This is a genomic window from Pseudomonas fluorescens NCIMB 11764 (genome assembly GCF_000293885.2).
Lineage (GTDB): Bacteria > Pseudomonadota > Gammaproteobacteria > Pseudomonadales > Pseudomonadaceae > Aquipseudomonas > Aquipseudomonas fluorescens_B.
Map to the genome: position 1 here is coordinate 6,876,589 of NZ_CP010945.1, position 57,252 is coordinate 6,933,840.

At 59.3% G+C, this 57,252-nt stretch carries 53 protein-coding genes, 1 other RNA gene, 1 pseudogene and 1 riboswitch (2 of these 56 cut by a window edge); of the genes and pseudogenes, 20 read left to right on the forward strand and 35 right to left on the reverse strand.

What is annotated here, in order from left to right; genetic code table 11:
• From ftsW to rsmI, 11 genes are all read right to left on the reverse strand, one after another.
• Positions 1–1,116 carry the 5' portion of a putative lipid II flippase FtsW gene (gene ftsW / locus B723_RS31180; protein WP_017340686.1) on the reverse strand. 102 nt of this gene lie to the left of the window's left edge, so 1,116 of the gene's 1,218 nt are visible here — the first part of the coding sequence; it begins with the start codon at positions 1,114–1,116; the stop codon falls past the left edge of the window.
• Positions 1,113–2,459: a UDP-N-acetylmuramoyl-L-alanine--D-glutamate ligase gene (gene murD, locus B723_RS31185; protein ID WP_017340687.1), complete on the reverse strand. Its 1,347-nt coding sequence runs from the start codon at positions 2,457–2,459 to the stop codon at positions 1,113–1,115. Before murD ends, ftsW begins: the two co-directional genes overlap by 4 nt.
• Before the next feature lie 5 nt (positions 2,460–2,464).
• Entirely contained in the window at positions 2,465–3,547 is a 1,083-nt protein-coding gene (gene mraY, locus B723_RS31190) for a phospho-N-acetylmuramoyl-pentapeptide-transferase (protein WP_008037292.1), read from the reverse strand.
• Complete coding sequence (locus B723_RS31195; RefSeq protein ID WP_017340688.1) at positions 3,547–4,914, reverse strand: UDP-N-acetylmuramoyl-tripeptide--D-alanyl-D-alanine ligase; 1,368 nt, start codon at positions 4,912–4,914, stop codon at positions 3,547–3,549. The genes mraY and B723_RS31195 overlap by 1 nt, the downstream gene beginning before the upstream one ends.
• Positions 4,907–6,370, reverse strand: a complete 1,464-nt coding sequence (locus B723_RS31200; RefSeq protein ID WP_017340689.1) for a UDP-N-acetylmuramoyl-L-alanyl-D-glutamate--2,6-diaminopimelate ligase — start codon at positions 6,368–6,370, stop codon at positions 4,907–4,909. Before B723_RS31200 ends, B723_RS31195 begins: the two co-directional genes overlap by 8 nt.
• Positions 6,370–8,109: a peptidoglycan D,D-transpeptidase FtsI family protein gene (locus B723_RS31205; RefSeq protein ID WP_193393040.1), complete on the reverse strand. Its 1,740-nt coding sequence runs from the start codon at positions 8,107–8,109 to the stop codon at positions 6,370–6,372. The genes B723_RS31200 and B723_RS31205 overlap by 1 nt, the downstream gene beginning before the upstream one ends.
• Positions 8,109–8,402 (reverse strand): cell division protein FtsL, encoded by a 294-nt coding sequence (gene ftsL / locus B723_RS31210; protein WP_017340691.1) that lies wholly within the window; start codon positions 8,400–8,402, stop codon positions 8,109–8,111. Before ftsL ends, B723_RS31205 begins: the two co-directional genes overlap by 1 nt.
• Positions 8,399–9,346 carry a 16S rRNA (cytosine(1402)-N(4))-methyltransferase RsmH gene (rsmH, locus tag B723_RS31215; protein WP_017340692.1) on the reverse strand — a complete coding sequence of 316 codons (948 nt, stop codon included), beginning with the start codon at positions 9,344–9,346 and terminating at the stop codon, positions 8,399–8,401. The genes ftsL and rsmH overlap by 4 nt, the downstream gene beginning before the upstream one ends.
• Entirely contained in the window at positions 9,343–9,798 is a 456-nt protein-coding gene (gene mraZ, locus B723_RS31220) for a division/cell wall cluster transcriptional repressor MraZ (protein WP_008025967.1), read from the reverse strand. The genes rsmH and mraZ overlap by 4 nt, the downstream gene beginning before the upstream one ends.
• A 354-nt stretch (positions 9,799–10,152) precedes the next feature.
• Positions 10,153–10,506: RNase P RNA component class A (gene rnpB, locus B723_RS31770), an RNA gene on the reverse strand.
• A 75-nt stretch (positions 10,507–10,581) separates the two neighbouring features.
• Positions 10,582–11,487: a 16S rRNA (cytidine(1402)-2'-O)-methyltransferase gene (rsmI, locus tag B723_RS31225; RefSeq protein WP_017340693.1), complete on the reverse strand. Its 906-nt coding sequence runs from the start codon at positions 11,485–11,487 to the stop codon at positions 10,582–10,584.
• 176 nt (positions 11,488–11,663) lie between these two features.
• On the opposite strand from rsmI, the gene B723_RS31230 reads away from it, so the two are divergent.
• The 4 genes from B723_RS31230 (at position 11,664) to B723_RS31245 (ending at position 15,110) form a co-directional block, all read left to right on the forward strand.
• Positions 11,664–13,475: a penicillin-binding protein activator gene (locus tag B723_RS31230; protein ID WP_017340694.1), complete on the forward strand. Its 1,812-nt coding sequence runs from the start codon at positions 11,664–11,666 to the stop codon at positions 13,473–13,475.
• On the forward strand, positions 13,475–13,837 hold the full coding sequence (locus B723_RS31235) for a YraN family protein (RefSeq protein WP_017340695.1): 363 nt from the start codon (positions 13,475–13,477) through the stop codon (positions 13,835–13,837). Before B723_RS31230 ends, B723_RS31235 begins: the two co-directional genes overlap by 1 nt.
• Positions 13,838–13,941: 104 nt before the next feature.
• The gene (locus B723_RS31240; RefSeq protein ID WP_008025961.1) at positions 13,942–14,535 is read left to right on the forward strand and encodes a phosphoheptose isomerase; all 594 of its coding nucleotides are present in this window, start codon (positions 13,942–13,944) and stop codon (positions 14,533–14,535) included.
• A complete protein-coding gene (locus tag B723_RS31245; protein ID WP_008025960.1) occupies positions 14,532–15,110 on the forward strand; it encodes a BON domain-containing protein in 579 nt (192 codons plus the stop codon). Before B723_RS31240 ends, B723_RS31245 begins: the two co-directional genes overlap by 4 nt.
• A 148-nt stretch (positions 15,111–15,258) precedes the next feature.
• Here the strand turns inward: B723_RS31245 and B723_RS31250 are convergent, their stop codons facing one another.
• From B723_RS31250 to rplM, 7 genes are all read right to left on the reverse strand, one after another.
• Positions 15,259–15,672, reverse strand: a complete 414-nt coding sequence (locus B723_RS31250; RefSeq protein ID WP_008037283.1) for a ClpXP protease specificity-enhancing factor — start codon at positions 15,670–15,672, stop codon at positions 15,259–15,261.
• A 16-nt stretch (positions 15,673–15,688) separates the two neighbouring features.
• Positions 15,689–16,306, reverse strand: a complete 618-nt coding sequence (locus B723_RS31255; protein WP_007905304.1) for a glutathione S-transferase N-terminal domain-containing protein — start codon at positions 16,304–16,306, stop codon at positions 15,689–15,691.
• Between the two features lie 151 nt (positions 16,307–16,457).
• Positions 16,458–17,240 (reverse strand): cytochrome c1, encoded by a 783-nt coding sequence (locus B723_RS31260; RefSeq protein ID WP_017340696.1) that lies wholly within the window; start codon positions 17,238–17,240, stop codon positions 16,458–16,460.
• Positions 17,240–18,451 carry a cytochrome b gene (locus B723_RS31265; RefSeq protein WP_017340697.1) on the reverse strand — a complete coding sequence of 404 codons (1,212 nt, stop codon included), beginning with the start codon at positions 18,449–18,451 and terminating at the stop codon, positions 17,240–17,242. The genes B723_RS31260 and B723_RS31265 overlap by 1 nt, the downstream gene beginning before the upstream one ends.
• Entirely contained in the window at positions 18,451–19,044 is a 594-nt protein-coding gene (gene petA, locus B723_RS31270; protein WP_007905300.1) for a ubiquinol-cytochrome c reductase iron-sulfur subunit, read from the reverse strand. Before petA ends, B723_RS31265 begins: the two co-directional genes overlap by 1 nt.
• Before the next feature lie 267 nt (positions 19,045–19,311).
• Positions 19,312–19,704, reverse strand: coding sequence for a 30S ribosomal protein S9 (gene rpsI, locus B723_RS31275; RefSeq protein ID WP_003205364.1), 393 nt, complete (start codon positions 19,702–19,704; stop codon positions 19,312–19,314).
• Positions 19,705–19,718: 14 nt separating this feature from the next.
• The gene (gene rplM, locus B723_RS31280; protein ID WP_007905295.1) at positions 19,719–20,147 is read right to left on the reverse strand and encodes a 50S ribosomal protein L13; all 429 of its coding nucleotides are present in this window, start codon (positions 20,145–20,147) and stop codon (positions 19,719–19,721) included.
• Between the two features lie 245 nt (positions 20,148–20,392).
• Between rplM and B723_RS31285 the strand changes: the two genes are divergently transcribed.
• On the forward strand, positions 20,393–21,433 hold the full coding sequence (locus tag B723_RS31285; protein ID WP_017340698.1) for an NADP(H)-dependent aldo-keto reductase: 1,041 nt from the start codon (positions 20,393–20,395) through the stop codon (positions 21,431–21,433).
• A gap of 104 nt (positions 21,434–21,537) precedes the next feature.
• Here the strand turns inward: B723_RS31285 and B723_RS31290 are convergent, their stop codons facing one another.
• Positions 21,538–22,674 (reverse strand): acyl-CoA dehydrogenase family protein, encoded by a 1,137-nt coding sequence (locus B723_RS31290; RefSeq protein WP_017340699.1) that lies wholly within the window; start codon positions 22,672–22,674, stop codon positions 21,538–21,540.
• A gap of 244 nt (positions 22,675–22,918) precedes the next feature.
• Between B723_RS31290 and B723_RS31295 the strand changes: the two genes are divergently transcribed.
• The 5 genes from B723_RS31295 to B723_RS31315 all read left to right on the forward strand — a co-directional run bounded on the left by B723_RS31295 (position 22,919) and on the right by B723_RS31315 (position 29,252).
• Complete coding sequence (locus tag B723_RS31295) at positions 22,919–23,815, forward strand: GlxA family transcriptional regulator (RefSeq protein ID WP_193393041.1); 897 nt, start codon at positions 22,919–22,921, stop codon at positions 23,813–23,815.
• A 189-nt stretch (positions 23,816–24,004) separates the two neighbouring features.
• Positions 24,005–25,951, forward strand: coding sequence for a flavin monoamine oxidase family protein (locus tag B723_RS31300; RefSeq protein WP_031319113.1), 1,947 nt, complete (start codon positions 24,005–24,007; stop codon positions 25,949–25,951).
• 145 nt (positions 25,952–26,096) lie between these two features.
• On the forward strand, positions 26,097–26,984 hold the full coding sequence (locus B723_RS31305; protein WP_031319114.1) for a nitrilase family protein: 888 nt from the start codon (positions 26,097–26,099) through the stop codon (positions 26,982–26,984).
• 16 nt (positions 26,985–27,000) lie between these two features.
• Positions 27,001–28,203 carry a membrane protein gene (locus B723_RS31310; protein ID WP_017340703.1) on the forward strand — a complete coding sequence of 401 codons (1,203 nt, stop codon included), beginning with the start codon at positions 27,001–27,003 and terminating at the stop codon, positions 28,201–28,203.
• Positions 28,204–28,271: 68 nt separating this feature from the next.
• Positions 28,272–29,252: an asparaginase gene (locus B723_RS31315; RefSeq protein ID WP_017340704.1), complete on the forward strand. Its 981-nt coding sequence runs from the start codon at positions 28,272–28,274 to the stop codon at positions 29,250–29,252.
• A gap of 116 nt (positions 29,253–29,368) precedes the next feature.
• On the opposite strand, the gene zapE is transcribed toward B723_RS31315, so the two are convergent.
• From zapE to B723_RS31330, 3 genes are all read right to left on the reverse strand, one after another.
• Positions 29,369–30,463 carry a cell division protein ZapE gene (gene zapE, locus B723_RS31320; RefSeq protein ID WP_017340705.1) on the reverse strand — a complete coding sequence of 365 codons (1,095 nt, stop codon included), beginning with the start codon at positions 30,461–30,463 and terminating at the stop codon, positions 29,369–29,371.
• A 90-nt stretch (positions 30,464–30,553) separates the two neighbouring features.
• Positions 30,554–31,909, reverse strand: a complete 1,356-nt coding sequence (locus tag B723_RS31325) for a tryptophan--tRNA ligase (RefSeq protein ID WP_017340706.1) — start codon at positions 31,907–31,909, stop codon at positions 30,554–30,556.
• Between the two features lie 24 nt (positions 31,910–31,933).
• A complete protein-coding gene (locus tag B723_RS31330; protein WP_017340707.1) occupies positions 31,934–32,563 on the reverse strand; it encodes an alpha/beta hydrolase in 630 nt (209 codons plus the stop codon).
• 144 nt (positions 32,564–32,707) lie between these two features.
• On the opposite strand from B723_RS31330, the gene B723_RS31335 reads away from it, so the two are divergent.
• The gene (locus B723_RS31335) at positions 32,708–33,142 is read left to right on the forward strand and encodes a YhcB family protein (protein WP_017340708.1); all 435 of its coding nucleotides are present in this window, start codon (positions 32,708–32,710) and stop codon (positions 33,140–33,142) included.
• A 243-nt stretch (positions 33,143–33,385) separates the two neighbouring features.
• Here B723_RS31335 and B723_RS31340 read toward each other — a convergent pair whose 3' ends face one another.
• The 7 genes from B723_RS31340 to B723_RS31370 form a co-directional block, all read right to left on the reverse strand.
• Positions 33,386–34,114, reverse strand: coding sequence for an OmpA family protein (locus tag B723_RS31340; protein WP_017340709.1), 729 nt, complete (start codon positions 34,112–34,114; stop codon positions 33,386–33,388).
• A 101-nt stretch (positions 34,115–34,215) separates the two neighbouring features.
• Positions 34,216–34,857 (reverse strand): MBL fold metallo-hydrolase, encoded by a 642-nt coding sequence (locus B723_RS31345; protein WP_017340710.1) that lies wholly within the window; start codon positions 34,855–34,857, stop codon positions 34,216–34,218.
• A gap of 86 nt (positions 34,858–34,943) precedes the next feature.
• On the reverse strand, positions 34,944–37,682 hold the full coding sequence (locus B723_RS31350) for a LuxR C-terminal-related transcriptional regulator (protein WP_017340711.1): 2,739 nt from the start codon (positions 37,680–37,682) through the stop codon (positions 34,944–34,946).
• A gap of 175 nt (positions 37,683–37,857) precedes the next feature.
• Positions 37,858–39,222 carry a DUF1329 domain-containing protein gene (locus tag B723_RS31355; RefSeq protein WP_017340712.1) on the reverse strand — a complete coding sequence of 455 codons (1,365 nt, stop codon included), beginning with the start codon at positions 39,220–39,222 and terminating at the stop codon, positions 37,858–37,860.
• Positions 39,223–39,250: 28 nt separating this feature from the next.
• Positions 39,251–41,197, reverse strand: coding sequence for a DUF1302 domain-containing protein (locus tag B723_RS31360; RefSeq protein WP_017340713.1), 1,947 nt, complete (start codon positions 41,195–41,197; stop codon positions 39,251–39,253).
• Positions 41,198–41,534: 337 nt separating this feature from the next.
• A complete protein-coding gene (locus B723_RS31365) occupies positions 41,535–43,217 on the reverse strand; it encodes a fatty acid--CoA ligase (RefSeq protein WP_017340714.1) in 1,683 nt (560 codons plus the stop codon).
• A gap of 187 nt (positions 43,218–43,404) precedes the next feature.
• The gene (locus tag B723_RS31370) at positions 43,405–44,034 is read right to left on the reverse strand and encodes a LysE family translocator (RefSeq protein WP_017340715.1); all 630 of its coding nucleotides are present in this window, start codon (positions 44,032–44,034) and stop codon (positions 43,405–43,407) included.
• A gap of 301 nt (positions 44,035–44,335) precedes the next feature.
• On the opposite strand from B723_RS31370, the gene B723_RS31375 reads away from it, so the two are divergent.
• The 3 genes from B723_RS31375 to B723_RS31385 all read left to right on the forward strand — a co-directional run bounded on the left by B723_RS31375 (position 44,336) and on the right by B723_RS31385 (position 47,173).
• Positions 44,336–45,301, forward strand: coding sequence for a 2-hydroxyacid dehydrogenase (locus tag B723_RS31375; protein ID WP_017340716.1), 966 nt, complete (start codon positions 44,336–44,338; stop codon positions 45,299–45,301).
• Positions 45,302–45,335: 34 nt separating this feature from the next.
• A complete protein-coding gene (locus B723_RS31380; protein ID WP_017340717.1) occupies positions 45,336–46,334 on the forward strand; it encodes a class I SAM-dependent methyltransferase in 999 nt (332 codons plus the stop codon).
• 40 nt (positions 46,335–46,374) lie between these two features.
• Positions 46,375–46,500: riboswitch (yybP-ykoY riboswitch) on the forward strand.
• Between the two features lie 88 nt (positions 46,501–46,588).
• Positions 46,589–47,173: a TMEM165/GDT1 family protein gene (locus tag B723_RS31385; protein WP_017340718.1), complete on the forward strand. Its 585-nt coding sequence runs from the start codon at positions 46,589–46,591 to the stop codon at positions 47,171–47,173.
• A 156-nt stretch (positions 47,174–47,329) separates the two neighbouring features.
• Here B723_RS31385 and B723_RS31390 read toward each other — a convergent pair whose 3' ends face one another.
• Positions 47,330–48,148 carry a M48 family metallopeptidase gene (locus tag B723_RS31390; protein ID WP_017340719.1) on the reverse strand — a complete coding sequence of 273 codons (819 nt, stop codon included), beginning with the start codon at positions 48,146–48,148 and terminating at the stop codon, positions 47,330–47,332.
• A 1,362-nt stretch (positions 48,149–49,510) separates the two neighbouring features.
• Between B723_RS31390 and B723_RS34265 the strand changes: the two are divergent.
• Positions 49,511–49,708 (forward strand): annotated as a pseudogene (locus B723_RS34265) (HAMP domain-containing protein); the annotation flags it as partial.
• A gap of 111 nt (positions 49,709–49,819) precedes the next feature.
• Positions 49,820–50,563 carry a methyl-accepting chemotaxis protein gene (locus B723_RS34270; protein ID WP_425311830.1) on the forward strand — a complete coding sequence of 248 codons (744 nt, stop codon included), beginning with the start codon at positions 49,820–49,822 and terminating at the stop codon, positions 50,561–50,563.
• A gap of 113 nt (positions 50,564–50,676) precedes the next feature.
• Here B723_RS34270 and B723_RS31400 read toward each other — a convergent pair whose 3' ends face one another.
• Genes B723_RS31400 through B723_RS31410 form a run of 3 tightly spaced genes read right to left on the reverse strand, consistent with a single transcriptional unit; the run spans position 50,677 to position 51,790 of the window.
• Positions 50,677–51,300, reverse strand: coding sequence for an SOS response-associated peptidase (locus B723_RS31400; RefSeq protein ID WP_017340721.1), 624 nt, complete (start codon positions 51,298–51,300; stop codon positions 50,677–50,679).
• Between the two features lie 35 nt (positions 51,301–51,335).
• A complete protein-coding gene (locus B723_RS31405) occupies positions 51,336–51,596 on the reverse strand; it encodes a putative signal transducing protein (RefSeq protein ID WP_031319115.1) in 261 nt (86 codons plus the stop codon).
• 11 nt (positions 51,597–51,607) lie between these two features.
• Entirely contained in the window at positions 51,608–51,790 is a 183-nt protein-coding gene (locus B723_RS31410; protein ID WP_008153387.1) for a CPXCG motif-containing cysteine-rich protein, read from the reverse strand.
• A gap of 139 nt (positions 51,791–51,929) precedes the next feature.
• Between B723_RS31410 and B723_RS31415 the strand changes: the two genes are divergently transcribed.
• Positions 51,930–53,096 (forward strand): 1-acyl-sn-glycerol-3-phosphate acyltransferase, encoded by a 1,167-nt coding sequence (locus B723_RS31415; protein ID WP_017340723.1) that lies wholly within the window; start codon positions 51,930–51,932, stop codon positions 53,094–53,096.
• Between the two features lie 92 nt (positions 53,097–53,188).
• Here B723_RS31415 and B723_RS31420 read toward each other — a convergent pair whose 3' ends face one another.
• Positions 53,189–53,467: a hypothetical protein gene (locus B723_RS31420; protein WP_017340724.1), complete on the reverse strand. Its 279-nt coding sequence runs from the start codon at positions 53,465–53,467 to the stop codon at positions 53,189–53,191.
• A 195-nt stretch (positions 53,468–53,662) separates the two neighbouring features.
• Here B723_RS31420 and B723_RS31425 point away from each other — a divergent pair, with 195 nt between their 5' ends.
• A complete protein-coding gene (locus B723_RS31425) occupies positions 53,663–53,869 on the forward strand; it encodes a hypothetical protein (protein WP_017340725.1) in 207 nt (68 codons plus the stop codon).
• 120 nt (positions 53,870–53,989) lie between these two features.
• Here B723_RS31425 and B723_RS31430 read toward each other — a convergent pair whose 3' ends face one another.
• Positions 53,990–54,574: a YajG family lipoprotein gene (locus tag B723_RS31430; RefSeq protein ID WP_017340726.1), complete on the reverse strand. Its 585-nt coding sequence runs from the start codon at positions 54,572–54,574 to the stop codon at positions 53,990–53,992.
• A 206-nt stretch (positions 54,575–54,780) separates the two neighbouring features.
• Between B723_RS31430 and B723_RS31435 the strand changes: the two genes are divergently transcribed.
• Positions 54,781–55,014 (forward strand): hypothetical protein, encoded by a 234-nt coding sequence (locus tag B723_RS31435; RefSeq protein WP_017340727.1) that lies wholly within the window; start codon positions 54,781–54,783, stop codon positions 55,012–55,014.
• A gap of 737 nt (positions 55,015–55,751) precedes the next feature.
• Positions 55,752–57,252, forward strand: the 5' portion of a protein-coding gene (gene mqo / locus B723_RS31440; protein WP_017340728.1) for a malate dehydrogenase (quinone). 8 nt of this gene lie beyond the right edge of the window; only the first 1,501 of its 1,509 coding nucleotides appear in the window; the start codon lies at positions 55,752–55,754; the stop codon falls past the right edge of the window.

Consider the following 57,252-nt stretch of genomic DNA (forward strand, 5'->3'; position numbering starts at 1 on the left):
GCCGAGACAGGCACAGCAGATCACCAACGAACTGCCGCCATAACTGAGGAACGGCAAGGTCAGGCCCTTGGTCGGCAGCAGGCCGACGTTCACCCCGATGTTGATCAGGAACTGACCAATCCACAGGAACGACAGGCCATACGCGATGTAAGCGGCAAAGAATTGCTTGGCCTTCTCGGCCCAATATCCGATGTACATGCCGCGAATACAAACGAAGACAAATAGCGCGACCGTGCACAAGGAACCTACGGCACCCAGTTCTTCGGCCAGGACCGAAAACACGAAGTCGGTGTGGGCTTCCGGCAGGTAGAACTGTTTCTGCACGCTGTTGCCCAGGCCCACGCCCAGCCATTCGCCACGACCAAACGCGATCAATGCCTGCGATAACTGATAACCGGCACCGAACTGGTCAGCCCACGGATCGGCAAAGTTGGTCAGGCGCGCCATTCGATACGGCTGTACCTGAATCAGCAGCACCACCGCCGCGACCGCCAGAACCACCATCAAGGAAAAACGGAACAGCCCGACCCCGCCGAGGAACAGCATCGCCGCCGCCGCGCCCATCATCACGACGGTGGCACCGAAGTCCGGCTCCATCAGCAACAGCCCCGCCATCGGCAGCAGCACGATGAACGGCTTGAAGAATCCCATCCAGCTTTCACGCACTTCTTTCTGGCGACGCACCAGATAACCGGCGAGGTAGATCACCACGAACACCTTGGCGATCTCGGAAGGCTGAACGTTGAAGAAACTGAAACCGATCCAGCGCATCGACCCGTTCACTTCACGGCCGATCCCCGGAATGATCACCATCACCAGCAAACCGAACGCACCAATCAGCATCAGCCAGCCCAGGCGCTGCCAGGTGGCGATCGGAATCATCATGGTGACGATGCAGGCACCCAGGCCCAGTACCACGTAGATCAGGTGGCGAATCATGTAGTACAAGGCACTGCCCGACTGCACGGCCGCCACTTCGGTCGAGGCCGATGCAATCATCACCAGACCGAGGCCGAGCAAGGCCAGGCAACCGGCGAGCATCGGGAAGTCGAGATCGATGCCGCGCCCGGTAATGAGCGGTGAAGGGTACGGCTTGATGATGTTGAGCAGGCTCATGCCAGATCCTCCACGGCGCGGACGAACTGGTGACCACGGTCTTCGTAATTCTTGAACATGTCGAAACTGGCGCAGGCCGGCGACAACAGCACCACGTCGCCCGGTTGTGCTACGGCCCGGCATTGCTCCACCGCATCGACCAGCGAACCGACGCGGATCAGCGGCACGGCGTCGCCAATGGCCTCGCCGATCTTGTCGGAGTCGCGGCCCATCAGGATCACGGCGCGGCAGTTGGCCGCCACCGGATCACGCAGATCATTGAACTCGGCGCCCTTGCCGTCGCCACCGGCGATCAGCACGACCTTGCCATCGATGTCCGCGCCCAGGCCTTCGATGGCAGCCAGTGCGGCGCCAACGTTGGTGGCCTTGGAATCGTTGTAATAGCCCACGCCATCAAGGTCACGAACCCACTGGCAGCGATGCTCAAGCCCGGCGAACGTGCGCAGGCTCGACAGCATGGCGTCGAACGGCAGCCCGACCGCGTGGCCAAGGGCCAAGGCCGCCAGGGCATTGGACTGGTTGTGGGCACCGCGAATTTTCAACTCGCGCACCGGCATCAGGTTCTGGAATTCGAAGGCCAGGTACTTCTCGCCGTGCTCCTCCCGGATACCAAAGGCCTTGAAATCAGGCTTGCCCAAACCGAAGGTCCAGCAAGGCTGGCCTTCGCCAATCAATGGACGGGTCAGCGCGTCCTGACGATTGACCACAAACTGTTTGGCGCCGCGGAAGATCCGGTGCTTGGCCAGGTGATAGGCCGGCAGACCGCTGTAGCGGTCCATGTGGTCTTCGCTGATGTTGAGCACAGTCGCCACTTCGGCGTTGAGTTGGTCAGTGGTTTCGAGCTGGAAGCTCGACAACTCCATCACGTACAGCTCGACGTCATCGCGAAGCAGGTCCAGCGCCGGGGTGCCAAGATTGCCTCCGACGGCGACACGCTTGCCCGCCGCAGCAGCCATCTCGCCCACCAGGGTGGTGACGGTGCTTTTCGCGTTGGAACCGCTGATGGCGACAATCGGCGCCTTCGCATTACGCGCGAACAGCTCGATGTCACCGGACAGTTTCACGCCACGGGCAGCAGCGGCCTGCAGGGCCGGGGTCGCCAGCGCCAGGCCGGGGCTCACGTAGAGTTCGTCGGCACGGCACAGGAATTCGACGTCCAGCTCGCCACAACGCACTTCCACGTGCGGATAGTCACGCTTGAGCGTGGCCAGTTCCGGTGGATTTTCCCGCGTATCGGCGACAGCAAACGACGTGCCCCGGTTCGCCAGGAAGCGAACCAGGGACATGCCGCTCTTGCCGAGGCCGACAACGATGCGGAAGTGGTCAGAAGCGATCAGAGACACTCGTTCTACCTCAGCTTCAGGGTGGCAAGGCCGACCAGTACGAGAATCACGGTGATGATCCAGAAACGGACGATCACGCGTGGCTCGGGCCAGCCCTTGAGTTCAAAGTGGTGGTGAATCGGCGCCATGCGGAACACGCGGCGACCGGTCAACTTGAAGGATGCGACCTGGATGACCACCGACAGGGTTTCCATCACGAACACACCGCCCATGATGAACAGGACGATTTCCTGGCGGACGATCACCGCGATGGTGCCCAGGGCTGCGCCCAGCGCCAGTGCGCCGACGTCGCCCATGAAGACTTGTGCCGGATAGGTGTTGAACCAGAGGAAGCCAAGGCCCGCACCGATCAGCGCACCGCAGAACACGATCAACTCACCGGCGCCCGGTACGTACGGGATCAGCAGGTATTCAGCGAATTTCACGTTACCCGACAGGTAGCAGAAAATGCCCAGGCCACCGCCGACCATCACGGTCGGCATGATCGCCAGGCCATCGAGGCCGTCGGTCAGGTTGACCGCGTTGCTCGAGCCGACGATCACGAAATAGGTCAGGACGATGAAGCCGGCGCCCAGCGGAATGCTGTAGTCCTTGAGCATCGGCAGGATCAGGGTGGTTTCGACCGGCGTCGCAGCGGTCATATAAAGGAAGATCGCCGCGCCCAGGCCGAACACCGACTGCCAGAAGTATTTCCAGCGGCTTGGCAAGCCTTTGGAATTCTTCTCGATCACTTTGCGATAGTCATCGACCCAGCCGATGGCACCGAACAGCAACGTGACCAGCAACACGGTCCACACATAGCGGTTGCTCAGGTCAGCCCAGAGCAAGGTGCTCACCCCGATCGACGACAGGATCAGTGCGCCACCCATGGTCGGCGTGCCGGATTTGGACAGGTGCGATTGTGGACCGTCGTTACGAACGGACTGACCGATCTGGCGGTTCTGCAACGTGCGGATCATCCACGGGCCGTAGCACAGCGACAGGACCAGCGCGGTCAGCACACCGAGAATCCCGCGCAGGGTCAGGTACTGGAAGACCGCGAAGCCTTTGTAGAACTGTTGCAGGTACTCCGCTAACAGCAGCAGCATCAATGTTTCTCCAGGCTGGACCCGCACAAAGCGGCGACGATGTTTTCCATCGCAGCGCTGCGCGAGCCCTTGATCAAAATGGTGGTGTTTGTGTCTTGCTCGGCGCCGAGGGCCTTGATCAGTTCAGCTTGGGTACTGAAGTGAAAAGCCTGCTCGCCGAAAGCCTTCACGGCGTGGGTCATCATGGGCCCGACCGCGTAAAGTGCGGAAACCTTGCCACGGGCGTACTCGCCCACGTCGCGGTGCCCCTGCTCCGCCCAGTCGCCCAACTCGCCGATATCCCCGAGCACCAGAACGGTGCGTCCGGAAAAGCCGGCGAGTATATCAACGGCAGCGCACATGGATGTGGGGTTCGCGTTGTAGGTGTCATCGATCACGCGCATGCCATTGGTGGCCAGTTGCGCAACGGTGCGGCCCTTGACCGGCTGCACGGCGCCAAGGCCGGTGGCGATACCGAACAGCGACACGCCCAGGGCATGCGCAGCAGCGGCGGCGGCCATGGCATTGGCAACGTTATGGGTGCCGAGCAGGTTCAGTTGAACGCGCTCCACACCGTCAGGACTGTGCAGGTTGAACGCCGGGCAACCGCGAGCGTCGCGGTCCAGGTCGCTGGCGTAGAAGTCGGCGCTGACGTTGCTCAGGGCGAAGGTCAGGACTTTGCGACCGGCGGCGCGGGTCTTCCAGATCTCGAAGGCCTTGTCGTCAAGATTGAGCACCGCGACGCCATCGGCCGCCAGTCCTTCAATAATCTCGCCCTTGGCTTCAACGATTTTTTCCGGCCCGCCGAACTCGCCGACGTGGGCGGTTCCGGCATTGTTGAGCACGGCCACATGGGGTTTGGTCATGCCGACGGTGTAGGCGATTTCGCCAAGACGCGAAGCCCCCAGTTCGATCACGGCCGCAGTATGTTCCGGCGCGAGTTCGAGCAAGGTCAGCGGCACGCCGAGGTCGTTGTTCAGGTTGCCGCGGGTCGCCAGCACCGGACCGCGCGTGCGCAGTATGCTCGCGAGCATTTCCTTGACCGTGGTCTTGCCGCTGGAGCCCGTGATGGCGGCAACCGGATGGGTAAACGCCGCACGATTCATCCCGCCCAATTGACCCAGCGCCTGACGGGTGTCCTTGACCAGCAATTGCGGCAGCGCGCTGTCGGCGACTTCGCGCTCGACCAGGGCACCGACGGCGCCTTTGCTGGCAACGTCGTTCAGATAATCATGACCGTCGAAGCGCGGACCGGTCAGGGCAATGAACAGCTGACCCGGCTTGATCGCACGGCTGTCGATGCTGACACCCTCGAAAGTGGCATCGGCGAGGATCAATCGGCCATTCAGTGCGCGGGTCAGTTCGCTCAGTTTCAGGGGTTCAAGCATGGGCCACCTCCCACGCGGTCAACGCGTGATCCGCTTCGACCAGATCAGAGAAGTCGTGGCGCTGACCGTTGATTTCCTGATAGTCCTCGTGACCTTTACCGGCCAGGACAATCACGTCATCCACCGAGGCGCTGGCGATCAACTGGGCAATCGCCTGACCACGACCGGCGACGAAAGTAACTTTGTCCACATCGGTGAATCCGGCGCGGATGTCATCGAAAATCACGGCCGGATCTTCGGTGCGCGGATTGTCATCGGTCACCAGCACGCCATCGGCCAGACGCTCGACCACTTCGGCCATCAGCGGACGCTTGCCGCGATCGCGATCACCGCCGCAACCGAACAGGCACAACAAGCGGCCTTTGGCGTGCGGGCGCAGGGCCATCAATACTTTTTCCAGCGCATCCGGGGTGTGGGCGTAATCGACCACCACCAACGGCTGAGTACCTCCGCCCAGGCGCTGCATGCGTCCGGCAGGGCCTTCGAGTTTTGGCAGGACCTTGAGAATTTCGTCCAGCGCATAGTCCAGACCGAGCAAGGCGCCGACCGCAGCCAAGACGTTGCTCAGGTTGAAGCGACCGAGCAAGGTGCTGCGCAGATGGTGCTCGCCTTGCGGTGTAACCAAGGTCGCGCGCACGCCTTCGTCGTCGAACTGTGCTTCGCGGCAATACAGGTAAGCGCTGCTGTCGAGCAGGCTGTAGGTGATCAAGCGCGATTCGCGTTTTTCGGCAGCCAGTTGCCGACCGAAATCGTCGTCGAGGTTAACCACCCGGCATTTCAGATCGTTCCAGGCAAACAACCTGGCCTTGGCTTCGCCGTAGGCTTCCATGGTGCCGTGGTAATCCAGATGATCGCGGGACAGGTTGGTCATCACCGCCACATCAAACGCCAACGCGGTGACACGCCCCTGATCCAGACCGTGGGACGACACTTCCATGGCCACGGCTTTGGCACCGGCCTTTTTCAGGTCAGCCAGGGTTGCCTGCACCGCGATCGGATTCGGTGTGGTGTGCAGGCCGCTTTCCAGCGCGCCGTAGAAACCCGAGCCCAATGTGCCGACGATGCCGCAGTGTTGACCGAGCAGGTCCAGCGCTTGCGCCACCAACTGGGTCACGCTGGTTTTGCCGTTGGTGCCGGTCACGCCGACCAGGTTCAGGTGGCGGCTCGGGTCACCGTAAAAACGCCCGGCGATGTCCGACAGCTGCGCCGCGAGGCCTTTCACCGGGATCATCGGCACATCGGTGATCGGCAATACGGTTGCGCCTTCGACTTCATAAGCCACGGCCGCCGCACCACGCTGCAAGGCGTCGGTGATGTGCGCGCGACCGTCGAACTTGCCGCCGGGGACGGCAAGAAACAGGTCGCCTGCCCGTACGTTGCGGCTGTCCAGTGCCAATTCACGGATCAACAGATCGCGGCCGGCGTGGGCGAAAATCTTGTTCAGACTCAGAGACATCAGCCGCGCCCTCCATTGGCTTTCAGCGGAACGACCGGTGTTGCGTTGGCCTGTTGAACCGGTGGCAGGTTGTCCGGCGTGATGTTCATCAGGCGCAACGTCCCGGACATCACTTTGCTGAACACCGGCGCCGATACCAGGCCCCCGAAGTAACCGGCCTTGGTCGGTTCATCGATCACCACCACGATGGCGTAACGCGGATCGCTCATCGGGCCGAAGCCGGCGAACAACGAGCGGTAGGAATTCTCGGCGTAGCCTTTGGTGCCGACCGACGTTTTACGTGCGGTACCGGACTTGCCACCCACGTGATACGCCGGCACCTGCGCACGGAATACACCGCGCGGGGCCTCGATCACTTGTTGCAGCATGGTCTGCATGGTTTTCGCGACCGCTTCCGGCAACACTTGCGTGGTTTGCGGCGCCTTGTCGGTCTTGATCAGGGTCAGTGGCGCGAGGCGACCGTTGTTGGCCAGGGCCGAGAAGGCATGGACCAACTGGATCGCAGTCACGGAAATACCGTAGCCGTAGGACAGCGTCGCGGTTTCAGCCTTGCGCCATTCGCGGTAGTTCGGCAGGTTGCCCACGCGCTCGCCCGGGAAGCCGAGGCCCGTGTCCTGGCCGAGGCCGACTTTCTGCGCCAGACGGAAAATGGTTTCGCCGCCGATATCGAATGCGACCTTACTCATGCCGACGTTACTGGAGTTGATCAGAATGCCGGTCAGGTCGAGCACCGGACCTTCACTCTTGGAGACGTCCTTGATGGTGTACTTGCCAATCTGCAAGGTGCCCGGATACACCTCGACGGTGTCGGTCGGTTTCCAGCGGCCGGTTTCGATCGCAGCGCTCATGGAAATCGCTTTCATGGTCGAACCCGGTTCGAACACGTCGATCATCGCGCGGTTACGCATCATCGCCGGCTGCAGGTTGCGACGGTTGTTCGGGTTATAGGTCGGCTGGTTGACCATGGCGAGGATCTCGCCAGTCTTCACGTCCATGATCACCAGGCTGCCGGCCTTGGCGCCGTTCTCGATGATCGCGTTGCGCAGTTCGCGGTTGGCCAGGTATTGCAGACGCAGGTCAATGGACAACGCCAAGGGCTTGCCGGCCTTGGCGTTTTTGGTCACCTGAACATCTTTGATAAGTCGCCCGCGCCGGTCCTTGATGACCTGTCGCTTGCCGGGGACCCCGGCGAGCCATTCGTCATAAGCCAGTTCGACACCTTCACGACCGTGGTCATCGATGTCGGTAAAGCCCACCATGTGCGCGGTCACTTCGCCAGCCGGGTAGAAACGGCGGAATTCTTCAATGCCGTAGACGCCCGGTACTTTCAGGTCGAGCACGGACTGGCCTTGCTCAGGCGTCAGCCCGCGCACCAGATAAATGAATTCTTTGTTGGCCTGGGCTTCGAGACGTTCGGCCAGGGCTTTCGGATCCTGACCCAACGCGGCGGCCAGTGCGGGCCACTTCTCTTTGGCCAGCTGCATTTCCTTGGCGTTGGCCCACAGGGTGGTGACCGGGGTACTGACGGCCAATGGCTCGCCGTTACGGTCGGTAATCAGACCACGGTGAGCCGGAATCGGGATGTGACGAACGCTGCGCGCGTCGCCCTGACCTTTCAGGAAGGCACGGTCGACCACTTGCAGGTCAATGATGCGCCAGCAAATCGCCGCGACCATGACGCCGAGCAAACCCACCACCAGGCGAAAACGCCATGGGAACATTGCGCCTTCGAGTTTCATCATGGCGCCACCATCTGCACGTCAGCCGCGCCGGGGATGTGCATCTTCAGTTGCTCGGTGGCCAGGACTTCGATGCGGCTGTGGGCGGTCCAGGTGCTCTGCTCGAGAATCAGCCGCCCCCATTCCGCCTGCGCCTTGTCGCGCACGCTCAACTCGCTGTACAGCGAGTTCAACAGCTGACGGTTCCAGTGGGCGCTGTATGACACGCCGATGGCCGACACAAGCACGCCCACGAACAGCAGCAGCATGAAAAAGCTTCCGCCGGGCAGTGGCTTGGCGAAAAGCTTGCTCACCGCAGCTTCTCCGCGACGCGCATGACGGCGCTACGGGAACGTGGGTTGGCTTTGAGTTCGGCCTCGGAGGCGGACTGCGCTTTGCCATGGACTTTGATTTTCGGTTCGAAAGCGACGTGACGCACCGGCAGATTGCGCGGCAGGTTGTCGGCTTCGCCTTTCACCAGCTTGCGCATGAACAGTTTGACGATGCGGTCTTCCAGCGAATGGAAGCTGATGACGACCAGACGACCGCCGATTTCCAGGCATTCCAGCGCGGCTTCGAGGCCGGCTTCCAGATCGCCCAGTTCATTGTTGACGTGGATACGCAGGCCCTGAAACGCACGGGTCGCCGGGTTCTTGCCCTTTTCCCACGCCGGGTTGGCGACTTTCAGGACTTCAGCCAGGTCGCCGGTGCGCTCGAACGGCTTGATGTCGCGACGCTCGGCCACGGCACGCGCCATGCGGCCGGAGAAACGTTCTTCGCCGTATTCCTTGAATACCCGGGCGATTTCTTCCACCGGCGCGGTGTTGACGAACTCGGCGGCGCTGATCCCGCGGGACGGGTCCATACGCATGTCCAGCGGACCATCGTTGAGGAAACTGAAGCCGCGCTCAGGGTCGTCGAGCTGTGGCGAGGACACGCCCAGGTCAAGCAAAACGCCGCTGACCTTGCCGGCCAGACCGCGCTCGACCACTTCCGAACCGAGCTCGGCAAAGCTGCGCTGCACAACGACAAAGCGGCCGTCTTCGGCCGCTAGCGCTTGCCCGGTGGCAATCGCTTGAGGATCTTTATCAAATCCGAGCACTCGACCATCGGGACCCAGCTTGCTGAGGATCAACCGACTGTGTCCGCCGCGCCCGAACGTGCCGTCCAGATAGCAGCCATCAGGACGTACGGCGAGAGCCTCGACGGCTTCGTCAAGCAGTACGGTGATGTGGTTAAAGCCGCTATCAATAGTCACAGGATCAAATCACGCAGTTCATCAGGCATGGCGCCCGGTTGTTGAATAGCAGCCAGGTCAGCGGCAGAAACCGCATCCCAGGCATCCTCGTCCCACAATTGGAACTTGTTCAGTTGGCCTACCAGCATCGCGCGCTTGTCCAATCGGGCATATTCACGAAGACGCGGCGGAACCAGAAAACGACCACTGCCATCGAGCTCGAGGTCGACGGCATTACCAATCAGTAAACGTTGCAGGCGGCGGTTCTCTTCGCGAAGCGAAGGCAGTGCGCGCAGTTTGGTTTCAATAATTTCCCACTCATCGAGGGGGTAAACACACAAACACGGATCAACGGCATCAATTGTGACGATTAGCTGCCCGGAACTACGCGAAACGAGCTCGTCACGGTACCGGCTCGGCATGGCGAGACGGCCCTTTGCGTCGAGACTGATAGCGTTAGCTCCGCGAAACACGTCAGCGTTTCTCCAAATATTAGCGTTTTGCGTTCAAAAAACCCACTTCATGCCACTTTCCGCCACTTGCGCACACTATAGGAATGCGGCCACCGCACCGTCAAGGCGCGGATTAAAGGAAAACCCTTACAGAACTGAGATTTAGGAGCGTATTAGGAGGGGTAACGAGAATCTGGCGGATGAATTTGTCCAATAACTTGAATCAGCACTGGAGGCTGCACTCAGAAGTTAAAGTAGTTTGTTAAGAGTAAGATTTTTTCGGTATTACAAAAGAGGATATGCGATGGATTATGCAAGGAGGGAAACTGCCATTACGAGCGCCCTGCTCAATGATTCAAGCAGGGAGGAAAAAAGGTGGAGAGTCGATCTGTAAGCCGGGTTCTGTCTTGAACAGTCATTCGTCTACGATGGCCATCACTGGACATCTTTAGCAACCTACCCGGTCCCAGCGCGGGCCACGCCTTGGGACCCTATTTGGTCTTGCTCCAAGTGGGGTTTACCTAGCCACGAACTGTTGCCAGACGTGCGGTGCGCTCTTACCGCACCTTTTCACCCTTACCGGCGCCGAAGCGCTTAGGCGGTTATTTTCTGTGGCACTTTCCGTAGGCTCACGCCTCCCAGGCATTACCTGGCACTTCGCCCTATGGAGCCCGGACTTTCCTCCCCCCCCTAATTTTCATAGAAGGCAGCGACTGTCCGATCGACTCTCCGCCGCGAAGGTTAACGGCAGAGCGGCCGAAGAACAAGCGTTAAACGCCTTCAGCCACGCCTGCACGTCGGGTTTTACTCGCCCTTCTGTTTATCCAGCGCCACCTGATACAGAACATTCTTGCGCTCGCCGGTAATTTGCGCCGCCAAGGCTGCGGCACGCTTGAGCGGCATCTCTTCGAGCAACAGATTGAGAATGCGCATGGCTTCACTGCTGACGGCGTCCTCGGTTTCGGGGGCCGACCAGCCCGCGACCAGCACCACGCACTCACCGCGCTGCTGATTGCTGTCCGACTCGACGAACTCGCGCAGCTCGGCCAAGGGCAGGCCTTTGAGGGTTTCGAAGGTTTTGGTCAGCTCCCGCGCCAGCAACGCCGGACGCTCCGGGCCAAAAACCAGCTCCATGTCTTGCAGGCATTCAAGAATGCGGTGTGGGGCCTCGTAGAAAATCAGCGTACGCGGCTCTTCTTTAAGCAGTTCAAGACGGGCACGACGACCGACAGCCTTCGCCGGCAGGAAGCCTTCGAAGATAAAACGATCCGAAGGCAGACCCGCCGCAGACAGCGCCGCGATCAATGCACAGGCGCCCGGAACCGGCACCACGTTGATTCCCGCCGCGCGAGCCTGACGCACCAGGTGATAACCCGGATCGGAAATCAGCGGCGTCCCGGCATCGGAAATCAGCGCCACATCGTCGCCAGCGAGCAGGCGGGTAATAAAGCGGCTACCTTCATCCCGCTCATTGTGTTCATGGCAGGCTGCCAGCGGCGTAGGAATGCCGAAGTGCTGCATCAATCGCTGGGAGTGACGCGTGTCTTCGGCGGCGATCAAGGCCACTTCGCGCAGGATCTTCAGCGCGCGCGCACTGATGTCGTCCAGGTTGCCGATGGGCGTCGCCACCACATAAAGCGAGCCAGCAGCGGAATTCAAAGCACCTGGAGCAGTCAAAGCGCACACCTCATGATCGGTAAAAGCCGCCATTGTAGCGCGTAGCGATGCTTTCGATACGCGCAAGCAAGCCCGGTTTTTTCAGCCATTTGTGCAGTGCTGCAACATTTGTACGAGCTAAATTGATCGATTCACGCCAGCAACATCGCGCCCCGGCCAGTGCTTGGGTACAATTCCACGCTAATTTGATCGAGTATCAGGAACACTACATGATCGCTTGCCTGCGGCTGTTCACTGCCCTCTGCCTCGCTGCCTTGCTGGCGGCTTGCGCCAGCTCGCCCTCTTCCAGCCTTGGCGAACTTCCACGGACCCCGGATGCCAGCATCGAGCAACTGCTCGATCAGGCCGCCAAAAGCAAAACACCGGAGCAAGCTGCCCTGCTTCGCTTGAGTGCGGCAGACCTGGCTTATCGCCAGGGCAATGCCGGCCAGTCCGCGCAAATCCTGCAACAAGTGCCGGTCGAACAACTCAAGCCTGGCCAACAGGTATTTGCCAGCACCCTGGCGGCTGAACTGGCCATGACGCGCAATCAGCCGAAAGCTGCGCTGACGGCCTTGAGCCACCCGAGCCTGCAGCGCCTGGGCGAATTGCCTGTCGAACAACAGGTTCGCACTGGCACCGTGCATGCCCGCGCCCTTGAAGCCGATGGCCAGACCCTCGCCGCCGCACGGGAGCGTATTTTCATCGCACCGATGCTGAGCGGTGAAGCGGCAAGCAAAAACCACGAAGCGATCTGGACCCTGATCGCCTCGCTGCCAACCGATCAACTGCAACCGACCACCAACGACGACCTCGGTGGCTGGATGGGCCTGGCGCTGGCGGTGAAAACCGCTGGCACCCTGGAGCAGCAGCAAGCCGCGATCGACACCTGGCGCGCCCAGAACCCTAAACACCCGGCCGCCGCCCAGTTGCCCCTGCCACTGACCAGGCTCAAGGAACTGGCCAGCCAGCCCCTGAGCAAGATCGCCCTGCTGCTGCCGCAAGACGGCCCGCTGGCAACCGTCGGCAAAGCGCTTCGCGAAGGTTTCATGGCGGCCCATTACCAGGCTCAACAAGCCGGTCAGAAACCGCCAGCCATCGAGTTCTATGACAGCTCGCGCCTGACCTCCCTCGACGAGTTCTATCGCAAGGCTCAGGCCGATGGCGTGCAACTGGTCGTCGGGCCACTGGAAAAGCCGCTGGTCAAACAGCTCAGCGCTCGTCCGCAGCTGCCGATCACGACCCTGGCGCTGAATTACAGCGAAGGCGAACAAGGCCCGGCGCAGCTGTTCCAGTTCGGTCTTGCCGCTGAAGACGAAGCGCGCGAAGTGTCCCGTCGCGCTCGCGCCGACGGCCTGCATCGCGCCGCCATCATGGTGCCGAAAGGCGAATGGGGCGATCGCGTACTGAGAGCGTTCAGCCAGGATTGGCAAGCCAACGGCGGCAGCATCGTTGCCACCGAACGTGTAGACCAGCCGGTGCAACTGGCCCAGCAGATTGCCGACATGTTCCAGCTGCGCCAGAGCGAAGGCCGCGCCAAGAGCCTGCAAAGCACTGTTGGTTCGCAGGTAGCCGCCCAGCCGTCGCGCCGTCAGGACATCGAGTTCATCTTCCTGGCCGCCACACCTCAGCAGGCCCAGCAGATCAAGCCGACCCTGAACTTCCAGTACGCTGGCGATGTGCCGGTGTACGCCACGTCCCACGTGTTCAGCGCCAGCGGCGACGCCAACCAGTACAACGACATGAATGGCGTTCGTTTCTGCGAAACCCCATGGCTGCTGGATGCCAATGATCCACTGCGCAAACAAGTGACTGCACAATGGCCACAAGCCGGCGGCAGCCTGGGCCGCCTGTATGCGATGGGCGTCGATGCCTATCGCCTGGCTCCACGCCTGGGGCAACTCAAGGCACTGCCGGACAGCCGCATCGAAGGCCAATCGGGCAGCCTGGGCATGACTCAGAACCAACGCGTGGTGCGCCAGTTGCCATGGGCCCAGTTCGTCAACGGCCAGGTTCAACGCCTGCCGGACACCCCGCGCTGATGCCTGACAGGTCACGCCAGCAAAGCGGTAAAGATGCCGAGCGCCACGCGCTCGAGCATCTTCAACAACAGGGTCTGCGCCTGCTGGCGCAGAACTGGTTGTGTAAACGCGGCGAGCTTGATCTGGTCATGCTTGATGGCGATACAGTAGTATTCGTTGAAGTTCGCTACAGAAAAAACACTCAATGGGGTGGCGCGCTCGATAGCATCGATGAGCGCAAACGGCAGAAACTGATTGTTGCCGCGCAGTATTTTCTTCAGCGCGAGTCGCGTTGGGCCAATTCCCCTTGCCGTTTCGACGTGGTCGCCATCGACAGCAACCACGATCAGTTGAACTGGCTGCAGAATGCCTTCGACAGCTGATCGCGTGCGTCCCGAAACGGACACTTTCACCCAACAATTTTGCTCTTTGCTTTGCGGGCTGCACATTCATGTGCCGAGTAGCCGCGCTAATTAAGGTCACACAGATGGACATGCAATCCCGAATTCGCCAGCTTTTTCAGGCCAGTATCGACACCAAGCAAATGGCGATGGACGTACTTGCACCGCACATCGAGCAAGCCAGCCAGGTGATGGTCAACGCCCTGCTCAACGAAGGCAAAATGCTGTCCTGCGGCAACGGCGGCTCCGCCGGCGACGCCCAGCATTTCTCGTCCGAGCTGCTCAACCGCTTCGAACGCGAGCGCCCGAGCCTGCCGGCTATTGCGCTGACCACCGACAGTTCGACGATCACCTCGATCGCCAACGACTACAGCTACAACGAAATCTTCTCCAAGCAAATCCGCGCGCTCGGCCAGCCGGGCGACGTATTGCTGGCGATTTCCACCAGCGGCAACTCGGCAAACATAATTCAAGCGATCCAGGCCGCACATGATCGCGAAATGATTGTCGTAGCATTGACCGGTCGCGATGGCGGCGGCATGGCGTCGCTGCTGTTGCCCGAGGACGTCGAGATTCGCGTACCGGCCAACGTCACCGCACGTATTCAGGAAGTCCACCTGCTGGCGATCCATTGCCTTTGCGACTTGATCGACAGCCAACTGTTCGGGAGTGAAGAATGACCCCTAATCGCCTAGGCCTTCTGGCCTTGACTCTGTGCCTTGGCATCAGCGGCTGCACCTCGGTGGTTAACGCCAGCCGTGAAGCACCGATCGATGATGACCGCGGCACGCGCACCTTGGGCAGCAAGATCGACGACTCTCTGATCGACACCAAGGTCGGCGTGAACATCGCCAAGGCCGATCCAGCCCTGGACAACGATTCGCACATCGTCGTCACCAGCTTCAACGGTGTCGTGCTGCTCGCCGGCCAAACCCCACGCGCAGATCTCAAGGCCAAGGCCGAACAGGCCGCCGCCGCTGTCCAGCGCGTGAAGACGGTACATAACGAACTGCAGGTGCTGCCGCCCTCTGGCTTCCTTGCCCGCCAGAACGACACCTGGCTGACCTCCAAGATCAAGACCCAGATGCTCACAGATCCGAACATTCCGGGCTCGCGCATCAAGGTTGTCACCGAGAACGGTATCGTTTACTTGCTGGGCCTGCTGACCAAACAGGAAGCGGCTCAGGCGACCAATCTGGTGCAGGGTGTTTCCGGGGTGCAGAAGATTGTGAAGTTGTTTGAGTACATCGACTGACACTGTACGAGCTATCGAGTGAAACGAGGCTGCGATCTTCTGATCGCGGTTAAAGCAAAATCAAAAGATCGCAGCCTTCGGCAGCTCCTACGGTTTGAAAGTGGTGAAGTAATAAAAAAAGGCGATCCTCTCGGATCGCCTTTTTTTATTACTTCACCACTTTCAAACTGGGTCGACCGCTGGGACGCGGCGGCTCACTGTCGGGTGGCGGAAGATCATCATCCGGCTCAATCTCTTCCTCGTCTTCCATAGGCGATTCCAGATCAAACACCATGCCCTGACCGTTCTCCCGGGCGTAAATGCCCAGGATCGATGCGATAGGCACGTACAGAGTGTGCGGCACGCCACCGAAGCGCCCTTCGAAGCTGACCGCTTCGTTGTCCATGTGCAAATGGCGCACGGCGGCCGGCGAAACGTTCAGGACAATCTGTCCGTCACTGGCGAAACCTTGTGGCACCTGCACCGACGGATATTCGGAGTTGACCAGCATGTGCGGGGTGCAGTCGTTGTCCACAATCCACTCGTAGAGCGCGCGGACCAGATAAGGTCGACTGGAGTTCATAGCGGCTCCTTAAGCCTTAGCGCATATCGCGTTCGACACCAGACAGACTCGCCTGGAAAGCCTCACGCGCAAACGAGCGCTCCATATAATCAAGCAGCGGCTTGGCAGGCCGCGGCAGTTCAATACCTAGAATCGGCAAGCGCCAGAGTATTGGCAATAGGCAGCAATCCACCAGACTTTGTTCCTCGCTGAGGAAAAACGGCTTGTCGGCGAAAAGCGGCGACACGCCAGTCAGGCTTTCGCGCAGCTCTTTACGAGCCACCACGCGAGCTGCTTCCTTGGTCCGCGAATCCAGGATCAGATCCACCAGACCACACCAGTCACGCTGAATACGATGAATCAGCAAACGGCTGTTGGCACGCGCCACTGGATAAACCGGCAGTAAAGGCGGATGCGGGTAACGCTCATCCAGATATTCCATCACCACGGTCGACTCCCACAACGCCAGGTCACGATCGACCAGGGTGGGCAGGCTTCCGTAAGGGTTCACCTCAATCAGTTTAGGCGGCTGACGGCCAGCTTCCACATAAATGATCTCGGCGCTGACACCCTTCTCTGCAAGTACGATACGCACTCGGTGGGAATAGTGGTCGGCGGGGTCGGAGTAACAGGCCAACCGATTGGTCACGCCCATGGCGGTCCTCCTCGCTTGTTGAAATTATCGGAAGCGGAAAAAACGCGCGCGCCCAGAGGGCGCCTCCCGTAACGCCTGGATGACCAGACTCGTTACATTTTCAGAGACGCCCTGGGGCGCGCGCGATTAACAGCAATTGCTTGAAACTTTATCAGTGCACATCTTTCCAGTATTCGCGCTTGAGCAAGTAGGCGAATACAAAGAAGAACGCCAGGTACAGCAACACATAGGTACCGATGCGCTGATGCTCCAGCTTAACCGGGTTAGCCGAGTAAGCGAGGAAGGTTACCAGATTCTTGACCTTCTCATCGAACTGCTCTTCGGTCAGAGCACCGCTCTTCGGCACAATGGTCAGCTGATCGCACGCTTCATGAGTCAGCGCGGTACCGGTCAGCGGATCATATTGCTTCTTGCCGTCCTCGACGATCTGGACCTGTTTGCAACCGACGACCTGACGACCTTGCAGGCCCACCAGGACGTTCGGCATGCCCACGTTCGGGAAGACCTTGTTGTTCACGCCCCAAGGACGCGTCGGGTCTTCGTAGAACGACTTCAGGTAACCGTAGAGCCAGTCCGTACCGCGAACACGAGCCACCAGGGTCAGGTCGGGCGGTGCAGCACCGAACCAGGTCTTGGCGTCAGCCGGCTGCATGCCGATGCTCATGTGGTCGCCAATCTTGGCGCCGGTGAACACCAGCTTCGACAACATCAGATCGTGAGGAATACCCAGATCGTCGGCAACACGCTCGTAGCGTTGGAACTTGGCGCTGTGGCAGCCCATGCAATAGTTGGCGAACGTACGTGCGCCGTCCTGCATGGCAGCTTTATCGGAAACGTCGATGTCGACTTTTTCCAGCGCCGGGCCCGCTTGTCCTGCTGCGAAAGCAAACACTGGCAGTGCAGTGAGCATCAATACCGCAAATAGCTTTTTCATCAGCCAGTCACCCTTTCCGGAACCGGTTTGGTCTTCTCGAGCCTGGTGTAGAACGGCATCAGAATGAAGTAGGCGAAGTACAGGAAGGTACATACCTGCGACAGCAGCGTACGACCCGGCGTCGGAGCCAGAACACCCAGAATGCCGAGGATCACGAACGAAATGCAGAACACCACCAGCCAGATTTTGCTCAGCCAGCCTTTGTAGCGCATCGACTTGACGGGGCTGCGATCCAGCCACGGCAGGACGAACAGCACAGCGATGGCTGCGCCCATGGCGATAACGCCCAGGAGCTTGTCCGGAACCGCCCGCAGAATCGCGTAGAACGGTGTGAAGTACCAGACCGGAGCGATGTGCTCAGGGGTCTTGAAGGCGTTCGCCACTTCAAAGTTCGGCTTCTCGAGGAAGTAGCCGCCCATTTCCGGGAAGAAGAACACGATCGAGCAGAAGATAAACAGGAACACCACCACGCCGACGATATCTTTCACGGTGTAGTACGGGTGGAAGGCAATGCCGTCCAGCGGTACGCCGTTTTCGTCTTTGTGTTTCTTGATGTCGACGCCGTCAGGGTTGTTCGAACCGACTTCGTGCAACGCCAGAACGTGCAGCACCACCAGACCGAGAATCACGATCGGCAGGGCAACAACGTGCAGGGCAAAGAAGCGGTTCAGGGTGATACCGGAAATCAGGTAGTCACCACGGATCCACTGGGTCAGGTCGTTACCGATGACCGGGATCGCACCGAACAGCGAGATAATCACCTGGGCGCCCCAGTAGGACATCTGGCCCCACGGCAGCAGATAACCCATGAAGGCCTCAGCCATCAGCGCCAGGTAAATCAGCATGCCGAAGACCCACACCAGCTCACGCGGCTTCTGGTACGAACCGTAGAGCAAGCCACGGAACATGTGCAGATACACCACGATAAAGAACATCGAAGCGCCGACGGCGTGCAACATACGCAGGATCGAGCCGTACTCGACGTCGCGCATGATGTATTCGACGGAGGCAAAGGCTTCTTCCGCCGACGGGGTGTAGCTCATGGTCAGCCAGACACCGGTGACGATCTGGTTGACCAGAACGAGCAGCGCGAGGGAACCAAAGAAATAGAAGAAGTTGAAGTTCTTCGGGGCGTAGTACTTGCTGAGATGGTCTTCCCACATTTTGGTCGCGGGAAAGCGCGCATCAACCCAATCCATGAACTTGCTCATCACGCTTTCTCCGTATCGACGCCAATGACAATGATGTCATCGGTCTCATAGGAATGCGGGGGAACTGGCAGGTTCAAAGGCGCAGGTTGCGACTTGTAGACGCGGCCAGCCAAATCGTAGTGGGAACCGTGGCAAGGGCAGAAATAACCACCTACCCAATCCTTGCCCAGATCCGCGGGCGCCACTTCTGGACGGAAGGTCGGCGAGCAACCCAGGTGTGTGCAGATACCGATCAGCAGCAGAACCTCTGGCTTGATCGAACGCGTTTCCGGGTCGACATAAGTCGGTTGAGTCGAGTTCTTGGAGGTAGGGTCAGACAGCTGGCCCTCGATCTTTTTCAGATTCCCCAGGATTTCCTCGGTACGGCGGACGATGAACACCGGCTGACCGCGCCACTCAGCAATCATCTGCTGGCCTGGCTCGATTTTGCTGACATTCACTTTCACCGGTGCACCTGCGGCTTTCGCCTTGGCACTGGGAAACCATGACCCCACGAACGGGACCGCAGCCCCCACCGCTCCTGCAGCACCCACCACGGATGTGGCTGCTACCAAGAAGCGACGCCGGCCTGCATTCACGCCGTCATTGCTCATTCAGTCCTCTCCCATCAGCTTTGTGGCCTGTTAAATCAGGCATCTACTAAGTAAAACTATGTACTTATAAAAATTTTGCCGAATGGTAATGAAAAGCCCCAATTCTGACAAGGTAATTACCGAAGGGCTCCACTGCCAAGCCTTGCAGTATAGGGGCTCTACGGCTGTGGCAAGTTGTCACAGAGCAATTCTTTGATAAATCGCGCCCATAAAAAAACGCCCAGCTTCGCGAGGAAACTGGGCGTTCTTTTTGAACGCGAAAGCGAATTAACGCTTCGAGTACTGCGGACGCTTACGCGCTTTACGCAGACCGACTTTCTTACGTTCAACTTCACGTGCGTCACGGGTTACGAAGCCGGCTTTGCGCAGAGCACCGCGCAGAGTTTCGTCGTAGTCCATCAGAGCGCGAGTGATACCGTGGCGGATTGCGCCAGCTTGACCACTTACACCACCGCCGATCACGGTGACGTAGATGTCGAACTTCTCGACAGTCTCAGTCAATTCCAGCGGCTGACGAACTACCATGCGGGCAGTTTCGCGGCCGAAGAAATTATCCAGCGAACGGTTGTTGATGGAGATGTTACCAGTGCCCGGACGCAGGAAAACGCGTGCGGTTGCGGTCTTGCGACGGCCAGTGCCGTAATTTTGAGTCGCCGACATAATGAACTATTCCGTTAAAACTTCAGTTCTTGGGGCTGCTGAGCAGTATGAGGGTGTACAGCGCCCGCATAGACTTTCAGCTTACGATACATGTCGCGACCCAGCGGGTTCTTAGGCAGCATGCCTTTGACCGCGGTCTCGATCACGCGCTCAGGGGCTTTAGCGATCAGCTTTTCGAAGTTGATCGACTTGATGCCGCCCGGGAAACCGGAGTGGGAGTAGTAGATTTTGTCGGTGGTTTTAGCACCGGTTACACGAATCTGCTCGGCATTGATAACGACGATGTAATCGCCGGTGTCAACGTGAGGAGTGTACTCAGCTTTATGCTTGCCACGCAGACGGCTCGCGATTTCGGTGGCCAGACGACCCAGGGTCTGACCTGCAGCGTCGACGACAAACCAGTCGCGCTGTACTGTTTCCGGTTTAGCAGTAAAAGTTTTCATTCTTTATAGCCTCAGGGGCCGCCCTGTAAATTAGACGGCGGATCTTACTGAATAGTGCGTACTTTGACAAGTCAAAGGCAGCCGGATACAGACGCTTTCGGGGGCTCGGGTCGGCGCGTCCGTTCAACGGCAAGATTCTTCGGCGGCGGCGCATCACTTCCACTGCAGAAAGAGGTGCGCAATTATGCAGATTGCGAAAAATATTTCAACCTGCTTTTATGATTGTTTTGCCCAAGGAGCACCCGATGGACTATCGACAGCTAGGCCGAACCAATCTGAACGTGAGCGCCATCTGCCTCGGAACCATGACCTGGGGCGAGCAAAACAGCGAGGCTGAAGCCTTCGCACAGATTGAACGGGCCAAGAGTGCCGGGATCAATTTCATCGACACTGCCGAGATGTACCCGGTGCCACCGAAGGCCGATACCTATGCCACCACCGAGCGCTACATCGGCAATTACTTCAAAAGCCGCGGCGATCGTGCCGACTGGATCCTGGCCAGCAAGATCGCCGGCCCCGGCAACACCATCGACTACATCCGCGACAAAAACCTGCGCCACAACCGCCAGCACATCACCGAAGCGGTGGATGCCAGCCTCAAGCGCCTGCAAACCGATTACATCGACCTCTATCAGTTGCACTGGCCGGAGCGCAGCACCAACTTCTTCGGTCAACTGGGCTACAAACACAAAATCGAAGCCAACCTGACGCCGCTGGAGGACACCCTCGAAGCGCTGGACGAACAGGTCAAGGCCGGCAAGATCCGCCACATCGGCCTGTCCAATGAAACGCCGTGGGGCACCATGCGTTTCCTGGCGCTGGCCGAAGCCCGTGGCTGGCCACGTGCGGTGTCGATCCAGAACCCGTACAACCTGCTCAACCGCAGCTTCGAAGTCGGCCTGGCGGAAATCGCCATCCGCGAACAGTGCGGCCTGCTCGCCTATTCGCCGCTGGCGTTCGGCTTTCTGTCGGGCAAGTACGAAGGTGGCGCGCGTCCGCCGAAGGGCCGCCTGAGTCTCTACAGTCGCTTCAGCCGCTATTTCAATCCACAGTCGGAAGCAGCGTGCAGCCGTTATGTTGCACTGGCCCGTGAGCACGGCCTGGACCCGGCGCAAATGGCGTTGGCGTTCGTGACGCAGCAACCGTTCGTGACCAGCAACATCATCGGCGCGACGACGCTGGAACAGCTGGACAGCAATATCGCCAGTTTCGAGCTGAAACTATCCGACGAAGTGCTTGCGGGGATTGAGGCGATTCACAAGGATCACCCGAATCCTGCACCGTAAATTGTAGCGCCAAAGAAAAGATCGCAGCCTGCGGCAGCTCCTGCATGGGCGTACACCCTGCAGGAGCTGCCGCAGGTTGCGATCTTTTCACCCATCACAGAGATTCAAAGCGACCGCGCAATAATCTCCTTCATGATCTCGTTGGTGCCGGCATAAATCCGCTGCACCCGCGCATCCGCCCACGCACGCGCAATCGGGTATTCCCACATGAATCCGTAGCCGCCATGCAACTGCACGCACTCGTCGAGCACCTTGCACTGCAGGTCCGTGCCCCAATACTTGGCCATCGCCGCCGTCGGCACGTCGAGCTTGCCTTGCAGGTGCAACTCCAGGCAGCGATCGACGAAGACCCGGCCAATCTGAATTTCGGTCGCCATTTCCGCCAGCTTGAATCGGGTGTTCTGGAAGTCGGCAATCGCCTTGCCGAACGCCTTGCGTTCGCGGGTGTACTCCAGCGTCCATTGCAGCGCAGCCTCCGCCGACGCCAATCCGCCCACAGCGACCGTCAGACGCTCCTGCGGCAATTCCTGCATCAGATACGCGAAGCCCATCCCGGCCTGCCCCAGCAGGTTTTCCTTGGGCACCCGAACGTCCTGGAAAAACAGCTCCGACGTGTCCTGCGCCTTCATGCCGACTTTCTCCAGGCGCTTGCCCTTGGCAAAGCCGGGCGTGTCGGCCTCGACCAGAAACAGACTGGTACCTTTCGCGCCCGCCTTCGGATCGGTCTTGGCCACGACAATCACCAGGTCCGCGAGATAGCCGTTGGTGATAAAGGTCTTCGAACCGTTGATCACGTATTCGTCGCCATCAAGCACCGCGGTGGTTTTCACCCCTTGCAGGTCGGAACCCGCGCCCGGCTCGGTCATGGCAATCGCCGTAACCATCTCGCCAGACACCAGTTTCGGCAGGTATTTGTGTTTCAGCGCTTCGCTGCCGTAATGCAGGATGTACGGCGCGACGATGTCCGAATGCAGGGAAAAACCGATGCCGGTCAGGCCCAGACGCCCCACTTCTTCGATCACCACCGCACTGTAGAGAAAATCAGCTCCCAGCCCGCCGTACTCTTCCGGCAAATGAGAACACAACATCCCCGCCTCCCCCGCCTTGTTCCAGAGTTGGCGATCGATATAGCCCTGTTTCTCCCACTGCCCATGAAACGGCACGGCCTCTTTTTCGAGGAAGGTTCGCACGCTGTCGCGAAAAAGTTCGTGCTCGGGACTGAACAAGGTTCTGGGGATCATGCGACACCTGTCGTTATTGTTAGAAGGAATTGACCTTCAGAGACTAAGCCCCGCATCCGATACAGGACACTGGACACATCCGACAAAAAATAAGACGATCCAGCCGTCTGGTGACCACTTTCCCCTATAAGAATAAAGTTGAATTATGTCTAACCAAGTCTCCACGCCCTTGCGGCGCGTCAGCATCCTGGCTATCGACCGGGTTTTCGCTTCCACCCTCATGCAAGCCAAGGATTTCTTCCACCTGGCCAGCCTGCGCTACGGCAAACAACTGGGCCAGGGCCTGACACCGGCGTTCGAAACGCGGCTGGTCAGCCCCGATGGCAAACCGGTGAACAGCTTCAGCGATGTGATCATGCCGGTGGACGGCGGCCTGGAAAACGCCGACGTCATCATCCTCCCGGCGTTCTGGGACGATTTCGAAACCCTTTGCCAACGTTACCCACAGGTCCTGCCGTGGCTGCGCCAGCAACATGCTCGCGGCGCGGTACTTTGTGGCGAGGCCACGGGGGTGTTCTGGCTCGCCGAAGCCGGGCTGCTCAATGGCAAGGAAGCGACCACCTACTGGCGCTTCTTCAATGCGTTTGCCGAGCGTTTCCCGAAGGTTCACCTCAAGCAGGACAAGCACCTGACCGACGCCGACAACCTGTATTGCGCTGGCGGTACGACCTCGGCGTGCGATCTCTATATCTACCTGATCGAGCGCTTCTGCGGCGCCAACGTGGCCCAGGCCGTGGCTCGCGACATTCTTTATGAAGTGCAGCGCAGCTATTCGCCGGGACGCATCGGTTTCGGCGGGCAGAAGCTGCACCAGGACGTGATCATCCTGCAGATCCAGCACTGGCTCGAAGAACATTTCGCCGACAAGTTCCGCTTCGAAGACGTCGCGCGCGAGCACGGCATGAGCATCCGCAACTTCATGCGCCGCTTCCAGACCGCCACCGGCGACAAGCCGCTGCATTACCTGCAACGCCTGCGCATTGAAACGGCAAAGGGCTTGCTGTCCGGCAGCCGCAAAAGCATCAAGACCATCAGTTATGAAGTCGGATATGACGACGCGAGTTTCTTCGCACGACTGTTCCGCCAGCACACGGAATTGTCTCCGAACCAGTATCGGCAGCAGTTTCAGCAGGCGGCTTAAACGCTCGACATTAAACACATGTGGGAGCTCGCTCCCACTGTGGACCTTGCATGTGCAGGGAGTTGGCCATGCATTTTCCTACGCAAATTGCTGAATAAAGAACGACAAAGCCACCGATCAGGCTCACAGACACAACCCCTGAAAAGTCCCAGCATCCTTCCCTGCTTTCAACATCAGGGAGGATCAACAGTGACCATCGGATCAAGCTACGAATACCCGGCACACGCGACCAAGACTGCCGCTCGAACAAAGCGCTCGACTGACGCCAAATGGACGGCACGTTTTCCAAATCCCCCAGACCTCTGCTTCGACTATCGAGCATTGGTCGAACAGGAAAACGGCATCGCCAAAGCAACCACCCCGCACCATAAGATCTGCATCATCGGCGCAGGTGTCACCGGGCTTACTGCCGCCAGAGAACTCTATCGTTGCGGCTTTACCGATATCACCCTCATTGAACAATCCAGGAGAATTGGCGGCCGGCACCTGACCGTTGCTGGAAGCCAGCGCTCCTCGATGAGCCACACACCCTTTGAAATGGGCGCAATGCGCATGCCTTTCTTCAACAGGGCAGACGAACCGCCGACAGACGGCCGCTCGCTGATGGCCTACTACGCGAAGACGTTTGATTTGGCATTTTCGGATTTCGCCAATCCCGGAAGCCAATGGGTGACCTCGACCGGAATTTATCTGCGAGAGGGCAGCATGGGCGACGGTCAAACTCCGCAAATGCTTATCTGGAAGAATGAAGATGGCCAGACACCACCTCCCGGCGATGAACTGCAAAAGGTTTATGCCAAGTGGAAAACCTTTGCCGATCGCATGACTCGGCACGTCGCAGAGGTCTACGCCAGCCAGGAATGGGAAGGCATGTGGGACGCGATCGTCGAAAAGTACCAAAACATTTCATTTCGCGACCTCGTGAGCATGGCGCCCCTTGAAGATTGGGATGAACGATCGCCGGGAGACTTCGGCGGAATGGGCATGTCCGCGCAAGAGTCGGCCATTTTCTATGCCATCGGCATCGGCGATGGCAGTTGGGGAGCGTTTTATGATGTCTGCTCCCTTTATCCCCTGCGTACTGCGATTTTCGGGTTCAGCAGCCAGTTGCAACTGATCCATGGCCGGGTGGATGCTCAGGGCGATCCGTTGGCGTCACCCTATCTGCAGAGCAAAGCCGTATTTGATTCAAAAGGGCTGACTTTCGACGGCCCCCGTTACATCGGACTCGCTGCTCTGGACGAATGTCTGCTGTTCATGAAAACCGCGGAAACCGGAAAATCTTTCTACGATCATTGCAGTGAAAGGGGCAGTGGTTTGCTGACGGATTCGTCCGTCACAAAACTCAAAAAACTGCCCGATCAAAAAATACGCGTCTGCTACGACTGGAAACACAGCCAAGACGAGCACTCCCAGGAACAGTTCGAGGACTTTGATTCGGTCATCATGACCCTTCCTTCCTGGTTGATCGAAACCCGGATCAAGCTTGAAAACTTCACGCCACACATGCTGCCTTTCGAAACGATCAATGCCTATAAAACGGCGCATTGGGAAACCAGCTGCAAAGTCTTCGCACCGCTGAAGAAATCTTTTCTTTCGAAAAACGGAAAAATCCCGCAAGCCATCGTTACCGACAGTTTTATCCACGACGTCTACACCTATCGCTACAACGATACCTACAGCTATGACTGCATCCTTTTGAGTTACACATGGGAGGACGACGCCACCAAGCTGGCCTCATTTACGGACAAGGAACTGGTAAGCAAATGCGCCAAAGAGCTGGACCGAATCCTTATGAACGCCGCCAACATCCAGGAAAAAATCTCTCCCTACATCGGGCTTGATCAAGCAGTGGTCCAACGCTGGATGACCGACAAAAATGCCCTGGGATGTGCAAAGTTGTACCGGCCCGGCACCTACTACGACGCCGTAGGCCTGATGAAATACAACAGAGACTTCGCGCATGTTTCAGGCCTGTATTTGTCCGGAGAGTCATTTTCAGTCGATGCCGGCTGGACGGAGCCTTGTTTCCGAGGCGCCGTTGATGCGGTCATTCACATCTGCAACAAAACGTCTGCGACCTTCAATGGCGGGTTTTCCTTGAGCGACTATCCACACTACAACGTCAGGGCCTGATCACTTGCAGAAGCCACGAACGGGTCTGATTAGGATCCGGACTACAACCTAAACGGAAGTGGCTGACTTACGCCGATCTGCTGATTCACCTCTTATAAACACGCAATTAAACAGCGTGAATAACTATAAAAAGAGGTCATCAACAATGAGTGAGCCAATAAGCCCTGTTCGTGTAGCAGTCGTGCAATTCGACCCTCAGGTCGGCGTGAAGAATCGTGAAGGAAATCTGCATCGCAGCCTGCAACTGGCGCTGGAAGCTGTAAACGGCGGAGCGAATCTCATCGTCCTGCCTGAACTCTCAAGCACCGGGTATTACTTCAGCAGTAGACAGGATGCGTTCGATCACTCGGAGGCGATTCCCGGAGGTGCAAGCCTGCAAGCCTGGATGGAATTCGCCCGCCAGCACAGCGTTTACCTCGTAGCCGGTCTCGCCGAGCGCGACGGCATGCAGCTGTTCAACACCGGCGTCCTGGTAGGGCCGGAAGGACTCATCGGCAAATACCGAAAGGCTCATTTGTGGAACCTGGAAAAACTGTGGTTCACGCCGGGCGATCTGGGTTTTCCGGTTTTCGATACACCGATCGGCCGTATCGGGTTGTTGATCTGTTGGGATATCTGGTTTCCGGAGGTGCCGCGAATTCTGAGTCAGCAAGGGGCGGATATCATTTGCAGCCTGAACAACTGGGTCTGGACGCCACCACCTCTGTTCGATGACGCCGGCAAGTGCATGGCTTCGTATCTGACAATGACCGCTGCGCATGTAAACAACGTGTTTATCGCCGCGGCCAGCCGAATAGGCGAAGAACGAGGGGCTCGTTATCTGGGTTGCTCGCTGATTGCCGGAACCAATGGCTGGCCGATCGGCACTGTCGCCTCGGCGGACCAACAAGAAATCCTGTTTGCCGATATCGACCTGACCAGCGCCCGCAGCGCACCCATCTGGAACAACCTGAACGATCTGCATCGCGATCGCCGAGCCGATCTCTACGATCAGATGCTCGGTTACCGCCAGCATTCGTGCCTCCCGCGCTGACAGGGGGGGTTGACTCATGCAAACCACAACCCAGAAAAAACGACTTGCCCACCGATCGCCATTCGACACGGCGATCATCCTGCTGATTATCGGCACGCTACTGCTGGCGACCTGGCTTTCATTCACCCACCGTACTGCCTGGTCCGCTCATTGGCCCGGTTACGGCGATTTGCTTTCAGGTCTTCCCGAACCAAGTGCCTGGTTACGCTGGGTGCTCGGAGACATCAGCGAAGTGGCGTTCTACAAGCACGAGTTCGCCTCTATCGGGCTGTTGGCTGGCGCCTATCTGGCCTACTGGGCGAATCGGACCGGAAGATCCTGGCAAGGTTTTGCCATCTCGTACGGCAGCGGATTATGGCCGTGGCTGGTCACCAGTTCATTGCTTGGGCTACTGCTGAGCAACCTGCTTTGGGGCTGGACGGTAACCGCCACTAGCTGGCAACCCACCTTCGCCGCCTTCGTTTCACTGCCGGCAGCAATGGTGCTGATGTTTGGCGGTGGCTGGAAGGTCACGGTCAACGGCGCAATCATGGGGGCCATGCTCGTCACACCGATGTGTCTGCTGATGGTCAATTACCTGTGCAACCCGCTGGGACTGCCCGTGGTGATTGGTAATGTCTCGGGCATGGCGGTCGCCAGCGTGCTGGCCTTTCTGCTCTGCCGTTATCTGCCAAGCCTGGTGAAGTCAGATCCATCTACAAATCCATGCGACCCAGCGCCCGAACCCACCGCCACCAAAACGCCTGACTACGGAGTGATCTGGAGTATGCGCCGAGTCTTGGCGGACTTTTCGGAAGCGCCATTCTTTGGCAACGAATGGGCGAGCCTCGGCCTGATTCTGGGCGCCTTGCTGGCGTTCACGCTTAACCCGTTGAGTCCGGTCTACGGTTCGCAGCTGCTGCCCCAGTTGATTGGTGCACAAGCACTGACCTCAGCGCTGGGTGTACTGATCTGGCGTCGGCACTGGATATCGTATGGCTGGTATCCCACCTATGTTCCGCTGGTGTCGGTGGTGCCGGCGGCGCTGCTGACGTACGGCGGCAGCTGGCAGGTCATCGTCATGAGCGCACTGCTGGGGGCCTTGATTGCGCCGCCTCTGGCGTGGGCGATTGCCAGGCGGTTGCCGGCGGACATGCATGGTTTCATCGGCAACGTTCTGTCCATGGCCATCAGTACGCTGCTGATCATTCCATTCATCGGTTTCCTGATGACCCACTAACCCCAAGCCACTCGGCTGTAGCGCGGACGCGGTACAGCCAACCTCTTCACGCTCAAGCGAGGTAGCACATGGACTTACCCGAACTGGCCATCGCGGCGCTCGGCGGCACCGTAAGCATGCAAGCCAGGAACGCCGGCGAAGGTGTTATTCCCACACTCACCGGCGAAACGCTGCTGAATTCGGTACCGGAACTGACGACACTGGCACGGGTCAACGTTGAAACACTCGGGCTTATGCCCAGCGCATCACTGGATTTCGAATTCTTGCTGAGCGTCCTGTCCTGGGCAAAATTCCAGATCAAGCAAGGTGCCGTCGGAGTTGTCATTACCCAAGGCTCGGATACCCTCGAAGAAACGGCCACCTTTTTCGACTATTTGTGGGACTGCGATGAACCGTTGGTCCTGACCGGCGCCATGCGTTCAGCGGCCCAGGCGGGGGCTGATGGTCCAGCGAATCTGTTGGATGCGTGCCGGGTAGCACTGGCTGCAGACAGCCGTCGGCGAGGCGTTCAAGTGGTCATGAACGGGCAGATTCACGCCGCGAGCGCCGTCCGAAAAACCGACTCATTGGCGTTGCAGGCGTTTTCCTCTCCCATCATCGGTCCTGCCGGCATGCTCATTGAGAACAGCGTCCGATATATGCGCCCGCCAACCCAGCGGAACATCTTGCCGCTGCCGCAGCAAACAACGCAGAAAATCGCCCTGCTGGAAGTCTCGCTTTCTGCGGACACCCTTGTCCTGAACAACATCCTCGACCTCGGATACGACGGGCTTGTAATCGCAGGATTTGGTGCAGGGCATGTTCCCGGAAACTGGTCTGATGTGATCGAAACTATCGCCCAAAAAATTCCTGTCGTCATTGCAACCCGGACAGGGTCCGGTTCTACCGCGCGATCCACCTACGGTTTTATTGGCGGCGAGATGGACTTGATCCGTAAAGGTGCGTTGATGGCTGGATTGCTTTGCCCTCGCAAAGCCCGAATTTTGTTGTGGTTGCTCGTTGGTTGCCAGCGGCAGCATCAACTGACGAGTTATCTCTGGGAAATCTGATACTCCCACCTGTGGGAAATTCTATGGCGCAGGCTCGTTCCCAGGAATTGTGGTGAGCAAACAGCGCACAAAAAAAGGGCCTGCATCAGCAGGCCTTTTTTATTTTCCGAAACGTCCTACGGCTTATGCGCCCGGGACAGGAATTCGTGGGACTGCATTTCCAGCAGCCGGCTAAGGGTGCGCTGGAACTCGAAGTTCAGGCGACCGCCGGTGTAGAGGTCTTTGAGCTCGACCTCAGCGGAAATGATCAACTTCACGTTACGGTCGTAGAACTCGTCGACCATGTTGATAAAGCGTCGGGCGATGTCGTCGGTGGTGACGCTCATCTGCTCGACACCGCTGAGCAACACGGCGTGGAAGATCTTGCCCAGTTCGATGTAATCGTTCTGGCTGCGCGGACCGTCACACAGTTCGCGGAAGTCGAACCAGGCCACGTCATCGCAGGTGCGCAAGGCACGTATCTCGCGGTTCTCGATCATCAGCACATCGTTCTCGATGGCTGCCGTGCATTCCGGCGTCAGGGCGCGGAAGCTCTTGCGCAGGCTTTCGTGGGACGCTTCGTCGAGCGGGAAGTGGAACAGCTCCGCTTGCTCGAGGTGACGCAGGCGGTAATCGACGCCGCTGTCGACGTTGACGATTTCGGTGTTCTGCTTGATCAGCGCGATGGCCGGCAGGAAGCGTGCGCGTTGCAGGCCGTCCTTGTACAGGCCGTCCGGCACGATGTTGGACGTCGCGACCAGGGTCACGCCGTTCTTGAACAGCTCTTCCATCAACGTACCGAGGATCATCGCGTCGGTAATGTCGGAGACGAAGAACTCATCGAAACAGATCACTCGCGACTCGTCGGAGAAGCGCTTGGCGATGATGGTCAGCGGGTTTTTCTCGCCGCCGAGGGTCTTCATCTCTTCGTGCACGCGCTTCATGAAGCGGTGGAAGTGAGTGCGGGTCTTTTCCTTGAACGGCAACGCTTCGAAGAAGGTGTCGACCAGGTAGGTCTTGCCGCGGCCTACGCCACCCCAGAAATACAGGCCCTTGACCGGCGCCTGCTCTTTCTTGCCGAACAGCTTGCCGAGCAGGCCCGGTTTGCTCTGCGAGGCGGCGACCAGATCGTCGTACAGGCGCTGCAAATGGCGCACGGCAGTTTCCTGCGCGGCGTCATGGAAGAATTCCGGGCGTTTCAGATCAGCTTGATATCGTTCTAGGGGCGTCATAATTCGTTAGCAAGGCAACAAAAACGGGCCGTCACTGTAGCGACGGCCCGCAGGAATGGCAATCAGCCCTTGGTCGGGCCGAGCCGTTGATTACTCCTGAACCGGTGTCAGCGCAATCCGCAGGGCGTCGATGGCGACGTCGCGAGCGGCACTGTCGGCGAAGGTCGGGCTATCGGCAACGCACTCGCCTTCCAGCCAGACACTGAAGCTCAAGTCTTCGCTGCGCACGTCCAATGGCTGGCCCGCTTGCAGTTGCTTGGTCACCTGACCGGCGGTTTTACCATCGGCGAAGTTGCGCGACAGCAGCAATTGCTCTCCATCGGCCGCCAGCAGACGGAAGCGGAAGCTGCCGTCGTCTTCACGGAAGCTGACAAAACGCGCGGCTTTTGCGGCTTTCTTCTTGGTGGTCGCCGCGACCTGAGTCTGAGCAACGAAAGAACGCAGGCCCACCGCTTCACGCAGTTCGTGGAGGAACGGTGTCGCCACCGAGCGAGCCTTTTTGGCACCGACTTGCAGGATGTCTTCCAGATCCGCCGGGCGCTCGATCAGCTGGTGATAACGCTCACGGGACTCGCCCAATTCGCTGTCGAGCAGCTGGAACAGGCGATTCTTCGCCTCGCCCCAACCCAGCCCCAGCAACAGTTCGCGGCGGAATTCGTCGGACTGCGCCGGGGTGGCGAAGGCCTGGAACAGCGTGAACAGGTGCGAATTGTCCGGATCTTTGGCTTCGCCCGGCGCGCGGGAGTCGGTGACGATCCGCGAGATGGCGTCCTTCATTTCCTTGGCGCTGCTGAACAACGGGATGGTGTTGTCGTAGCTCTTCGACATCTTGCGACCGTCGAGGCCTGGCAGCGTGGCGACGCTTTCTTCGATCAGCGCCTCGGGCATGGTGAAGAATTCTTTGCCCTGGCCGAACAGGTGGTTGAAGCGCTGGCCGATGTCCCGGGCCATTTCCACGTGCTGGATCTGGTCACGACCGACCGGCACCTTGTGGGCGTTGAACATCAGAATGTCTGCGGCCATCAGCACCGGATAGCTGTACAGGCCCATGGTGATGCCGGCATCCGGGTCTTCGCCGGTTTCGACGTTCTTGTCCACCGAGGCCTTGTAGGCGTGTGCGCGGTTGAGCAGCCCCTTGGCGGCGACGCAGGTCAGCAGCCAGGTCAGCTCGGGAATTTCCGGGATGTCGGACTGGCGATAGAACGTCACGCGGTCCACATCCAGGCCACCGGCCAGCCAGGTCGCGGCGATTTCCAGACGCGAGCGCTGGATGCGCAGCGGGTCATCGCATTTGATCAGGGCGTGGTAGTCGGCCAGGAAGTAGAACGAATCGGCATTGCTGTCGCGGCTGGCAAGGATCGCCGGGCGGATGGCGCCGGCGTAGTTGCCCAGGTGCGGCGTGCCGGTGGTGGTGATGCCGGTGAGAATACGGGTACGAGTCGTCATGGGTAATCGCTTGTCAGACTGCAATCAATTCGAAAGACGCGGCAGGATCAGATCCTTGAGATCAGTCAGCTTGCCATGAAAAAAGTGTCCGCATTCTGCCACTTTCAGCAGCTCATGGGGGCGCTCGAGTTTCGAGGACCAGTCGTAGACAAGTTGCGGATCGATGACTTCGTCGGTTTCCGGCTGGATCAGGGTCAGTTCGCCATGCTGCGGCAGTTGATCCTGATCTCCCAGACGCATGACCGCAGGCGCGATCATGAACACATGCTTGAGCTGCTCGCCCTTCACTTCCAGGCGTCCGCCGAGACTGGCTGCAACAAATCCGCCGAAGGAGAAACCGAACAGCGTCAGCGGCAAATCAGGATGCTCGGCCCGCAGCCATTCGGCCGCCGCCTGAGCATCGTCGACTTCGCCGGTGCCCATGTCGTGCGTGCCTTCGCTGGCACCGACGCCACGGTAATTGAAACGCAAAGTAACCAAACCGGCATCGCGCGCGGTGCGCTGCAGGGTCGAGACCACTTTGTTGAGCATCGTGCCTCCCTGCACCGGGTTCGGGTGGCAGATCAGCGCAATGCCACGAGGCGCTTCATTGTTCAGGTAAAGCGCTTCCAGTTGGCCGACCGGGCCATCAATCACTACAGGGGTTTCGCGCATAAGCAAGGAAGGAACTCCGTGACCTCGAATCGGGTCGACTCGTCTAGCAAATTGTCTGTGCCGATGTATTGCGAGTGAATCGCGGTATACAGCGCAGGTTCGAGCCGTTAACGTAAAGCAAAGCCGTTTATAGAGGAAGGACTCGTGGAACACTCGCTCTTAGTTTGGTTGTTGCCGACTCTTGCCCTGGTTGTGGGTGTCGCCATTGGTTTCCTGATCGCTCGCCTGGTGCCGAACGCCGCGCCGAGCAGCACACAACGTCAGCTGGAAGACATTCAGGAACGTTTCGACAGTTATCAGAACGAAGTGGTCACCCACTTCAACAGCACTGCAACCCTGGTCAAGAAACTGACTCAGAGCTATCAGGAAGTGCAGGATCATCTCGCCGAGGGTGCCAATCGCCTGGCCCTGGACGAGCAGACCCGCCAACGCCTGCTGGCCTCGCTGCACGCCGACGCGGCAGCCGCCCCACGGGAGCGCCTGACGCCGCCGCGCAATCAGGAGCCGCCTCGCGATTACGCCCCCAAAGCCCCGAACGCGCCGGGCATGCTCGATGAGCATTACGGCCTGAAGAAGTAATCAGGTTTCACGCGACATGAAGAAGCCCCCGGATGAGTGATTGTCCGGGGGCTTTTATTTCCAATGTGCTCTTCGCTGAAACGGGCGGCCTCCGGTAGGAGCTGTCGAGTGCAACGAGGGCTTTTGATTTTTTTAGAAGCAAGATCAAAAGATCGCAGCCTGCGGCAGCTCCCACACAAAAAAAAACCGCCCGATCTGTTGAGAATCGGGCGGTTTTTTTACGCCTGGGGTTCAGTCAGACGATTATGGATACTGTTGAACAGTACCTTGCTGCTGACCACCATACTGCTGACCCGGAATGGCCTTCAGGTTGACCTCGACCCGACGGTTCTGCGCCCGGCCATTGACGTCAGCGTTGCTGGCAACCGGATTGTCCGGACCGGCACCCCGTGCCGACAGGTTCGCACCGCTCACGCCTTGCGACGTCAGGTAGGTTGCCACGCTCTGGGCGCGACGCTGGGACAGGTCCATGTTGTGCTGACGGCTGCCGGTGCTGTCGGTGTAGCCGACGATCTCGATCTGGTTCTGGTTGAACTCCTTGAGCGAGCCTGCCAGGTTGTTCAGCGGCTGATAGAAGCTTGAGGCGATGTTCGCTGAATCGGTGGCGAACGTGATATTGCCAGGCATGATCAGCTTGATCTGATCGCCCTGGCGCTGCACTTCGACGCCGGTATTGGCCATGCTCGCGCGCAGCTTTTTCTCTTGCTGGTCGGCGTAGTAACCGTAACCGGCAGCGGAAGCCCCCACCACGGCGGCACCAATCAGCGCCCCCTTGCCTCGGTTGTTGTGGTCAATGGCGGCACCGGCCAATGCGCCGGCCAGAGCACCGAGGCCACCGTACTTCGCGGTTTTGCTCATGCCCGTGGAACCACCGTCGGCCTGGCCTTGATTGTCGTAAGGATTAGGCGAGGCACAGCCCGACAGCAAAGCCACAGCCGTAGCGACAATAATCAAACGCTGCTTGGTGAACATGAAGAGCTCCTACTTTCTGCATTCTAGGGTGCAACGGAACAAGGCATCGGCCTTAGCGGGCTTTGGATCATTTCGGGCGGCGAAAATTCCATCGGCTACCGTCAGGCCCGCACAAAAGGGTTGTCACGCATTTCATCGCCCAGGCGCGTGTCCGGCCCGTGCCCCGTCACCACTGTCGCGTCCTCATCAAGCGTATACAGCCGTTGCTTGATCGAACGCACGATGGTCGCCTGATCGCCACCCCACAAATCCGTGCGCCCTACCCCGCGACGAAACAGCGTGTCACCGGCAATCAGCAGCTTGGCCTCTGAAAACCAGAAGCTCATGGACCCCGGCGTGTGACCGGGCGTATGCAATGCCACGCCGCAGCCGCAGGCCAGTTCTTCATCATCAGACAACCAGCGATCGGGGGATGGAACCGGGGTATAAGGCACACCGAACATCTGGCATTGCATCTCCAGATTGTCCCAGAGGAACTGATCTTCCTTGTGCAGATGCAAGGTCGCGCCGGTTTTTTCCTTCAACTGACCGGAAGCCAGGAAATGATCCAGGTGCGCGTGGGTGTGAATGATGCTGACTACCTTCAGGCCCAAGGCGTCGAGCCGAGCCAGGATCAGCTCGTGATTACCACCCGGATCGACCACGATGGCCTTTTTCGTTACCGGATCGCCGATGATCGTGCAGTTGCACTGCAACGGGCCGACTGGGAAAGTTTCGCGGATGAGGGTCGGTAGTTGGGACATCGGGGCATGCTCGATAAACAGGGACGGGGGATTTTCGCACACATTGGCATCCCGCCCTTTACCGCCATGTGTATCGACAAACGACGTCAGCCCAAAACGCCCAACGCCTTCGCCCGAGCCACCGCCTGCGTGCGACGCTCAACCCCGAGTTTGCTGTTGATGTGGCTGGCATGGGTTTTAACCGTGTGCAGGGAAATAAACAGCTGGTCGCTGATTTCCTGGTTCGAGCAGCCTTGGGCAATGAGTTTCAGAACTGACAGTTCCCGGGAGCTGAGCTGTTCGCAGGATTGTGAGGGTTCCGGGGCAATGCGTGCAGCGACAAGGGGGAGCCGTTCTGAAAGGCTCTGCGAAACCGCCGCTTTTGCGCAGTTCTGCAGCTGCTCGCGAACCCAGTCAGGATATCTGCTCAACAAACCGTCAAAAGGCTGCAACGCGCCGCCGCTGGCCGCTTCCAGGGACTGAGCGAAGGCTTGACGGGCTTCAGGCTCACGGTTGTGCGCAAGGAGCAGTTCGGTTTTCTGTGTCAGGGCCATCACACTGAGCAACTGCCGACCGGATTGCTGACCATGCTCGAGCAACGCGTTCAATCGCCCCTCGGCCAGCATCGGTTGCGCCTGAATGACCTCCAGCAAGGCCTGTTGCAACTCGATATGCAGCGGCAGTTGCGGATGGAATTCCGGAGGCGCCGCCGGCTTTTCGCCGTTGTAGGTCTGGCCCAGTCGCGCCAGCCAGGCCTCCGCCAGATCGGTACGGCCCTGAGCCAGCCAGAGCTCGCATTTGACCAGGGTGATCATCGCCAGGTAGTAGATCGGCGGTACGTCCCAGATGTGCATCAGCCGTTCGGCTTCGGCGAGTTCGGCAAACGCCTTGGCGAATTCACCGCTGCTGCCTTCGAGCCTGGCGATCACGCAGTGGCCGATCAGTACGCTGATGTCCCGGCAGGCACGAGCTTCAGTCAACCCCGCCTGCAAGCGCACCTGCGCCGCCTGCGGTTGCAGGCGCAGGGCCAGCAGAAACCCCTCGTACAAGGTCAGCCGGGCGCGTACGGCATAGAGTCGTTGCGGCGACAGACCTTGCAGTCGTTGCAGCCCTTGGCGCACCTCATCCAGCGAACGCAGGATTTCCCCTCGCGCCTGCAGCACCCGGGCGCGATCGTAATGGGCCAACGCTTCGAACAATGGATTACCCACCCGTTGCGCCAGCTCCAGGGAATCACGGTTCAGGCCGCGCGCCCGCCATAAGTCGCCGTCGGCAATGGCCAGGTTGGACAGGGTTGAAAGGCACATCAGGCGCTGGCCGTAACGCTTGGACGGCAGACTCTCCAGCGCTTCGGTGCAATACAGCAGCGTCAATTCGCGATTGCCGCGACCGCGCGCAATGATCCCGCTCAAGGCCAGCCATTGCGCCAGCATGGACTTCTGCGCAGTGGCCGACGGCGCCGGCAGGAAGCGGCTCAGGTGACTGGCCAGCTCCTCGGCGGCATCCAGCTGACAGGCCAGCCCCAGCGCCCAGCTGTAGAGCACGATCAAGCGTGGCGTGCTGATCAGCAGGCTGTCGGGCAAGTCCATTTTCCAGCGCAGCAACATGCCGACGTTCTGTTCGGCCAGCAGTTGTTCTTCGGAAAGGTTCTGTACCAGGTTGGCCGCCACGTCCAGGTGCCCGGCGCGCAACGCCTGTTCCACCGCTTCATCGAGCAGGCCCTGGGCATTGAACCAGCGACAGGCGCGCAGGTGCAGGCTGGCCGCCGGCACCATTGCCTGACGGGTAGGCCGGGTGCGCAGCAGGTCGGAAAACAGGTGGTGATAACGATACCAGTGACCGTGTTCGTCCAGCGGTACCAGGAACACCTGATGCGCGAGCAGAAAACCCAGGATCTCGGCACTGTCATGCGCCTCGCGAACGGCGTCGCACAGTTCGCTGCAAAAACGCTCCTGAGGCGCTGTGTCATACAGAAATGCCTGCACCTCGGCGGGCAGGCAATCGATGACTTCTTCGAGCAGGTAATCGCGAATCAGCCCTTCCCCACCGTGCAGGGACTGGGGCAACGCGCCTTCGGAGCCTGCTTCGGAAGCCGCCAGCAACCAGAAACGCAAGCCAGCGACCCAGCCCTCGCTGCGCTGGATCAGGCTCTCCAGCGCTTCGCCGCGCAGGGAGGTGCTGTGTCGATCGAGCAGGGTCAAGGCTTCGTCGTGGGTCAGGCGCAGATCCTGTTCATGCAATTCGAGCAATTGCCGCGACAGGCGCAGGCGTGCCAGATGCCAGTCCGGACGCTGACGACTGGTGACCATCACCAGCAAGCCGTCGGGAAGATGATTGAGGAAAAATTGCAGGCAACGATCGAGCACCGGCCCCTGGGCCAGATGGTAATCATCGAGTACCAGCAGCAGTGGCGCCGTCGGCAACAAATGCACGGCCAACTCGTCGAGCAAACCGTCCAGCCATTCTTCGAAGGCAAACGGCTGATGCCGCTGACGCATTTTCAACAGGCCCAGGGACTGCCTGCCCAATTGCGGGAAAAAATCCTGAAGGCCTTCGAGCAACCGCTCGAGAAATCGGCCGGGGTCGTTGTCTCGCGGACTCAACCCCAGCCACAGACTTTGCCAGTGAGCTGGCAGCCCTTGGCAGAACTCTACCGCCAGCGAACTCTTGCCAAACCCCGCCGGTGCGCTGACCAGCAACAGCCTGCCACCAAGGCCGGCACTCAGACGCTCGCATAAACGAGGCCGCAGCACGTGCCCGTCAGGCAGCGGTGGCCGAAAGAAACGGCCGTCCAGTGTCGCGACGGCAACGCTTGCGGGGCCCGGGAGTGGGGACAGATCAGTCATGGCCGGCTCTTGTTTGAAATGCTGTTGGCGGCGTTGCAGATGTCCGCAGACTAGCGGTAAACGAAGAGGTATTGAAGGTTATTGCTACAAATGGCTACAAAAAGTCTACACGCAAAAAAAAGCCCCGAACCAGTCGGGGCTTTTTTTCGAGGATGCGGCCTCAGTTCAGTTCAGCTTATCGAACCCCGGACTGACGCAATGCCGCCGGAGTGAAGTCGCTGGTCGTGGCGGTGAAGCCGAAGTTATACGCCGACTTCTCTTCGTTCTTCATACCGAGTGCCAGGTAACGACCGGACTGCAGGTCGTACAGGGTTTCCAGGGTGTACCACGGCACTTGAACGTTGTAGTAGTTCTGGGAGTGAGCTTCCGCCACACGCCACAGTTGGTTACGACCGTCGTAGTGATCGATGACCGCTGCTTGCCAGGTGTCTTCGTCGATGTAGAAGTCACGCTTGGCGTAGATGTGACGCTGACCTTCCTTCAAGGTTGCCACGACATGCCAGACCCGACGCAGCTCGTAACGAGCCAGGTCCTGGTTGATGTGACCGGCCTTGATGATGTCGCTGTACTTCAGCTTCGGATCGTCGAGTTTGTAGCTGTCGGAGGCGATGTACATCTCCTTCTTGCCTTCGAGTTTCCAGTCGTAACGATCCGGGGCACCGTTGTACATATCCAGGTTGTCAGAGGTACGCAAGCCGTCTGCCGCAGTACCCGGCCCGTCATAGGACACTTGTGGCGCACGACGCACGCGACGTTGACCGGCGTTGTAGACCCACGCCGAACGAGGTTCCGCAACCTGGTCGAGGGTTTCGTGCACCAGCAGCACACCACCGGCCAGACGCGCCGGCGCGGTCACTTCCTGCTTGAAGTAGAACAGGATGTTGCCCGGGTTCGCCGGATCGTAATCCTTCATCTTGTCGCGGAACACGAACTGGTCCTGGAAGTACACCAGACTGTACGAACCGTTCGGCTGCGGCGTGGCCTGAGTCACCAGACGGGTCACGCTGCCACCGCGGTAGCGGGTGATGTGGTTCCAGATAACCTCGATGCCGGTCTTTGGAATCGGGAACGGTACGGCTGTCTCGAAGTTTTTCAGCCCGTTGCCGCCGGACACCAGTTCCGTGGCAGTGGCGTTTTTCTTGATGGCCGCGAACACGTCATCCGGCACGGTCGCGCCGCGATGGGACGGGTAGACCGGCATCTTGAAGGTTTCCGGGTAGCGCTTGAACATCGCGTACTGGCCCGGAGCAAGCTTGTCCTTGTACTGGTCGACGTTTTGCGCCGTGATGGTGAACAGCGGTTTTTCACTGGCGTACGGGTCGGACAGGAAACCCTTGCTGTCGACAGCGCCAGCGTTTTTCGGCAACGGCTTCCAGGCCGGAATCGAACCGTCGGCATTGCCGGCCATCTCGGCGCCCATCGGCGTCAGACTCTTGCCCAGCTTGTCCGCTTCGGCCGCAGGGACCGCTGCCATGACGCTGGTCGCCAGCAGCGTTAGCCCCAGAAATCCAGCGTGGAACAGACTCTTTGTTGTTTTCATAGGTGTGTTCGTCCTGAAAATGCAGTGCTTAGAAGTTCACGCCGAAGCTGAGCGCAACGAAGTCGCGGTCATCCACAGTGGTGTACTTGCCGTCAAAGAAGTTGGTGTACGCCAGGGACGCGGTGTAGGTGTTCTGGTACTCGGCGTCGAGACCCAGGCTGACCGCTTTGCGACCTTCCTCGAAGTTGCCGCCAGGACCTGGCGAGTAACCGTCCACGTCATGGGACCAGGCAATGTTCGGCTTGAGGTTTACACCGGCGAACACGCTGTTGTAGTCCCAAATGGCACGAGCACGATAACCCCAGGAATCTGTGGTGGTGAAACCATCGTTTTCGCAGTAGCGATTGACGTTGTTTTGTGGTCCGCCCGCCAGGGTGCCGGTGTTCAATGTCTGGCACTGACCACCTGGCAATGGACCAGGGCCGTAGCTCGGGTCACGACCGTAACGCGCTTTCGACGTGCTTTCCAGGCCGCCGACGTGGGTCCAGCCAACCTCGCCAACCAGGGTCAGGCGCTCGGCACCCATCACCTGATCAAAGAAGTGCGTGAAGGTAGTCTGGAGCTGAGTGACTTCCTTGCGGCGATAGCCATGTTGATCCTCTCCCGGACGTCCTTGCAGCACGGAAACGTTAGGGTTCAATGGCGTCAGGCCGGAATACAGAATGTCGGTGGTGTTGAGTTGCACCGGCGCGTTCGGACGGTAGCTGACTTCACCACTCCACGCCGTACCGGTAGGCAACGTGGTGGAGAAGCTCAAGCCATACAGGCGAATGTCTTCAGGGTACTCGACGAAATAGCTGGAGTTCCCCACCACTTGGAACGGCAGTAATTGTGCAGCCAGACCCGTCTGCCCCCCCACAATGGCGCCCGGAATACCCGCGCCAACCAGTGCGCCACCCAGAGCTTGCGCGCTGTAAGCACTGGCCGGAGCGCCTTTGCCGCTGAAGATCGGCGCACGGCTGTGGTAGTTCATGAAATAGCCACCGAACTCGGTGTCCAGCGGTTCGAACATGTATTTGAAGGACACGCCGAACTGACCGCTGTCGCGTGCATCACGATCCGGACCGCGACGGACGACGGCACCTTCATCCGGGTTGCCCCAGGTCACGCCCCGGGCAGACAGGGTGTTGATCGCAGCATTACGAAACCCCGCCGGCAGCCCCGCGGCCGCCAATGAGCTATTGAGCCCGTTACGAGTCCGCAGCACGGCCAGGTTTTGGTCGCAGCCATCCGAAATCACGTCCGGTTGCGAGAAGAACGTGCCGCAGTTGTCGGTAACAGTCTGGTCCCATTCCAGTTGATAGAACGCTTCGGTCGACAGGTTCTCGGTCAGGCTTTGGGACACGTAGAACATGTTGACCGGGATCAGGCCTTCCTTGATCTCGGCACCTGGACGGCGGAACGCGGAAACGTCGATCGGGTTGATCGAGTTGATGCCGCCGCCGATGAACGTACTCTCACCCCAGCTCACGACCTGCTTGCCCAGACGCACGGAACCCGGCTCATCGGCAATCGAGTAGTTGTGGTAGATGAAGGCGTCGAGAATTTGCCCGCCGGAGGACTTGGCGCCTTCCTTGCGGTTGCTGTCGCTGATGTCCTTGAACGGACGGTCTTCGTCCTTGAGTTCGAAGTCATACCAGTATTTGCCCCGGACGAAAATGCCGGTGTCGCCATATTTCAATTCAAGATCATGGATGCCTTTGAAGATCTTCGAGAAGGTTTCCCCGCTCTTGAAGTTCAAGTGACCGTCATCGGAGGTCTGGGACAGGCCGCGACCGCCGTTGTTGACGCCGATGAGGTTCTTGTTGGCGCTTTCGGTAGACCAACTGGCACCAATCGACAGGGATGAGTCGAACTGACCTTCGATTTCACCAACGTTGAAACTGACGCCGAATGCGGGCCCGGCGAGCGAAGAGGCAAGACTGACAGCCAGGGGCAGTTTAGCCCGGCGCCAGAACTGGTTTACTGATGTCATCGACGCTACTCCATGTGCATTATTGTTATGGCAGTGAGTACTTTTAAAAACGCTGTGGATGACCGGGGGCCAAGGCCTCCCGAAATCATTCCAAAGTTGCATCGCCCCGTTTTGTGCGTGTGCCCCGTTCTTAAAAATCCTTGAGCGGACTATAGCCAGCAGGTAGTACTGCTTGATCCCTCTAAAGTGTGATTTGCAGCTGCCAGCCACTCTGGAACAGTCCTTTCGCCAGACCGACACCTGTCGGCACGGGAAGGATGGCTGAAAATTCGGATTTCACAAGCCAAGCGCTTGCTTGGTGGGGCTGGCGTGCCCTTTTGGGGCACGCCGGAAGACGCTAAAGCGTCGAGAGGAAGGTGCTGTTGTTGGCTTGCCATTCGGTGATGTCGACGCGGATGCGTTTCTTGTCGAGCTTGCCGACGCTGGTCTTGGGAATTTCAGTAACAAGGGCGATCTGACTAGGGATAGCCCACTTGCTCAGGTGCCCCAGCTCCACAAACGGCTTGAGGTGTTCTTTGAGTTCTTTGGCCCCGATTGCATGGCCCTCGCGGATCACCAGCAGGGCAAACGGGCGCTCGCCCCACTGCGGATCGGCAATGCCCACCACTGCTACTTCGCGTACCGCTGCGTGGCGACTGATCAGGTCTTCGAGGTCCAGGGAGGAAATCCATTCGCCACCGGTCTTGATCACGTCCTTGATCCGGTCGCGAATATCGATCACGCCCATGCTGTCCAGCGTCGCCACGTCTCCGGTGTGCAGCCAGCCGCCAGCCCAGAGCTCGGCGCCCTTTTGCGGCTCATTGAAATAACCTTCGGTGAGCCACGGCGCGCGCAGCACCAGTTCGCCCTGAGTCTCGCCATCGGCAGGCAGGAAGTTGCCATCGGTGTCGACGATCGCCGCCTCCACCAAAGGTCCCGGCACGCCGGCCTTGATTCGATACGTGGTGCGCTCGTCTTCGGTGCCGGCCATCAACTCGTCATTGAGGTGCGCGCACGAAACCAGTGGCCCGGTTTCCGACATGCCGTAAGCGGCGGTCAGCTGAATGCCCTTGGCCTTGGCCGCTTCGTACAACGCACGATTCAACGCGCTGCCGCCGATGACGATTTTCCAGCCAGCGAAATCCGTGCCTTGCGCAGCCTTGGCATTCAGGACCATTTGCAGGATGGTCGGGACGCAGTGCGAAAAGGTGACCTTTTCCTTGCGCCACAGCTCCACCAGGTATTCCGGATCGTAGCGCCCCGGATAAACCTGCTTGAGCCCGAGCATCGTCGCCACATATGGCAAACCCCAGGCGTGCACATGGAACATCGGAGTGATCGGCATGTACACGTCGTTAGTGCCCAACAGCCGCACGCTGTCGATGGCGCCCATGATGGTCGACACACCCATGGTGTGCAGCACCAGTTGCCGATGGGTGAAATACACGCCCTTGGGATTGCCGGTGGTGCCGGTGGTGTAGAACGTGGTCGCAACCGAGTTCTCGTCGAAATCCTGGAAGTCGTAGTGCGTGCTCGCGTCCGCCAGCAATTGCTCGTATTCGCCGACGAGGTTCGGCAAGTCGGCGGTTTTTTCCGGCAGATCGGTCAGCAGCAGGGTTTTTTCCACCGTGGTCAGGTGACCGGCAATCGCGTTGTACAGCCCGACGAACTCGCTGTTGACCAGCACGAAGCGGTCTTCGGCGTGGTTCATGGTGTAGAGAATCTGTTCCGGCGACAGGCGCACATTGATGGTGTGGATCACCGCGCCGATCATCGGGATGGCAAACATGCATTCCAGGTAGCGATGGCTGTCCCAGTCCATCACCGCCACGGTATCGCCGGCCTTGACGCCGGCTGCCGTCAGTACGTTGGCCAGGCGTGCGACCCGTTCGATCAGGGTCGGATAGCTGTAGCGCAACTGATCGCGGTAGATGATCTCGCGGGTTTTCTCATAGCGCGCGCCAGACATCAGCAGCCGTTTGATCAGCAACGGGTACTGGTAAGCGCCTTCGGCTGGGGGGATAACGCGAGTCTGCAACATAAGAATCCCTTTTCTGACTGCACGGTCGTGACTGAAAGTAAGCACTCTAGTGCCCTTCCATGACAACCAAATCAGCCGAAGGAATGATTTGCAACATCCAGCAAATGCTAGCGTTGCGCCAGCACTCAACTGCAATCCGGTCCTGTAGGAGCTGCCGAAGACTGCGCCTACAGGGGTTATCGTGCGATCAATGCATCTCGGTAAAGGCCAGTTTCACGCCAATGGCGATCAGCACCGCGCCCATGGTCCGGTCGAACCAGTGACCCATGCGGGCGAAACCGGCGCGCACGCGTTGCTGACTGAACAGCATCGCCACCAGGCAGAACCACAGAGCCGTCGCCGCCGCGAGGTAAATCCCGTAGCCCGCCTGCACCGACAGCGGTGTATGCGGATTGATCACCACGGTGAACAACGACAGAAAAAACAACGTGGCCTTGGGGTTCAGACCATTGGTCACGAAACCCGAGGTGAAGGCGCCGCGAGCGGTGCGCTCACCCGCTTCCTGGTGCAGGTCGTCGGCCACCGGTCTGGCCGGTTGCGCACGCAAGGCCTTGAAGCCGATGTACAGCAGGTAAGCGGCGGCGGCCCATTTCAAGGCGTTGAACAGCACAATCGACTGGGACACGATCAGGCCGATGCCGAGCAACGAATAGCCGACGTGCAGGAAAATCGCCGTACCGACGCCCAGCGCGGTCCAGGTGCCGGCGCGACGACCGTGGGTCACGCTCTCACGCACCACCACGGCAAAGTCCGGGCCGGGGCTGGCTACGGCCAGCAAGTGAATGAGGGCAACGGTCAAGAACTCGGTCCAGTACATGGGGGCTCCTATAGGGCAGGCCGATCAATAAAAATTTTCAAGGTGAACTCACCTTTTTGCCATCTTCAATTTTGTGGCGAGGGAGCTTGCTCCCGCTGGGCTGTGTAGCTGCCTCAACTCAGGCGACCGCGTTTTGTCAGGCGCATTGCGTCATCCGGCTTACGGCTGCTTCGCTGCCGAGCTGGAGCAAGCTCCCTCGCCACAGGCTTTGTGCCAGACCAGCCAGCGAAGTAACCATTTGTTTCTATCTGGTAGGCTCGGCAGATTACGCCTTCAATTCCATGCACAAAAGGTACAGTTGATGACGAACCCTCGCCGCGCCGTTTTCCTCGACCATCCCTCGCTGGACCTCGGCGACCTCGACCTCAGCCCATTGCGTGCTTGCTTCGACGATTTGCAGCTGTTCGCGCAGACCGCGCCGGATCAGGTGATCGAACGTCTCAAGGGCGCGACCGTTGCCATCAGCAACAAAATCCTGATCGACGCCGCAGCCATTGCCGCCAGCCCCGAGCTGAAGCTGATCCTGATCACCGCCACTGGCACCAACAACGTCGATCTCGCCGCCGCCCGCGCCCACGGCGTTACCGTCTGCAACTGTCAGGGTTACGGCACGCCGTCGGTGGCGCAGCACACGATCATGTTGCTGCTCAACCTGGCGACGCGCCTCACCGATTATCAGAAAGCGGTCGGCGAAGGTCGCTGGCAACAAGCGAAACAGTTCTGCCTGCTGGATTACCCGATCGTTGAACTGGAAGGCAAAACCCTGGGCTTGCTCGGTCATGGCGAGCTGGGTGGCGCGGTCGCACGGCTGGCCGAAGCCTTCGGCATGCGCGTGCTGCTCGGGCAGATTCCGGGGCGCCCTGCCCGGCCGGACCGCTTGCCGCTGGATGAGCTGTTGCCGCAGATCGATGCGCTGACCCTGCATTGCCCACTCAACGAACACACTCGTCATTTCATCGGTGCTCGCGAACTGGCGTCGATGAAACCGGGCGCCTTCGTGGTCAACACCGCCCGTGGCGGCTTGATCGACGAACAGGCGCTGGCCGATGCCTTGCGCAACGGCCACCTGGGCGGCGCCGCCACCGACGTGCTGAGCGTCGAGCCGCCGACCGCCGGCAACCCGTTACTCGCTGCCGACATCCCACGCTTGATCGTCACACCGCACAACGCCTGGGGCAGTCGCGAGGCGCGGCAGCGGATCGTTGGCCAATTGACCGAAAACGCTCAGGGATACTTCAGCAGTAAGGCGCTGCGGGTCGTCAGTTGATAAACTGCGGCACTTTTTTTCACAGGAGCAGAGTATGGATCCGCGCAGTGAAGTACTGCTTCGTCAGGCCGAGTTATTCCAGGGCCCGGTGTTGCTGGCCGGTTTGCCCGCCGATGATTTGCTCGGTCGCCTGCCCGACGCCCATGGCTGGTGCTGGCACGCCGGCGACCAGGCTGCGCTGGACGCTCGCTTCGCCGAGCGCAGCCATTTCGGCGTGACCGCGCCCGAGCGCGAGTTCGATACCGCGGTGGTGTTTCTGCCCAAGTCCAAGGACCTTACCGATTACATCCTCAACGCCCTGGCTTCGCGGCTGGCCGGTCGCGAGCTGTATCTGGTGGGTGAAAAACGCAGCGGCATCGAAGGCGCGGCCAAACAACTGAACCCGTTCGGCAAACCGCGCAAGCTCGACAGCGCGCGTCACTGCCAGCTCTGGCAGGTCACTGTGGCCAACGCGCCAGCGGCCAAGTCGCTGGAAAGCCTGGCTCAGACCTATGAATTGCCGTTGGCCGAAGGCCCGTTGAAAGTCATCAGCCTGCCGGGCGTGTTCAGCCACGGTCGCCTGGATCGCGGCAGCGCATTGTTGTTGGAGCATCTGGACAAATTGCCGAGCGGTCATTTGCTGGATTTCGGCTGCGGCGCGGGCGTGTTGGGGGCAGCGGTCAAACGTCGTTATCCGCACAATCAGGTCACGTTGCTCGACGTGGACGCTTTTGCGGCCGCCAGCAGTCGCCTGACGCTGGCTGCCAACGGTCTTGAAGCAGATGTCATTACCGGTGATGGCATTGATGCGGCGCCGATGGGTTTGAGTGCGATTCTGAGCAACCCGCCGTTCCATGTCGGCGTGCACACCGACTATTTCGCTACCGAGAACTTGCTGCGAAAAGCGGCCAAACATCTGAAAAACGGTGGAGAACTGCGCCTTGTCGCGAACAGCTTCCTGAAGTATCAGCCGCTGATCGAAGAGCACCTGGGCGTGTGTGCGATCAAGGCTGAGGGACAGGGTTTCAGAATCTACCGGGCCAAACGCGGCTGAAAAATAAGTACTTGCCTAACGGGTTTCGCCTAGGCAGAATCCGCTCCGTCCTAGGGGAGTAGTCTCCCACGAGCGCCATGCTCGTCCGGCATACGTCAACATACTTGGTCCTCAGACCATGGCGTATGCGACCCAAGCGTCCGCATCAGACGGCTCGCCAGGGTTTGACAAGACCTATGACACGAACACCTTACCCGGGGCGGGAAGGCTGTACGTGTCATAGCCGTGTCGACCCGCCCCTTAGGAAAACCCTGATGCTGGATTCACTTCTCGTTCCCACCGCAATCGTTGCCTTGGCCGAAATCGGCGACAAGACGCAACTGCTCGCACTCATTCTCGCTGCCCGCTTTCGCAAACCGTGGCCGATCATTGCCGGCATCGTCGCCGCCACCCTGGCCAACCACGCGGCAGCCGGTGCGGTAGGCGCCTGGGTCGGAGGTTTCTTCTCGGATGCGATGTTGCACTGGATTCTCGCCGCAAGCTTCACCGCGACGGCGTTGTGGACCCTGGTGCCGGACAAGATGGATGACGACGAAGCCAGCACCGCCCGCAAGTTCGGGCCGTTCCTGACGACACTGATTGCGTTCTTTCTGGCTGAAATGGGCGACAAGACTCAAGTCGCTACCGTGATGCTCGCCGCGCAATACCCTGAGCTATGGCTGGTGATCATCGGCACCACCGCCGGGATGTTGATTGCCAACGTGCCAGTGGTACTGGCGGGTAACTTTGCGGCGGACAAACTGCCCTTGACGTTGATCCGTCGACTGGCGGCGTCGGCGTTTTTCGTCCTGGCGATTGTCGCGGTGTACAAGGCGATGCAGAGCAGTGGGTGGGTATGACGCGGCAGACCATTCAATGTGGCGAGGGAGCTTGCTCCCGCTCGCTGCGTAGAAGCCGTAAATTCGGATGAGCGACAAAAACGCGCTCATCTGAAATGGGGCTGCCTTGCAGCCCCAGCGGGAGCAAGCTGCCTCGCCACAAAAGCCTTATCTACATCAGGATTTAGGCGCTTTCTCGTACAACGGCATCACCTTCGGAATCGCTGCCTGCAACGAAGCAATCCGACTGGACGACGCTGGGTGAGTGCTCATGAACTCCGGTGGCGAACCTTCCGAGGCCTTGCTCATCTTGTTCCACAGGGTGATCGCGGCATTCGGGTTGTAGCCGGCGCGAGCCGCCAATTCCAGGCCGATCAGGTCAGCTTCGTTTTCATTGGAGCGGCTGTTGGGCAACGTCATGCCATAGTTGGCCACGGTGTCGGCCAGCGCCAGGCTGTCCTGACCCAGACCGAACAAGGCACCGGCGCCCTGCTTGGCCATTTCGATGCCGTAGGCCTTGGACATTGCTTCACGACCATGCTCGCGCAGGGCGTGGGCGATTTCATGGCCCATGATCGCGGCGATTTCATCGTCGGTCAGTTTCAGGCTGTCAATCAGCCCGGTGTAGAAAATGATCTTGCCGCCAGGCCCGCAGTTGGCGTTGAGTTCGTCGCTCTTGATCAGGTTGACTTCCCATTTCCACTGGGCCGAATCCGGACGGAAAACCGGCGCCTGGGCAATCAGCCGATTGGCGATCGCCTGGATGCGCTTGGCATCGTTGCTGGTCTTGTCCAGCACACCTTTGCTGGTCGCTTCGCCGACCGTCTTCTGGTACGACTGGGCGTACATCTGGTTGACTTCGTCCGTGGACAACATACTGAACATGTACTGTTTGCGCTCCACACCCACGGCGCCGCCGCTGGTGGTGTTGACCGACTGACAACCGGCGAGCAACAGACCCGCACTCAGAGCACACAAAACCAATCGCTTGTTCATCAAAAAACTCCCTGAAAACATGCCGGGTATCCTAGGCGGGGAAATGTATCGACGCCAGATACAACAGACATTCAGACGCATATTTCGGATAAAGCTCTCATCACCGTAGGAAAAAATTCACATAACCTCCCCCGCCGCGGCGGGTAACGGCCCGCAATGATTCATTTGCGACATCTACCACTCCAAAACAGCCATTTCACCCTGCCTCGCTCATGGCCCTCGAACCGCGTGCCGATACAGCACCGCAGATGTCCTCTTGCGTGCGGAGCACCCATGAAATTCAAGTCGATCCAGTTTTCCGTGGCGGCCCTGGCCGGCGCCATTGTTTTAAGCGTCGTGGCGGCACTGGTGCTTTACGCCCTGTTTTCCGGTGCCCGGACCCAAGACATGGTCCAGGAGCGGACCCAGGCACAATTCGAGCAAGTCATCGAACAGCGCCTGACGTCCCTGGCGCAAACCCAGGTCAGCCAGATCCAGCGCGAACTCGAGGCTCCCCTGTTGATTGCCGGCGGGTTGGTGCGGGTCAACGCCCTGATCGGCACGCCGGGCGCCGACGGCCAGCCGCAACTGAGCCTGAGCCGTGAGCAATTGATCAGCCTGATCAAGGAAAACGTCGCCAAAAACCCGAAAATCCTCGGGACTTACATTGGCTGGGAAAAAGACGCACTCGATCACAACGATGCGGCTTACGTCGACACCAAGGTGGTAGGGATCGACCCCAGCAACGGCCGCTTCCTGCCATGGTGGTTCCGCAACGAAGACGGCACTCTGGGCCTGGACAAACTGGTGGACGTCGACGACCAGAAAACCCTGTCCACCGGGGTGCGCGCCAGCGAGTACTACCTGTGCTCGAAAGAAACCAAAAAATCCTGCGTGATCGATCCGGCGCCCTACAAGGTCGGCGACAAGATCGTCATGCTCGCCTCCTTTATTGAACCGATCATGCTCAACGGTGCGTTCCAGGGCATCGTCGGCGCCGACCTGTCGGTGAACTTCATCCAGGAAATGCTGCTGGGCGCGAACCAGAAGCTGTACAACGGCTCGGGCGTCATGGCCCTGATCGGCAGCAACGGCCGGATCGTGGCCTACACCAAGGACCCGAGCAAATTCGGCGAGAAGGTCAGCGACATCCTCGATAGCCAACAGATCGCCAACATGGCCAATCTCAAGCGCGGCGAAGTGACCTACACCGTCGACAAGGCCCAGGGCCGGATCGAGTTGTACCTGCCGTTCGGCATCGGCCAGACCGACGCCCGCTGGACCCTGATGCTGCAACTGCCGCTGAACGCGGTGATGGCCGACCTGCAAAAACTCCAGGCCGACCTCGACACACAGCGCAAATCCGACACCTTCGGCATGGCCATGGTTGGCCTGCTGATTGCTGGCATCGGTTTGCTGGTGATCTGGCTGGTGGGCCACGGCATTGCCCGGCCACTTAAACAGATGGTCGCCATGCTCGACGACATTGCCAAAGGCGAAGGTGACCTCACCCGTCGCCTGACCAGTGATCGTGCCGACGAACTGGGCTCGATCGCCAAAGGCTTCAATACCTTCCTCGCGAAGTTGCAGGCGATGATCACTCAGGTCGTGACGTCGGTGCAGAGCGTCAGCGATTCGTCGGAACACACCGCCGACATCGCCATTCGCACCAACATCGGCGTGCAGAAACAAATGGTCGAGATCGATCAGGTCGCCACGGCGGTGCATGAAATGACCGCCACCGCCCAGGACGTGGCGCGCAACGCGACCCAGGCGGCACAAGCGGCCAGTCATGCGGATCAGGCGGCGGCGCAGGGCAAACAGATCGTGCGGGACACATCGAATTCGATCGGTGTGCTGGCGGTGGAAATCGGCAAGGCTGTCAGCGTGGTGCAAACCCTGGCCAAGGACAGCGAGAACATCAACGCGATCCTCACGGCCATTCGCGGGATCGCCGAGCAGACCAACCTGCTGGCCTTGAACGCGGCCATCGAAGCGGCACGCGCCGGTGAACAGGGCCGCGGTTTTGCAGTGGTGGCCGATGAAGTGCGCAACCTGGCGCAGAAAACCCAGAAGGCCACCGAAGAAATCCAGACCATGATCCAGCAACTGCAACAAGGCACGCGCGATGTGGTGCGGGTCATGGAGGACAGCCAGAACCGTACCGATGAAAGTGTTCAGCACGCCGCGAAAGCCGCCGAAGCGCTGGATGCGATCACTCAGGCGGTGTCGGTGATCAACGACATGAACACGCAGATTGCCAGTGCGGCCGAAGAACAGAGCGCGGTGGCGGATGACATCAACCGTAACGTGATCAACATTGGGCAAGTGGCCAATGAAGTGGCCGGTGGGGCGGATGAATCGAGCGCGGCGAGTGCGGACCTGACCAAGCTGGCGGAACAGCAGCGGCGGTTGATCAATCAGTTCAAGGTTTGAGGTTTAAGAGCAAGATCAAAAGATCGCGGCCTTCGGCAGCTCCTACAGGGTAAGGGTATACGCCTACCTAATGCAGGAGCTGCCGCAGGCTGCGATCTTTTTGATGACACCACTTAACCTGGGGTCAAACACTCCGGCCCGTTCAACTTCGGATCATTCACCAGATTCGCTAACACCCGCTCGCGCAACGCAGCGGGTTCACTGGCCAACAACCCCTGCAACACATGCAAAGGCGTCTCGGGATCAAGCCACGCCTCCTGCCCCGCTGCATCCAGAATCAACGGCCGACGCTGACTCGCCGCCGGTTGCGTGATCACTGCCGTGCTCAACCACACTTGCTCCTGCACCGGATACGCTTCCCAGATCGCCGCAAAAAACAGCGTCGAGCCCTCCCCCGGAGTCAACCAGTAAGGCCGCTTGCGCGTCGTGCCGCGCCATTCGTAAAAACCGTTGGCCGGCAGCAGGCACCGGCGCTCGCGCAGGGCCTGACGGAACATCGGTTGCTCGGCCACGGTTTCGGCCCGGGCATGGGCCGGCGTGCGGGACAGATCGGTCAGCCACGGCGGCGTCAAACCCCAGCGCGCACGGGCCAACTCGCGTTGGCCGTCGGCGCCGGCACGCAGCATCAACACCGAATCGTTTGGGGAAATATTCCACTGGGCCTGCTGATCGGCAGGGAAGCCAGGCAGGGCCGCGAAGGCGGGGTTCCAGCGAAACAGGGCATAACGTCCACACATGGGGCAACACGACTCTTGATAAAACGAACGTCAGCCTAACAGACCAGCGTGCCGGGAAAGCTTTCCGGCTCATCGCCGGGTAGCGGCAGCGCGGCATTGTACGCGGCGATCAACTCGCGGGCGTATTCGGCCTGGTCATTGTCGACCGACAACCCCAACAGACCGAAAATGGGCAACTCCCCGCTGCCACCGAGCAAATCACGCCCGACCAGATGCGCCTCGATGCCCTCACTGGCCAGCATGCCTTGCAGCAGCTCGCCTTCCATCAGGTTTTCCGGTTCATAGATTCGCTGCATGGAGCGCCCCTTCATTCGTTTTCGCTGTGAACTTCAAGTAACCATTCCTGACCATCAGTCTGCAGGACAAACGTGATGGGGCGGCAACACACCGGACAGTCTTCGATATAGGTCTGATCGCCACCGGACAAATCCAGCACCGCCTCGGCCTCTTCACCACAATACGGACATTCGTAGCGCTCGGTTTCCAGCATCGCGGTCTCCAGGGTGACTTGTGCGTATAATCGCCGGTCTATTTGCAGGGCTATTTTTGTCTGGCTACCTTTTCAGACCGTGCCCCGTTGGTTTTCGATCAAAACCTTTACTTACCCTAGCCGTTTCTAACAAGAGAGCATGATGGGCGAATTCGATGCCATCCGACCTTACGACGACAGCGAAGTCCCAGCGGTGCTGGCACGATTGCTCGGCGACAAGGCGTTTCTAGATATCCTCACCCACTTCCGCTTCCCGCGTTTCGCCGGTGCTTTCGGCTGGATGCTCAAACCTCTTATAGCTCATCGGTTGCGCCGTGAGTTCGCCGGCATCAATTCGGTGGCCACACTGCAGGACAAAGTCGAGTATTACGTCGACCACACCATCGAACGCGCCACGGACGGGGTAACGTACACCGGCGTCGAGCAGTTCAAGTCCGGTAGCGCCTACCTGTTCATCGCCAACCACCGCGACATCGTCATGGACCCGGCCTTCGTCAACTATGCCGTGTACCACGCCGGCCTGCCGACACCGCGCATCGCCATTGGCGACAACCTGCTGCAGAAACCCTTCGTCAGCGACCTGATGCGCCTGAACAAGAGTTTCATCGTGCACCGTTCGATCACCGGTCGCCGAGAGAAAATGGCGGCCTATCAGCTATTGTCGGCCTACATCAACCACTCGATCCGCAACGATTGCGCGTCGATCTGGATCGCTCAGGCCGAAGGCCGGGCCAAGGACGGCGACGACCGCACCGAGTCAGCGATCCTCAAGATGTTCCACATGAGTCGCAAGGATGAACCGTTCGGCGAAGTCATCCGCTCGCTGAACGTCACTCCGGTGTCGATCAGCTACGAATACGACCCGTGCGACCAGGCCAAGGCCCGCGAGCTCTACATCCGCGCCACCACCGGCAGCTACACCAAGGTGCCGGGCGAAGACGACGTCAGCATCGCCAAAGGCATCACCGGCTACAAGGGCCGGGTCCACGTGAACTTCGCCGCGCCGATCACCGAGTTGTTCGAAGACACCAAACAATTGGCGATCGAAATGGACAAGCAGATCCTCGGCGGTTATCGCTTGTTCCCGGTGCACTACCTGGCGTACGCGCAGTGGAAAGACGCCGATCCGCAGTTGCAGGTGTCGAAAGCGGCTGACGTGTTTGCAGCCGACGAGCTGGCGAAGGCCCAGGAAGAATGGCAGCGGCGCCTTGAGGCCTGCCCGGAAGAACATCGTCCTTTCCTGGTGCTGCAATACGCCACACCGGTGCGTAATCAGTACCGGGTGAAAGCCGGGTTGGCGCTGTAGGTTTTTACAGCAAGATCAAAAGATCGCAGCCTTCGGCAGCTCCAACATCAATGTAGGAGCTGCCGAAGGCTGCGATCTTTTGCTTTAAGGGATCAAACCCGCGTGCTGATCCACGACACCAGCAACGCCAAGCCCAGGCAGGCAAAACCGAAACGATAGAAAAACCGGTTCATGCGCAAGGTCGCCCAATCCAGCACGGGCTCTTCACTGGGACGGCTCTGACGCTGCGCTGCCAGACTGGCCTGCGCGCGCTGTTCGCGGCGACGCGTAGCGTGCAGCAACCAGCTGCCCGGAAAGGCAAACAGCAAGGCGAGCAGGTTGATCAATTTGGCGGGATGGGCGGTAAACAGCGTCATCAAATGCAGCGACATCACAAACCTCAGTCAAAACAGGTGTGGCGAACGCCGGACCGACGACCGCGGCGCAAATTCTACCGAAAGCCGTCCCTCCTGCCCGCCGCTTTACGACAAATAACTCACCATTTGGCAGATTCCTGCTCTGCGTCACGGCTTCGTCATCTGAATGCGCCAGTCTCTCGGCCCATCGAAACCGACACGGAAACCGTCATGCTCCACGCCGAAAACCAGGATCGCCTCTACCTCATCGCTCAAAGCGACGAACAACAAGCCCTCGTCGGCAGCCTCGCCTTCAACGTTCAGGATTGCCATTGGCTGGTGTATTGCGCACTGGGTGGGCATCAACATGCGGATTTACCGGAGGCGGACTTGCTGACGGGCGTGAGTGTGCTGGATTTTTATTCGCAAGCCGCCTGACTCCGCAGAATCCTGCCCGGCAGGAGCTGCAGAAGGCTGTGATCTTTTGATTTTTTGAGGGAGTAGCCGAAGATCAGGATCAAAAGATCGCAGCCTTCGGCAACTCCTGCGGGGCTCGCATTACTCGCTGAGAATCTGACCAATCGTCGGGTCCTTGAACAGACGCGTCAACGCGTCGCTCAATACATCGCTGACCAGCTTGGTGTTGGTTTCCTGATTCGGCGCCATGCCGAAACGCTGATCCAGCGACGCACCGTAACGACCGCTGTAGCGGCGGTTGGCGTTCTGTACGTCGGAGCGGAAGGTCGCGCCAATGGTCGCCTCGGTCACGTACATGCCTTCCTTCGGCGACTGATACTTCAGCTCAGCCAGGGTCACGGTCAATTGCGGGGCATTCATCGCATTGGATGTCGGGGTAAAGCCCAGCAAACGCACGGCCGCTTCAGCCTGGGCCTGCAACTTCGGCAGGATCTGCGCGCCCTGCACCGTGATTGCACTCGTTTCCGGATACAGACCGCCACGGGTGCCCAGGGTTGGCGACGGACGACCGTCCACCACACGCACCACCACTGGCTGACCATGGCCGACCGGCGCCAGCTGAGTTGTCAGCTTCGGCTCCGGGTTCAGTTGTTGCGGGCTGTGGGCGCAGCCAACCAGGGTCAAACTGGTCACAGTGATCAAACCGAACAACAGGCGTTGCAACATGCTCTTCTCTCCAGAATCAGGCACAAACAGGCCGGCAGTATAGCGGTGGGCCACTGCGGGTAACCAGCGCCTCGCAGTGAATACTGAAATGTCTGACAAACCCTTGGGAAGCCGGTTCCTGTCACACAGATGTCACCGCCCATACACTTGCATGTCACGGCGCTTTGACAACCTTCACGACAGTCACCCCTTGAAGGTACTTTGCCATGCGCCACCTGATCTCGCTGTTCGCTCCGCGCCCATTGCATCGCTGCTTTGCCCTGCTCGACCGCTATGGTCATTGCCAGGCGTTCAAGCAGTGCAGCCTGCAGCCGATGGACGATGGCTGGGTCGAAATCGAAGAAATCCGCCTCAACTGGCTGCACCATCCCCTGCCTGCCAGTGCCCGTGTCAGCCAGCACAAACCACGCGCGCGGGCGCAGCAGCTGTTGACCACCTGACCAGACGCCTAATAAAAGTCATTAAACACGTCCATTTCCCTGCGTTTCTTAGATACAATCTCCCCCCGATTATAAGGACGTCTCCTGATCGGGCCTCGCAGCATCGTCAATGCTTCGGTATTGGCACCCCGCACCGCCCACAGAGAGCCGCCCACACAGATCGAGTGAAGCTGGCGTGCTTGCTGTTCCTTGAGCAAAACCCCCACTTTTCGCGAATCTGCAGAGCTGTCATTACGCTCGGTCACTGAGCTGTTTGCCCGTTTTGCCTGTCATGCATCCCATGGCGGCAATCCATCCGGGCACGGTGCCAGGCTGGGGCAGCCCTTTTTTGAGGTTCACGTCTTCAAAAGAGCGTGAAAAAAACGGGTTTTCACAACTTCACAAGAGTGTGGCGAGCAAATGAATAGTTTTGCGTCTGAATATGCACCATTAGCGTCTGGAACAGCCCAACGACACAGGACCGAGTATTCCTCGAACACCGGAGCCTGAAGCCTGTCCGCTACGGATTTGGTTGCACAAACGGATGTCTCGACCATAAGTCGAATTGCCAGTCGCGCGTTGAAATGAGTTCATAGACCTCATTGACCCGGCCGGTAGCGTCCGTCGAAGTTGCGATAAATTGCGAAGATTCGGACATGGCGATACTGCCATGAGTACCAGGGGCATCACTGACTCGCCCCGGAACGCCTGGCAGCCATGCCGACAATTTGGTGCTGCAGATTTTGGAGACGCGTTAAATGGCGCATAACGAAGCAGTCGACGTAGTACTGGTTGGGGCCGGCATCATGAGTGCCACCCTCGCAGTACTGCTCAAAGAGCTCGACCCCGCGATCAAGCTGGAAGTCGTCGAGCTGATGGATTCCGGTGCCGCGGAGAGTTCGAACCCGTGGAACAACGCCGGTACCGGTCACGCCGGGCTGTGTGAGCTCAATTACACGCCGCAGGCCGCCGACGGCACCGTCGACATCAAGAAAGCCGTGCACATCAACACCCAGTTCGAGGTGTCGAAGCAGTTCTGGTCGTACCTGACCAAAAAAGGCACCTTCGGTTCGTGCAAGTCCTTTATCAGCCCGGTGCCGCACCTGAGTTTCGTGCAAGGTGACAGTGGCGTGTCCTTCCTCAAGGAACGCTTCAACGTGCTGAGCAAGCACCACGCCTTCTCCGACATGGAATACACCGAAGACAAGGCAAAAATGGCGGACTGGATGCCATTGATGATGCCTGGTCGCCCGGCTGACGAAGTCGTCGCCGCCACCCGCGTGATGAACGGCACCGACGTCAACTTCGGCGCACTGACCAACCAATTGCTCAAGCACCTGACCAGCGCACCCGATGCCCAGGTCAAGTACTGCAAGCGCGTGACCGGTCTGAAGCGTAACAACGGCGGCTGGACCGTCAGCATCAAGGACGTGAACAGCGGCAACACCCGCGAAGTCGACGCGAAGTTCGTCTTCCTCGGCGCGGGCGGTGCGGCACTGCCGTTGCTGCAGGCGTCGGGCATCGAAGAAAGCAAAGGCTTCGGCGGCTTCCCGATCAGCGGCCAGTGGCTGCGTTGCGACAACCCGGAAGTGGTCAAACACCACCAGGCCAAGGTGTATAGCCAGGCCGCCGTGGGTTCGCCACCGATGTCGGTGCCGCACCTCGACACTCGCGTGGTCGATGGCAAGAAGTCCCTGCTGTTCGGACCTTACGCCGGTTTCACCACCAAGTTCCTCAAGCACGGCTCCTTCATGGACCTGCCGATGTCGGTTCGCGCCGGCAACATCGGCCCGATGCTGGCCGTGGCGAAAAACAACATGGACCTGACCAAGTACCTGGTCAGCGAAGTGATGCAGTCGATGGAGCAACGCCTGGATTCCCTGCGTCGTTTCTACCCTGAAGCGAAAGCCGAAGACTGGCGCCTGGAAGTGGCCGGCCAACGGGTTCAAATCATCAAGAAAGACCCGAAAAAGGGCGGCGTCCTGCAGTTCGGCACCGAGCTGGTCGCGGCCAAGGACGGTTCCCTTGCTGCACTGCTCGGCGCTTCGCCAGGCGCGTCGGTGACCGTTTCGATCATGCTGGAGCTGATCGAGAAATGCTTCCCGGCCAAAGCATCCGGCGAGTGGGCGGCCAAACTGGCGGAAATCTTCCCGGCCCGTGAAAAGGTTCTGGAAACCGATGCTGCGCTGTATCGCAAGATCAATACGCAGAACAACATCGCGCTGGAACTGGTTGAAGAAAGCAGCGAGACCCCAAGCT

Coding starts and splice junctions, on each gene's coding strand:
- mraY (WP_008037292.1), bottom strand. CDS start 3,547: ATGCTGCTGCTGTTAGCGGAGTACCTGCAACAGTTCTACAAAGGCTTC.
- B723_RS31195 (WP_017340688.1), bottom strand. CDS start 4,914: ATGCTTGAACCCCTGAAACTGAGCGAACTGACCCGCGCACTGAATGGC.
- B723_RS31200 (WP_017340689.1), bottom strand. CDS start 6,370: ATGTCTCTGAGTCTGAACAAGATTTTCGCCCACGCCGGCCGCGATCTG.
- B723_RS31205 (WP_193393040.1), bottom strand. CDS start 8,109: ATGAAACTCGAAGGCGCAATGTTCCCATGGCGTTTTCGCCTGGTGGTG.
- rsmI (WP_017340693.1), bottom strand. CDS start 11,487: ATGGCGGCTTTTACCGATCATGAGGTGTGCGCTTTGACTGCTCCAGGT.
- B723_RS31230 (WP_017340694.1), top strand. CDS start 11,664: ATGATCGCTTGCCTGCGGCTGTTCACTGCCCTCTGCCTCGCTGCCTTG.
- B723_RS31235 (WP_017340695.1), top strand. CDS start 13,475: ATGCCTGACAGGTCACGCCAGCAAAGCGGTAAAGATGCCGAGCGCCAC.
- B723_RS31240 (WP_008025961.1), top strand. CDS start 13,942: ATGGACATGCAATCCCGAATTCGCCAGCTTTTTCAGGCCAGTATCGAC.
- B723_RS31245 (WP_008025960.1), top strand. CDS start 14,532: ATGACCCCTAATCGCCTAGGCCTTCTGGCCTTGACTCTGTGCCTTGGC.
- B723_RS31250 (WP_008037283.1), bottom strand. CDS start 15,672: ATGAACTCCAGTCGACCTTATCTGGTCCGCGCGCTCTACGAGTGGATT.
- B723_RS31255 (WP_007905304.1), bottom strand. CDS start 16,306: ATGGGCGTGACCAATCGGTTGGCCTGTTACTCCGACCCCGCCGACCAC.
- B723_RS31260 (WP_017340696.1), bottom strand. CDS start 17,240: ATGAAAAAGCTATTTGCGGTATTGATGCTCACTGCACTGCCAGTGTTT.
- B723_RS31265 (WP_017340697.1), bottom strand. CDS start 18,451: ATGAGCAAGTTCATGGATTGGGTTGATGCGCGCTTTCCCGCGACCAAA.
- petA (WP_007905300.1), bottom strand. CDS start 19,044: ATGAGCAATGACGGCGTGAATGCAGGCCGGCGTCGCTTCTTGGTAGCA.
- rpsI (WP_003205364.1), bottom strand. CDS start 19,704: ATGTCGGCGACTCAAAATTACGGCACTGGCCGTCGCAAGACCGCAACC.
- rplM (WP_007905295.1), bottom strand. CDS start 20,147: ATGAAAACTTTTACTGCTAAACCGGAAACAGTACAGCGCGACTGGTTT.
- B723_RS31285 (WP_017340698.1), top strand. CDS start 20,393: ATGGACTATCGACAGCTAGGCCGAACCAATCTGAACGTGAGCGCCATC.
- B723_RS31290 (WP_017340699.1), bottom strand. CDS start 22,674: ATGATCCCCAGAACCTTGTTCAGTCCCGAGCACGAACTTTTTCGCGAC.
- B723_RS31305 (WP_031319114.1), top strand. CDS start 26,097: ATGAGTGAGCCAATAAGCCCTGTTCGTGTAGCAGTCGTGCAATTCGAC.
- B723_RS31310 (WP_017340703.1), top strand. CDS start 27,001: ATGCAAACCACAACCCAGAAAAAACGACTTGCCCACCGATCGCCATTC.
- B723_RS31315 (WP_017340704.1), top strand. CDS start 28,272: ATGGACTTACCCGAACTGGCCATCGCGGCGCTCGGCGGCACCGTAAGC.
- zapE (WP_017340705.1), bottom strand. CDS start 30,463: ATGACGCCCCTAGAACGATATCAAGCTGATCTGAAACGCCCGGAATTC.
- B723_RS31325 (WP_017340706.1), bottom strand. CDS start 31,909: ATGACGACTCGTACCCGTATTCTCACCGGCATCACCACCACCGGCACG.
- B723_RS31330 (WP_017340707.1), bottom strand. CDS start 32,563: ATGCGCGAAACCCCTGTAGTGATTGATGGCCCGGTCGGCCAACTGGAA.
- B723_RS31340 (WP_017340709.1), bottom strand. CDS start 34,114: ATGTTCACCAAGCAGCGTTTGATTATTGTCGCTACGGCTGTGGCTTTG.
- B723_RS31345 (WP_017340710.1), bottom strand. CDS start 34,857: ATGTCCCAACTACCGACCCTCATCCGCGAAACTTTCCCAGTCGGCCCG.
- B723_RS31350 (WP_017340711.1), bottom strand. CDS start 37,682: ATGACTGATCTGTCCCCACTCCCGGGCCCCGCAAGCGTTGCCGTCGCG.
- B723_RS31355 (WP_017340712.1), bottom strand. CDS start 39,222: ATGAAAACAACAAAGAGTCTGTTCCACGCTGGATTTCTGGGGCTAACG.
- B723_RS31360 (WP_017340713.1), bottom strand. CDS start 41,197: ATGACATCAGTAAACCAGTTCTGGCGCCGGGCTAAACTGCCCCTGGCT.
- B723_RS31365 (WP_017340714.1), bottom strand. CDS start 43,217: ATGTTGCAGACTCGCGTTATCCCCCCAGCCGAAGGCGCTTACCAGTAC.
- B723_RS31370 (WP_017340715.1), bottom strand. CDS start 44,034: ATGTACTGGACCGAGTTCTTGACCGTTGCCCTCATTCACTTGCTGGCC.
- B723_RS31375 (WP_017340716.1), top strand. CDS start 44,336: ATGACGAACCCTCGCCGCGCCGTTTTCCTCGACCATCCCTCGCTGGAC.
- B723_RS31380 (WP_017340717.1), top strand. CDS start 45,336: ATGGATCCGCGCAGTGAAGTACTGCTTCGTCAGGCCGAGTTATTCCAG.
- B723_RS31385 (WP_017340718.1), top strand. CDS start 46,589: ATGCTGGATTCACTTCTCGTTCCCACCGCAATCGTTGCCTTGGCCGAA.
- B723_RS31390 (WP_017340719.1), bottom strand. CDS start 48,148: ATGAACAAGCGATTGGTTTTGTGTGCTCTGAGTGCGGGTCTGTTGCTC.
- B723_RS34270 (WP_425311830.1), top strand. CDS start 49,820: ATGGTCGAGATCGATCAGGTCGCCACGGCGGTGCATGAAATGACCGCC.
- B723_RS31400 (WP_017340721.1), bottom strand. CDS start 51,300: ATGTGTGGACGTTATGCCCTGTTTCGCTGGAACCCCGCCTTCGCGGCC.
- B723_RS31405 (WP_031319115.1), bottom strand. CDS start 51,596: ATGCAGCGAATCTATGAACCGGAAAACCTGATGGAAGGCGAGCTGCTG.
- B723_RS31410 (WP_008153387.1), bottom strand. CDS start 51,790: ATGCTGGAAACCGAGCGCTACGAATGTCCGTATTGTGGTGAAGAGGCC.
- B723_RS31415 (WP_017340723.1), top strand. CDS start 51,930: ATGATGGGCGAATTCGATGCCATCCGACCTTACGACGACAGCGAAGTC.
- B723_RS31420 (WP_017340724.1), bottom strand. CDS start 53,467: ATGTCGCTGCATTTGATGACGCTGTTTACCGCCCATCCCGCCAAATTG.
- B723_RS31425 (WP_017340725.1), top strand. CDS start 53,663: ATGCTCCACGCCGAAAACCAGGATCGCCTCTACCTCATCGCTCAAAGC.
- B723_RS31430 (WP_017340726.1), bottom strand. CDS start 54,574: ATGTTGCAACGCCTGTTGTTCGGTTTGATCACTGTGACCAGTTTGACC.
- B723_RS31435 (WP_017340727.1), top strand. CDS start 54,781: ATGCGCCACCTGATCTCGCTGTTCGCTCCGCGCCCATTGCATCGCTGC.